General features: G+C 66.4%; 41 protein-coding genes. 14 read left to right on the forward strand and 27 right to left on the reverse strand.

The window, feature by feature from the left end; translation table 11 throughout:
* The 6 genes from GRX31_RS24945 to GRX31_RS24970 form a co-directional block, all read left to right on the forward strand.
* Nucleotides 1-884 (forward strand): AMP-binding protein (locus tag GRX31_RS24945; protein WP_160855392.1); only part of this gene is annotated, 884 nt, incomplete at its 5' end.
* Between the two features lie 17 nt (nucleotides 885-901).
* Complete coding sequence (locus GRX31_RS24950; protein WP_016449263.1) at nucleotides 902-1,561, forward strand: TetR/AcrR family transcriptional regulator; 660 nt, start codon at nucleotides 902-904, stop codon at nucleotides 1,559-1,561.
* Nucleotides 1,562-1,597: 36 nt separating this feature from the next.
* Nucleotides 1,598-2,749, forward strand: coding sequence for an ABC transporter substrate-binding protein (locus GRX31_RS24955; RefSeq protein ID WP_016454722.1), 1,152 nt, complete (start codon nucleotides 1,598-1,600; stop codon nucleotides 2,747-2,749).
* Nucleotides 2,750-2,832: 83 nt separating this feature from the next.
* Nucleotides 2,833-3,861, forward strand: a complete 1,029-nt coding sequence (locus GRX31_RS24960) for a branched-chain amino acid ABC transporter permease (RefSeq protein WP_160855394.1) — start codon at nucleotides 2,833-2,835, stop codon at nucleotides 3,859-3,861.
* Nucleotides 3,858-5,750, forward strand: coding sequence for a branched-chain amino acid ABC transporter ATP-binding protein/permease (locus GRX31_RS24965; RefSeq protein ID WP_017406074.1), 1,893 nt, complete (start codon nucleotides 3,858-3,860; stop codon nucleotides 5,748-5,750). Before GRX31_RS24960 ends, GRX31_RS24965 begins: the two co-directional genes overlap by 4 nt.
* Nucleotides 5,747-6,496 carry an ABC transporter ATP-binding protein gene (locus GRX31_RS24970; RefSeq protein WP_016449266.1) on the forward strand — a complete coding sequence of 250 codons (750 nt, stop codon included), beginning with the start codon at nucleotides 5,747-5,749 and terminating at the stop codon, nucleotides 6,494-6,496. Before GRX31_RS24965 ends, GRX31_RS24970 begins: the two co-directional genes overlap by 4 nt.
* A gap of 69 nt (nucleotides 6,497-6,565) precedes the next feature.
* Here GRX31_RS24970 and GRX31_RS24975 read toward each other — a convergent pair whose 3' ends face one another.
* The 4 genes from GRX31_RS24975 to GRX31_RS24990 all read right to left on the reverse strand — a co-directional run bounded on the left by GRX31_RS24975 (nucleotide 6,566) and on the right by GRX31_RS24990 (nucleotide 10,731).
* Entirely contained in the window at nucleotides 6,566-7,537 is a 972-nt protein-coding gene (locus GRX31_RS24975; RefSeq protein ID WP_017406071.1) for a Bug family tripartite tricarboxylate transporter substrate binding protein, read from the reverse strand.
* Nucleotides 7,538-7,641: 104 nt separating this feature from the next.
* Nucleotides 7,642-7,908, reverse strand: coding sequence for a DUF2783 domain-containing protein (locus GRX31_RS24980; protein ID WP_013800326.1), 267 nt, complete (start codon nucleotides 7,906-7,908; stop codon nucleotides 7,642-7,644).
* Between the two features lie 31 nt (nucleotides 7,909-7,939).
* Complete coding sequence (locus tag GRX31_RS24985; protein ID WP_043790846.1) at nucleotides 7,940-9,631, reverse strand: FAD-dependent oxidoreductase; 1,692 nt, start codon at nucleotides 9,629-9,631, stop codon at nucleotides 7,940-7,942.
* Between the two features lie 134 nt (nucleotides 9,632-9,765).
* The gene (locus GRX31_RS24990; RefSeq protein WP_160855396.1) at nucleotides 9,766-10,731 is read right to left on the reverse strand and encodes an MBL fold metallo-hydrolase; all 966 of its coding nucleotides are present in this window, start codon (nucleotides 10,729-10,731) and stop codon (nucleotides 9,766-9,768) included.
* Nucleotides 10,732-10,880: 149 nt separating this feature from the next.
* Between GRX31_RS24990 and GRX31_RS24995 the strand changes: the two genes are divergently transcribed.
* Complete coding sequence (locus GRX31_RS24995) at nucleotides 10,881-11,699, forward strand: IclR family transcriptional regulator (protein ID WP_016449271.1); 819 nt, start codon at nucleotides 10,881-10,883, stop codon at nucleotides 11,697-11,699.
* A gap of 42 nt (nucleotides 11,700-11,741) precedes the next feature.
* Here the strand turns inward: GRX31_RS24995 and GRX31_RS25000 are convergent, their stop codons facing one another.
* The gene (locus tag GRX31_RS25000; RefSeq protein WP_017406066.1) at nucleotides 11,742-13,574 is read right to left on the reverse strand and encodes a methyl-accepting chemotaxis protein; all 1,833 of its coding nucleotides are present in this window, start codon (nucleotides 13,572-13,574) and stop codon (nucleotides 11,742-11,744) included.
* Between the two features lie 307 nt (nucleotides 13,575-13,881).
* On the opposite strand from GRX31_RS25000, the gene GRX31_RS25005 reads away from it, so the two are divergent.
* On the forward strand, nucleotides 13,882-14,715 hold the full coding sequence (locus GRX31_RS25005) for a GNAT family N-acetyltransferase (RefSeq protein WP_016449273.1): 834 nt from the start codon (nucleotides 13,882-13,884) through the stop codon (nucleotides 14,713-14,715).
* Between the two features lie 254 nt (nucleotides 14,716-14,969).
* Here GRX31_RS25005 and GRX31_RS25010 read toward each other — a convergent pair whose 3' ends face one another.
* From GRX31_RS25010 to GRX31_RS25025, 4 genes are all read right to left on the reverse strand, one after another.
* Nucleotides 14,970-15,437, reverse strand: coding sequence for a CoA-binding protein (locus tag GRX31_RS25010; RefSeq protein WP_160855398.1), 468 nt, complete (start codon nucleotides 15,435-15,437; stop codon nucleotides 14,970-14,972).
* Between the two features lie 28 nt (nucleotides 15,438-15,465).
* Nucleotides 15,466-16,737, reverse strand: a complete 1,272-nt coding sequence (gene nhaA, locus GRX31_RS25015; RefSeq protein WP_160855400.1) for a Na+/H+ antiporter NhaA — start codon at nucleotides 16,735-16,737, stop codon at nucleotides 15,466-15,468.
* Between the two features lie 233 nt (nucleotides 16,738-16,970).
* Nucleotides 16,971-17,504, reverse strand: coding sequence for a hypothetical protein (locus tag GRX31_RS25020; protein ID WP_074923346.1), 534 nt, complete (start codon nucleotides 17,502-17,504; stop codon nucleotides 16,971-16,973).
* Nucleotides 17,505-17,695: 191 nt separating this feature from the next.
* Nucleotides 17,696-19,966, reverse strand: coding sequence for a protein-disulfide reductase DsbD family protein (locus GRX31_RS25025; protein WP_160855402.1), 2,271 nt, complete (start codon nucleotides 19,964-19,966; stop codon nucleotides 17,696-17,698).
* A gap of 215 nt (nucleotides 19,967-20,181) precedes the next feature.
* Between GRX31_RS25025 and GRX31_RS25030 the strand changes: the two genes are divergently transcribed.
* Together GRX31_RS25030 and GRX31_RS25035 are read left to right on the forward strand one after the other, a co-directional pair.
* The gene (locus GRX31_RS25030; RefSeq protein ID WP_016449278.1) at nucleotides 20,182-21,159 is read left to right on the forward strand and encodes a Bug family tripartite tricarboxylate transporter substrate binding protein; all 978 of its coding nucleotides are present in this window, start codon (nucleotides 20,182-20,184) and stop codon (nucleotides 21,157-21,159) included.
* Nucleotides 21,160-21,188: 29 nt separating this feature from the next.
* Nucleotides 21,189-22,049, forward strand: a complete 861-nt coding sequence (locus tag GRX31_RS25035; protein WP_160855404.1) for a creatininase family protein — start codon at nucleotides 21,189-21,191, stop codon at nucleotides 22,047-22,049.
* Nucleotides 22,050-22,393: 344 nt separating this feature from the next.
* On the opposite strand, the gene GRX31_RS25040 is transcribed toward GRX31_RS25035, so the two are convergent.
* From GRX31_RS25040 to GRX31_RS25060, 5 genes are all read right to left on the reverse strand, one after another.
* Nucleotides 22,394-23,368, reverse strand: a complete 975-nt coding sequence (locus GRX31_RS25040) for a Bug family tripartite tricarboxylate transporter substrate binding protein (RefSeq protein ID WP_160855406.1) — start codon at nucleotides 23,366-23,368, stop codon at nucleotides 22,394-22,396.
* Nucleotides 23,369-23,488: 120 nt separating this feature from the next.
* Complete coding sequence (locus GRX31_RS25045) at nucleotides 23,489-24,172, reverse strand: histidine phosphatase family protein (RefSeq protein ID WP_034366477.1); 684 nt, start codon at nucleotides 24,170-24,172, stop codon at nucleotides 23,489-23,491.
* Between the two features lie 91 nt (nucleotides 24,173-24,263).
* A complete protein-coding gene (locus tag GRX31_RS25050; protein ID WP_160855408.1) occupies nucleotides 24,264-25,223 on the reverse strand; it encodes a PhzF family phenazine biosynthesis protein in 960 nt (319 codons plus the stop codon).
* A 224-nt stretch (nucleotides 25,224-25,447) separates the two neighbouring features.
* Entirely contained in the window at nucleotides 25,448-26,626 is a 1,179-nt protein-coding gene (locus GRX31_RS25055; RefSeq protein WP_160855410.1) for an aminotransferase-like domain-containing protein, read from the reverse strand.
* 234 nt (nucleotides 26,627-26,860) lie between these two features.
* Nucleotides 26,861-27,463: a LysE family translocator gene (locus GRX31_RS25060; protein WP_016449284.1), complete on the reverse strand. Its 603-nt coding sequence runs from the start codon at nucleotides 27,461-27,463 to the stop codon at nucleotides 26,861-26,863.
* Between the two features lie 194 nt (nucleotides 27,464-27,657).
* Between GRX31_RS25060 and GRX31_RS25065 the strand changes: the two genes are divergently transcribed.
* Nucleotides 27,658-29,109: an aminotransferase-like domain-containing protein gene (locus tag GRX31_RS25065; protein WP_016449285.1), complete on the forward strand. Its 1,452-nt coding sequence runs from the start codon at nucleotides 27,658-27,660 to the stop codon at nucleotides 29,107-29,109.
* Nucleotides 29,110-29,318: 209 nt separating this feature from the next.
* On the opposite strand, the gene GRX31_RS25070 is transcribed toward GRX31_RS25065, so the two are convergent.
* From GRX31_RS25070 to motA, 9 genes are all read right to left on the reverse strand, one after another.
* Nucleotides 29,319-30,032, reverse strand: coding sequence for an RNA polymerase sigma factor FliA (locus tag GRX31_RS25070; protein ID WP_012202528.1), 714 nt, complete (start codon nucleotides 30,030-30,032; stop codon nucleotides 29,319-29,321).
* Nucleotides 30,033-30,037: 5 nt separating this feature from the next.
* Nucleotides 30,038-30,919 carry a hypothetical protein gene (locus GRX31_RS25075; RefSeq protein ID WP_016449286.1) on the reverse strand — a complete coding sequence of 294 codons (882 nt, stop codon included), beginning with the start codon at nucleotides 30,917-30,919 and terminating at the stop codon, nucleotides 30,038-30,040.
* On the reverse strand, nucleotides 30,912-32,525 hold the full coding sequence (flhF, locus tag GRX31_RS25080; RefSeq protein WP_160855412.1) for a flagellar biosynthesis protein FlhF: 1,614 nt from the start codon (nucleotides 32,523-32,525) through the stop codon (nucleotides 30,912-30,914). Before flhF ends, GRX31_RS25075 begins: the two co-directional genes overlap by 8 nt.
* Nucleotides 32,522-34,621, reverse strand: coding sequence for a flagellar biosynthesis protein FlhA (gene flhA / locus GRX31_RS25085; RefSeq protein ID WP_016454350.1), 2,100 nt, complete (start codon nucleotides 34,619-34,621; stop codon nucleotides 32,522-32,524). Before flhA ends, flhF begins: the two co-directional genes overlap by 4 nt.
* On the reverse strand, nucleotides 34,618-35,790 hold the full coding sequence (locus GRX31_RS25090) for an EscU/YscU/HrcU family type III secretion system export apparatus switch protein (protein ID WP_016449289.1): 1,173 nt from the start codon (nucleotides 35,788-35,790) through the stop codon (nucleotides 34,618-34,620). The genes flhA and GRX31_RS25090 overlap by 4 nt, the downstream gene beginning before the upstream one ends.
* Before the next feature lie 200 nt (nucleotides 35,791-35,990).
* Nucleotides 35,991-36,605: a protein phosphatase CheZ gene (locus GRX31_RS25095; protein ID WP_016449290.1), complete on the reverse strand. Its 615-nt coding sequence runs from the start codon at nucleotides 36,603-36,605 to the stop codon at nucleotides 35,991-35,993.
* Between the two features lie 10 nt (nucleotides 36,606-36,615).
* Nucleotides 36,616-37,002, reverse strand: coding sequence for a chemotaxis response regulator CheY (cheY, locus tag GRX31_RS25100; protein ID WP_012202534.1), 387 nt, complete (start codon nucleotides 37,000-37,002; stop codon nucleotides 36,616-36,618).
* A gap of 124 nt (nucleotides 37,003-37,126) precedes the next feature.
* Nucleotides 37,127-38,170: a flagellar motor protein MotB gene (motB, locus tag GRX31_RS25105; RefSeq protein ID WP_016449291.1), complete on the reverse strand. Its 1,044-nt coding sequence runs from the start codon at nucleotides 38,168-38,170 to the stop codon at nucleotides 37,127-37,129.
* 24 nt (nucleotides 38,171-38,194) lie between these two features.
* Nucleotides 38,195-39,055: a flagellar motor stator protein MotA gene (gene motA, locus GRX31_RS25110; protein WP_016449292.1), complete on the reverse strand. Its 861-nt coding sequence runs from the start codon at nucleotides 39,053-39,055 to the stop codon at nucleotides 38,195-38,197.
* A 318-nt stretch (nucleotides 39,056-39,373) separates the two neighbouring features.
* Between motA and GRX31_RS25115 the strand changes: the two genes are divergently transcribed.
* Nucleotides 39,374-41,020 (forward strand): O-linked N-acetylglucosamine transferase, SPINDLY family protein, encoded by a 1,647-nt coding sequence (locus GRX31_RS25115; RefSeq protein WP_047219438.1) that lies wholly within the window; start codon nucleotides 39,374-39,376, stop codon nucleotides 41,018-41,020.
* Between the two features lie 5 nt (nucleotides 41,021-41,025).
* Entirely contained in the window at nucleotides 41,026-42,252 is a 1,227-nt protein-coding gene (locus GRX31_RS25120; RefSeq protein ID WP_082138153.1) for a DegT/DnrJ/EryC1/StrS family aminotransferase, read from the forward strand.
* A 176-nt stretch (nucleotides 42,253-42,428) separates the two neighbouring features.
* Here the strand turns inward: GRX31_RS25120 and GRX31_RS25125 are convergent, their stop codons facing one another.
* The 4 genes from GRX31_RS25125 to GRX31_RS25140 form a co-directional block, all read right to left on the reverse strand.
* Nucleotides 42,429-44,552: an FkbM family methyltransferase gene (locus GRX31_RS25125; protein WP_160855414.1), complete on the reverse strand. Its 2,124-nt coding sequence runs from the start codon at nucleotides 44,550-44,552 to the stop codon at nucleotides 42,429-42,431.
* A 79-nt stretch (nucleotides 44,553-44,631) separates the two neighbouring features.
* Complete coding sequence (locus GRX31_RS25130) at nucleotides 44,632-45,357, reverse strand: class I SAM-dependent methyltransferase (protein ID WP_160855416.1); 726 nt, start codon at nucleotides 45,355-45,357, stop codon at nucleotides 44,632-44,634.
* 11 nt (nucleotides 45,358-45,368) lie between these two features.
* Nucleotides 45,369-46,385: an ATP-grasp domain-containing protein gene (locus GRX31_RS25135; RefSeq protein ID WP_047219435.1), complete on the reverse strand. Its 1,017-nt coding sequence runs from the start codon at nucleotides 46,383-46,385 to the stop codon at nucleotides 45,369-45,371.
* Between the two features lie 115 nt (nucleotides 46,386-46,500).
* Complete coding sequence (locus GRX31_RS25140) at nucleotides 46,501-47,754, reverse strand: flagellin (protein ID WP_047219434.1); 1,254 nt, start codon at nucleotides 47,752-47,754, stop codon at nucleotides 46,501-46,503.
* Between the two features lie 379 nt (nucleotides 47,755-48,133).
* On the opposite strand from GRX31_RS25140, the gene GRX31_RS25145 reads away from it, so the two are divergent.
* A partial coding sequence (locus GRX31_RS25145) for a flagellin N-terminal helical domain-containing protein (RefSeq protein ID WP_442874098.1) occupies nucleotides 48,134-48,325 on the forward strand: 192 nt, incomplete at its 3' end.

Genomic DNA, 48,325 nt, shown 5'->3' on the forward strand with positions numbered 1-48,325 from the left:
GCTACGGCCTGTTCACGGGCGGCCTGGGCGCGCACTACGGTGCCGAGCGCGCGGGCTGCACCGTGGTGCCCATGTCGGGCGGGCAGACCGAAAAGCAGGTGCAGCTGATCCAGGATTTCCGGCCCGACATCATCATGGTCACGCCCAGCTACATGCAGGTGATCGTGGAGGAGATGCAGCGCCAGGGGATGGACCCGCTCGAGAGCTCTTTGCGGATCGGCATCTTCGGCGCCGAGCCCTGGACCGAGGCCATGCGCCGCGAGATCGAGGGCAAGGCGGGGCTGGATGCCGTGGACATCTACGGCCTGTCCGAAGTCATGGGCCCGGGCGTGGCCAGCGAATGCGTGGAAAGCAAGGACGGGCCGGTGATCTGGGAAGACCATTTCTACCCCGAGATCATCGACCCGGACACGGGCGAGGTGCTGCCCGACGGCAGCGAGGGCGAGCTGGTCTTCACGTCGCTGTCCAAGGAAGCCATGCCCATCATTCGTTACCGCACGCGGGACCTGACGCGGCTGCTGGCGCCGACTTCGCGCAGCTTCCGGCGCATGGGCAAGATCGTGGGGCGCAGCGACGACATGCTCATCATCCGCGGCGTGAACCTGTTTCCCACGCAGATCGAGGAGATCGTGCTGCAGAACGCCCAGCTGTCGGGCCAGTACCAGCTGGTGGTCACGCGCGAGGGCAATCTGGACCGGCTGGCCGTGCGCTGCGAGATGCAGCCGGGCACGCAGGGCGACACCGAGGCGCTGGCCCTGTGGGTGCAGCAGCGCATCAAGACCCTGGTCGGCGTGAGCGCCGAGGTCGAGGTGCTGCGGCCCGATTCCATAGAGCGCACCCTGGTGGGCAAGGCCCGCCGCGTGATCGACCACCGCAGCCGCTGAGCGCGCACAGGAGTCCCATGGCCCGAGGCCGATCTTCCGGATACGACGACCAGCGCGAACTGATCCTGGGCCATGCCGCCGCGCTGTTCGCGCGCAGCGGCTACCCCGGCACTTCGATGAACGAGGTGGCCCAGGCCTGCGGCCTGTCCAAGCCCACCATCTACCACTACTTCCGCGACAAGTACGCGCTGCTGGTGGACATCACCGACGGCCACATGACGCGGCTGCAGGCCCTGGTGGACGAGGTGCAGGCCATGGGCCTGCCGCCCGAGCCGCGGCTGCGCATGCTGATCGAGCGCTTCGTGCAGGAGTACGCCCATGCCCGCCATGCCCACCGCGTGCTGACCGAGGACGTGCGCTTCCTGCAGGACGAGGACCGCCAGCGCGTGGTGGGCAAGGAGCGCGCCGTGGTCGAGGCCTTTGCCCAGGCGGTGGCCCAGCTGCGGCCGGACGCCGACGGCGCGGGCCTGTCCAAGGCGCTGGCCATGCTGCTGTTCGGGATGATGAACTGGATGTTCACCTGGCTGCGGCCCGACGGAACGCTGGACCACGAGGCCATGGCCCCCGTGGTGGCCGACCTGTTCCTCGGAGGCTTGCCTGCCGTGCAGACCCCAGGCAAACCCGTGCATCAAACCGCTGGCAAAAAAATAGTTACCACGGTAAATTGTGGCGCCTGACGGCACCGCGCCCCATCCAACACAAAGGAGACAGACATGAAGCGCATGACAAAACTGGGCCTGCTGGCCGCAACCCTGGCCACGGTGTGGGGCTCGGCCCTGGCCGACATCAACGTGGGCGTGGTGGTCTCGGCCACCGGGCCGGCCGCGTCGCTGGGCATTCCCGAAAAGAACACGGTGGCGCTGATGCCGCGCACGGTGGCGGGCCAGAAGGTCAACTACATCATCCTGGACGACGCCTCCGACACCACGGCGGCCGTGGCCAACACGCGCAAGCTGATCAGCGAGAGCAAGGTCGACGTGATCCTGGGCTCCAGCATCACGCCCAACTCCCTGGCCATGGTGGACGTGGTCTCCGAGGCCAAGACGCCCATGATCACGCTGGCGGCCTCGGCCAAGATCGTAGAGCCCGTGGATGCCAAGAAGTTCTGGGTCTTCAAGACGCCCCAGCACGACGCCATGATGGCCGCCGCCATCGGCGAGCACATGGCCAAGGCCGGCATCAAGACCGTGGGCTACATCGGCTTCAACGACGCCTATGGAGAAAGCTGGCTGCAGGAATTCCGCAAGGTGGCCGAGGCCAAGGGCCTCAAGCTCACCGCCACCGAGGCCTATTCGCGCAGCGACACCTCGGTCACGGGCCAGACGCTCAAGCTCATGGCGGCCAAGCCCGATGCGGTGCTGATCGCCGGCTCGGGCACGCCGGCCGCACTGCCGCAGAAGTCGCTCAAGGAGCGCGGCTACCAGGGCAAGATCTACCAGACCCACGGCGTGGCCAATGCCGACTTCCTGCGCGTGGGCGGCAAGGATGTGGAAGGCACGCTGCTGCCCGCCGGCCCCGTGCTGGTGGCCCACCAGCTGCCCGACAGCAATCCGGTCAAGAAGTCCGCCGTCTCCTATGTGGAGGCCTACGAGGCCGCCAACGGCAAGGGCACGGCTTCGACCTTTGGCGCGCATTCCTGGGATGCGGGCCGCGTGCTCGAAGCGGCGATTCCCGCCGCGCTCAAGAAGGCCCAGCCCGGCACGGCCGAGTTCCGCGCCGCGCTGCGCGATGCGCTGGAGCAGACCAAGGACGTGGCCGGCGCCCACGGCATCTTCAACATGACGCCCACCGACCACCTGGGCCTGGACCAGCGCGCGGCCGTCATGGTCAAGATCGAGAACGGTACCTGGAAGTACCAGCCCTGAACCTGCAGGTCTGAGGCCGCAGCGGCTGCCGCGCCTGGTGGCGGCCGCTGTGGCGCTTGGCCGCGTCTGCTCGAAAGTCGATCATGGATCTGCAAATCGCCCTGCTGCTGGGGCAGGACGGCATCGTCAACGGCGCCGTCTACGGCCTGATGGCGCTGGCCCTGGTGCTGGTGTTCTCGGTCACCCGCATCATCTTCATCCCGCAGGGGGAGTTCGTCGCCTTCGGCGCGCTCACCCTGGCCATGATGCAGGCCGGACGCGTGCCCACCACGCTGTGGCTGCTGCTGGCCCTGGCCGCCGCCGTGCTGGTGGTGGACCTGCTGCGCTGGCGCGCGGGCAGCCAGGTGAGCTGGCCCGCCACCTTCCTGTGGTGCCTGGCGCTGCCGGCCATTGCCGTGGCCCTGGCCTGGGGGCTGCGCCCGTCCTCGCTGATGCTGCAGGCGCTGGCCACCCTGGTGCTGATCACGCCCATGGGGCCGCTGCTGTACCGCCTGGCCTACCGGCCGCTGGCCCATGCCTCGGTGCTGATGCTGCTCATCGTCTCGGTGGCCATGCACGGCGTGCTGGTCGGCCTGGGGCTGCTGTTCTTCGGTGCCGAAGGCTCGCGCACCCCCGCGTTTTCCGGGGCGCAGCTGCGCCTGGGCGACATCACGATCTCGGGCCAGTCCCTGGTGGTGGTGGGCGTGACCCTGGTGCTGGTGGCCCTGCTGTTCGTGTTCTTCGAGCGCTCCATGATCGGCAAGGCGCTGCGCGCCACGGCCATCAACCGCGTGGGCGCACGCCTCATGGGCATTCCCACGGCCATGGCCGGCGACGTGAGCTTTGCGCTGGCCGCGCTGATCGGCGCCATCTCGGGCCTGCTGATCGCGCCGCTGACCACGGTGTACTACGACACCGGCTTTCTGATCGGCCTCAAGGGCTTCGTGGCCGCCATCGTGGGCGGGCTGGCCAGCTACCCGCTGGCCCTGGCCGGCGCGCTGCTGGTCGGGCTGCTGGAGGCCTTCTCGTCGTTCTGGGCCAGTGCCTACAAGGAGGTGCTGGTGTTCACGCTGATCATCCCGGTGCTGTGGTGGCGATCGCGCAATAGCCACCATGTGGAGGAAGAAGAATGAGCGCCCCCGTTTCCTCGCAGGCCGCGGCGCCTGCCAAGGCCGCCTCGGGCGGCATCAGCACGCGCGTGCTCACGGTGGCCGCCATTGCGCTGCTGGCCGCGTCCTGGGGCTTCCTGCCCGATTTCACCGTCGTCATCCTCAGCTACATCGGCCTGTTCGCCATGGTGGCGGCAGGCCTGGTGATGCTGACCGGCGTGGGCGGCATGACCTCGTTCGGCCAGGCGGCCTTCGTGGGCATCGGCGCCTATGCCACGGCCTGGGTCTGCACGGCACCGGCCTCGGTGGCCGCACTGGGCGGGCTGGTGGGCGCGGCGGGCCTGCCCTGGGTGGGCCTGGCGCTGGGCCTGCTCATCACCTTCGTCGTGGCCTGGCTGCTGGGCGCGGTCACGGTCAAGCTGCAGGGCCACTACCTGCCGCTGTGCACCATCGCCTGGGGGCTGAGCCTGTACTACCTGTTCGGCAACATGGAATTCCTGGGCGGGCAGACCGGCATCACGGGCATTGCGCCGCTGGTGATCGGCGGCGTCTCGCTGGCCTCGCCGCGCGCCATGGGCGTGGTGATCTGGGCCGTGCTGCTGGTGGCGCTGTGGCTGCTGCACAACCTGCTGGACTCGCGCGAGGGTCGGGCCATCCGCGCGCTGCGCGGCGGCCGCGTCATGGCCGAGTCCATGGGCATCGACACGGCGCACTACCGCGTCAAGCTCTTCGTGTTGGCGGCCCTGCTGGCCACGCTCTCGGGCTGGCTCTACGCCCACATGCAGCGCTTCGTGAGCCCGGCGCCCTTCAACCTCAACGTGGGCATCGAGTACCTGTTCATGGCCGTGGTCGGCGGCGCCGGCCACCTGTGGGGCGCGGTGCTGGGCGCCACGCTGATCACGCTGATCAAGCAAAAGCTGCAGGACATATTGCCGGCCCTGCTGGGCACCAGCGGCAACTTCGAGGTCATCGTCTTCGGCCTGCTGATGGTGCTGGTGCTGCAGCGCTTTGCAGAAGGCCTGTGGCCCACGCTGCAGGCGCTCACGGCGCGCTGGGTGCGCCGGCCCGTGTCTGATCTGAAGCTGGCGGACGCTGCGCCGCTGGCGCAGCGCGCGCTGCCCGCGGCGGGCCAGGTGCTGCTGGCGGCCGAGCATGTGACCAAGCGCTTTGGCGGCCTGGTGGCCAACAACGATGTGGCCATGACGCTCAGGGCCGGCGAGGTGCATGCGCTGATCGGCCCCAACGGCGCGGGCAAGAGCACTTTCTTCAACATGATCTCGGGCGTGGACTCGCCCACCGAGGGCCAGGTGCGCTTCATGGACCAGGCCATGAACGATGCGCCCTCGCGCCGCTTTGCCGCCCTGGGCCTGGGCCGCACCTTCCAGCATGTGCGCCTGCTGGGCCAGCGCAGCGTGCTGGAGAACGTGGCCGTGGGCGCGCACCGGCGTGCGCACCGGGGTTGGCTGGCCTCCATGCTGCGCCTGGACCGGGCCGAGGAGGCCTCGGTGCTGGCCGAGGCGCGCCGCCAGATCGAGCGCTGCGGCCTGGGCGCCTTCGCCGACGTGCCGGCCGCCTCGCTGGCCCTGGGCCAGCAGCGCATCGTGGAGATCGCACGCGCCCTGGCCGGACAGCCCGCGGCCCTGCTGCTGGACGAGCCGGCAGCCGGCCTGCGCCACCTGGAAAAACAGGCCCTGGCCGACCTGCTGCGCCAGCTGCGCGCCGAGGGGCTGGGCATTCTCGTCGTCGAGCACGACATGGAGTTCGTCATGAATCTTGCGGACCGCATCACGGTGCTGGAGTTCGGCACCGTGATCGCCGAAGGCACGCCGGCCCAGATCCAGGTCAACCAGCGCGTGCTGGATGCCTACCTGGGCGGCGGCGACGACGACGAGGCAACCGGAGAGACGGCATGAGCGACACCCTTTTGCAGCTCAAGGGCCTGAGCGTGTCCTACGGTCCCGTGGAGGCCGTGCACCAGGTGGATCTGGATGTGCGCAGTGGCGAGATCGTCACCGTCATCGGCCCCAACGGCGCGGGCAAGACCACGCTGTTGTCGGCCGCCATGGGCCTGCTGCCCTCGCGCGGCGAGATCCATCTGGACGGCAAGCGCATCGCACGCCCCGGCGTCGAGGTCATGGTGGCCAACGGCGTGGCCCTGGTGCCCGAAAAGCGCGAGCTGTTCGGCGAGATGTCGGTGGAGGACAACCTGCTGCTGGGCGGCTTCTCGCGCTGGCGCCGGGGCCTGCGCGACCAGGCGCAGCGCATGGACGAGGTCTTCGCCATCTTCCCGCGCCTGAGGGAGCGGCGCCCGCAGATGGCCTCCACCCTGTCGGGCGGCGAGCGCCAGATGCTGGCCATCGGCCGCGCGCTGATGGCACGCCCGCGCCTGCTGCTGCTGGACGAGCCCTCGCTGGGCCTGGCGCCGCTGATCGTGCGCGAGGTGCTGCAGGTCGTGGCCGGCCTGCGCGACCACGGCGTCTCGGTGCTGCTGGTCGAGCAGAACGCGCGCGCCGCCCTCAAGGTGGCCGACCGTGCCTACGTGCTGGAGATGGGCGCCGTGGCGCTCAGCGGCGCGGCCAGGGAGCTGCTGCACGACCGGCGCATCATCGATACCTATCTGGGGATGGGGCGCAGTGCGGAGGCGGCGGCGGTGGCCTGAGACGCAACCCCCAGCCACAACGAAAAAGGCTGCCGGACCGGCAGCCTTTTTGCGTCTGCAGCGTGGCGCTCAATCCAGCTTGATGTTGTTGGCCGCGATCACCCGACCCCACTTGCCGCGCTCGGCGCGCACGAACTGGCCCATCTGCTCGGCGCTGCCGGGCATGGGCTCCACGCCCATGGCGGCCAGGCGTGCCTTGGTGCGGGTGTCGGCCAGGGCCTGCTGCAGCGACTGGCTGAACTTCTTGACCACCTCGGCCGAGCTGCCCGTGGGCACGACGATGCCCTGCCAGGCATAGCCCTCGAAACCTTTCAGACCCTGCTCCTGCAGCGTGGCGACCTGGGGCAGCACGTCCACGCGCGCAGGGCTGGCCACGCCGATGGCCTTGAGCTTTTTCTCGCTCAGGAAGGGAATGATGGTGGCGCTGTCGGCCCACATGGCGGGAATCTGGCCGCCGACCACGTCCTGCACGGCAGGGGCCGCTCCGCGGTAGGGCACATGGGTCATGTTGGTGAGGCCCGCCTGCTCCCGGAACAGCTCGCCCACCAGGTGGTGGGGGCTGCCCAGGCCGGCCGAGCCCCAGCTCACGCCGGTCTTTTGCTGTTTGGCCCAGGCCAGGAATTCGGCGAGGTTGGTGGCGGGCACCTCGTTGTTGACCACCAGCAGCATGGGAAAGCGCACCAGCATGCCCACGGGCTTGAAGTCGCGCTCGGCGTTGTAGTTGAGCTTGCTGAACAGGAAGGGGTTGGCCGCCAGCGTGGCGAAGTCGGCCGTGAACATGAGGTTGCCGTGGTCGCGCGAGCGGGCGCTGTACTCGGCCGCGATGTTGGTGCCTGCGCCGGGCTTGTTGTTGATGACGATGACCCGCTCCAGGTTGCGGCCCATGGCCTCGGCGATGACGCGGGCGACCACGTCCGAGCCGCCGCCGGCCGCATAGCCGACGACCCATTCCAGGGGCTTGTCCTGTGCCAGGGCGGCAGGCCCTGCGGCCAGGGCCAGGCCCGAGCAGGCCAGTGCGGCCAGAAACTGCTTGCGTTGCATCCTTGTCTCCATGTTGTATGCGGCGCCCTTGTGAGATGTCCAAGGTGTGAGGCGGGCGCCTTTGTGGGGATGGCAGGCCGCCGCGCGGGCGGCGGCGCGCGGCTTCAGGCGGCCGCGTGCACCGGGGCGACCGGTGTCACGGCGCCGCGCTCGGCGGGGTCCGCGCCGGCAGGGGCAAGTCCTGCGCTGGCGCGGGCCAGTTCGAGCGCATGCAGCAAGGTGCCCTGGTGGCCGATGTGGTTGGCCAGCAGCAGCACGAGGCGGGCATTGAGGGCATGGCTTTGCGCGGTGTCGAGCCCCTGGTGGGTGGCGATCAGGGCTTCGTAGAAATCGTCGCAGGCCTGCAGGTTGGGGTGGGTGGACAGCAGCATGGCGGTCTCCTGTGGATGGGGCGTAAGAGGTTCAGGCCGTGGCGGCGGCGCCGCAGGCTCTTTGGAGAGCGGCGCGCACGCCGGCCTCGTCGGGGCGGCGCCAGCGCGCGCAGACATGCTGGTCGGGCCGCAGCAGGTAGCTGGTGCCGGGGCGCGCATCCAGGCGTCTGGCCGCCAGGCCGCGCGCATCGATGAGGTCGGCGTCTGGTGCATGGGCCTCGCCCTCTGTCGCGATGGACAGGTTGAGCACGCCGGGCAGCGCCTGCGCCCAGGCCGGCGTGGGGCCGAAGTGCAGCAGCGTGAAGTCCGGGCCCAGGGCGCGCAGCAGCCAGGCCGTGCCGTCCACGCCGGGCCGGCGCATGGGCGCATCGGCCAGCACGGCGCCGGGCAGCTGCGTTCCGTCGAAGGTGTCGGTGTCGGGCGTGTTGAGCGCCGAGCCATGCAGCGTGGCCGGCACGGACAGCCGCCCGCTGTTGACGATGCGGCGCGCGAATTCATGGTCGCGCGCCAGGTCCAGCACGGCGTCGCGGAACAGGCGGCTGATCTCGCTCTTGGGCGTGATGAAGTCGGTGGCGCGCGTGGAGTTGCGGATGTTCTCGTCGGCCGCGTATTCGCGCTCGGCGCCATAGGTGGCGATCAGCGAGGCATCGGCCTGGCCGCGCAGCACGCGGTCCAGCTTCCAGGCCAGGTTCTCGGCATCCTGCACGCCGCTGTTGGCGCCGCGTGCGCCAAACGGCGAGACGCCGTGGGCGCTGTCGCCCGCGAAGACCACGCGGCCATGGACGAAACGGTCCATGCGCAGGCAGGCGAAGGTGTAGACGCTGGCCCATTCCAGCTCGAAGGGCGCGTCCTTGCCCAGCAGGGCGCGGATGCGCGGCACGATGTTCTCGGGCTTTTTCTCTTCCTCGGGGTCCGCGTCCCAGCCCAGCTGGAAGTCGATGCGCCAGACATCGTCGGGCTGGCGGTGCAGCAGCACGCTCTGGCCCGGGTGGAAGGGCGGGTCGAACCAGAACCAGCGCTCGGTGGGGAATTCGGCATGCATCTTCACGTCGGCGATCAGGAAGCGGTCGCGGAAGATGCGGCCATGGCTTTCCTGGCCCAGCAGGCCGCGCAGCGGCGAGCGCGAGCCGTCGCAGGCCAGGACCCATTGCGCATCGATGCGGTAGCTGCCGTCGGGCGTCTCCACGGTCAGCAGCGCGCCCTCGGCCTGCGGCTCGAGCGCCGTGACCTTGCTATGCCAGCGCAGGTCGATCAGCGGCAGCTGCAGGGCGCGCTCGACCAGGTAGGCCTCGGCGTAGTACTGCTGCAGGTTGATGAAGGCCGGGCGCTCGTGGCCGTCCTCGGGCAGCAGGTCGAAGCGGTACAGCGGCTGGTCCTTGAAGAAGACCTTGCCCAGGTTCCAGGACACGCCCTTGTCCACCATCGCCTGGCCCACGCCCAGGCGGTCCCAGATCTCCAGCGTGCGCTTGGAAAAGCAGATGGCGCGCGAGCCCGTGGACAGCCGGCAGTCGTTGTCCAGCAGCACTACGCGCTGGCCGCGCTGGGCCAGGTCGATGGCCAGCGACAGGCCCACGGGGCCGGCGCCGACGATGACCACGGGATGCCGGGCGGGCGTGTCCGCACCGGCGTCCTGGTCGGCATGGCGCTCGTAGGGGATGTGGATGGCCTGTATGTCTGCGCCGCTGCCGCGCAGCGCTTGCAGGGAGATGGCGGGGTGGGACATGGGGTTCGTCCTCTGTCGTGGGCGTATGAGAGAGAAAAGGCGCAGCCATCCCCGCCGGCATCAGGGAATGCCGGTGCGCGGGCGGGTGCGATGGGCAGGCGTGCCGGTGCTCAGGACCGGCACGCCGCCGTGGTTCAGCCTTCGAGCGCTTCCCACATCTTGCGGTCGCGCTCGGCGGTCCAGATGCGCGGGTCGGCATGGCCCGAGGCCTCGTCGTAGGCGCGGGTCACATCGAAGGGCATGCAGTGGTTGAAGATCACCCACTGGCCGTACTTGGGCTGCAGCTTGGCGAAGGCGGCCTCGTAGACCTTGCGCAGGTCCTGCTGGGCGTCGGCGCCGGCCTTGACCTCGGTCCACAGGTCGCTGATGAAGTCGCGCGTGCCGGCCAGGCCGGCCTGCACCTCGGCCGGCGTCTGCAGCGCGGCGCCCCGGCCTGGCACCAGCTTTTCGGGCTGCAGGGCGGCGATGGCGTCCAGCGTGTGCGGCCAGTCCTGGAAGTAGGCATCGCCCGCGTAGGGCGTGGCGCCGAACTCCACCAGGTCGCCGCTGAACAGCACCTTGTCCTGGGGCAGCCAGACCACGGTGTCGCCCTTGGTGTGGCCGCGGCCCAGCTGCAGGATCTGCACTTCCAGCTTGCCCAGCCACAGCGTCATCTTGCCGGTGAAGGTCAGGGTGGGCCAGGTCATGCCGTCGGGCACGCTTTCCACGTTCTGGAACAGGCGCGGGAAGCGGCCGATCTCGCTGGCCTTGTCCTGCTCGCCGCGCTCCACGATGAGGTCAAAGGTGTCCTGGCTGGCAATGATGTGCTCGGCGCCTTCCGCGAAGAAGGCCGAGGCGCCCAGCACGCGCACCGCGTGGTAGTGCGACAGCGTGACGTACTTGATGGGCTTGTCGGTGATCTCGCGGATGCGGCGGATCACGTCCTGCGCCATGACGGGCGTGGCCTGGGTGTCGATCACCATCACGGCGTCGTCGCCAATGATGATGCCGGTGTTGGGGTCGCCCTCGGCCGTGTAGGCGTAGGCGTGCTCGGAGAGCTTGTCGAAGCTGACCTGCTTGATTTCGAGGTCGGCGGCGGAGGCAAAGGTCTTGGTGGTCATGGGCATCCTGCTTTTGAAATGGACAAACGCATTTGTTTTTATCGAATGCCTGAATGCTAGGGAAAAATTCAACATTGAACAATTCGTTTGGCATAGTGAAAAACCCTCGGAGCCGCAAACTCCGGGTTCCAGCCCTCACAATGCCTGCCATGTCCGATGCCGCCTCTTCCCCGAACAGCCCCGTCTTCCTTCCTGACAGCAGCGATGACGAGCCCGCGCGCGGCCCGCGCGGCATCCAGAGCGTGGAAGTCGGCGGCCAGTTGCTCAAGGCACTGGCACGCACGGGCCGGCGCATGGCGCTCAAGGATCTGGCGCGCGAGGCCGAGATGACGGCGGCCAAGGCCCATCCCTACCTGGTGAGCTTTTGCAAACTGGGCCTGATGGAGCAGGACCGCGCCAGCGGCCACTACGGCCTGGGGCCGCTGGCCATACAGATGGGGCTGATCAGCCTGCAGCAGGCCGATCCCGTGCGCCTGGCGATCGCCGAGCTGCCCGCGCTGGCGCAGGAGGTGGGCAGCACGGTGTCGATTGCCATGTGGAGCGGCCAGGGGCCGACCATCATTCGCGTGGAAGAGGGGCCCACCCATGTCTATGTGGCCATGCGCCACGGCACGCCCGCATCGCTGCGCCACACGGCCACGGGCAAGATCTTTGCGGCCTTTGGCGAGCCTGGGCGCATTGCGCCCCTGCTGGACGCGGAAGGCCACAGCCTGGAAGAGCCCGCCTTTGCAAAGGAGCTGGCCGCCATCCGCGCCAGCCGCCTGAGCCGGGTCGAGAACCAGCTGCTGTCAGGCGTGAGCGCGCTGGCCGTGCCGGTGTTCGACGGCTTTGGCCAGCTGGTGCTGGCCATTGCCGCCATCGGCCCCTCGGCCACGCTGGACCTGGACCCCCAGGGCCGGCCGGCCCGGCTGCTGCAGGCCCAGGCGCGCAGCCTGTCCCAGCGCCTGGGAGCGCCGGCCCAGGCCTGAGCGCGCAGCCCCCGGTGGGGTTCAGTGGCGCTTGGTCAAGGGTCAGTGCGTGAGCAGCAACTGGTCCCGGGCAGGCGCACGCCCTTCCAGCGTGAAGCCGGCCACCGTGCGCGACAGGTGGTGGGCTTGCTCGTTGAGCACGGACGATGCGGCGGTGGACTCCTCCACCAGCGCGGCGTTCTGCTGCGTGGCGCGGTCCATGTCGGCCACGGCCTGGTTGATCTGGCCGATGCCCACGCTCTGCTCGGTCATGGCGCCGTTGATCTCGACAATGATCTGGGAGACGCGCTGGATGCCGTCCACGATCTCGCCCATGGTCTGGCCGGCCGCGCGCACGCGCTCCGTGCCCATGGCCACGCTGGCGCCGGAGGCGTCGATCAGGGTCTTGATCTCCTTGGCGGCCGCCGCGCTGCGGTGGGCCAGGCTGCGCACCTCCGAGGCCACCACGGCAAAGCCCCGGCCCTGCTCACCGGCGCGGGCGGCCTCGACGGCGGCATTGAGCGCCAGGATGTTGGTCTGGAAGGCGATGGCGTCGATGACGCCGATGATCTCGCCGATCTTGGACGAGGCCCGGGAGATGTCGTCCATGGTGCTCACGGCGCTGCCCACCACGTCGCCACCCTTGGTGGCCGAGCTGCTGGCCGACTGGGCCAGGCGCGTGGCCATGGCGGCCGCCTCGGCCGACTGGCGCACATTGGCCGTCAGCTGCGACAGCGAGGCCGAGGTCTCCTGCAGGCTGCTGGCCGAGGATTCGGTGCGGTTGGACAGGTCCAGGTTGCCCAGCTTGATCTCGTCGGTGGCGGTCTTCATGGACTCCACGCCGTTGCGCACATCCTTGAGCACGGTGCCGATCTGCTCGACGAAGCCGTTGAAGGACGAGGCGATCTGCGCCACTTCGTCATTGCCCGACACCGGCAGGCGCTGCGTCAGGTCGCCGCCGCCCGAGCCGATCTTGTCCATGGCGTCGCGCACCTGGGACAGGCGCCGGAAGGACTGGGCCGTCAGCGCCGCCGCCACGGCCGTGGCCAGGCAGGCCAGCAGCACGATGGCGATGGCCAGCGTCTTGAGCACGCTTTGCAGGCCGGTCGTGGCCTCGGCCTTGTCCAGCGCGACCACCAGCAGCCAGTCCGTGCCTTGCACCGGGCGGGCCTTGAGCAGCTTGGCGCTGCCGCCCAGGTTCACTTCCAGCGGCGCCGTGGCGCTGGCCAGCGCGGTCAGCGCGGCCGGCGTCAGCAGCTCGGAGATGTCGGAGGTGGGCTTGAGCAGCAGCTTGGCATCGGCATGCGCCAGCACCTGGCCGTCACGGCTGACCACGAAGCCCAGGCTGCCGGGCGTGGGGCGGATGGCGGAGACCACCTCGCGCACGCCCTCCAGCGGCACGGCGCCGCTGATCACGCCCTGCAGCGCGCCGCCGCGCAGCATGGGCGCCACGAAGGCCACATAGGGCACGCCCGTGGTGGAGTCGCCATAGGGCTTGGTCAGGGCCAGCTTGCCGGCCTGCACGGCGCTCTTGTACCAGGGGCGGGCCGTGGGGTCGTAGTCGGGCGGAGTGCTGGTGGTGGACTTGTAGGTCTTGTCTTCCCAGCCCACCGTGGTGATGGGAAAGCCGCTGGCCTGGCCCATGTGGGCGGCAAAGCCCTGCGGGTCGCCGTGCTCGATCACGGCGGCGGCGGCGCTGACGGCGCGTGCCTTGGAGGCCACCCACTGGTCGATGGCCATGGTGTTGCCGGCGGTGATGGCGTCCAGGTCCTGTTCAATGGTCTGGAAAGTGCTGCCGCGAACGATGTGGTACGTGGCAGCCCCCGTGATGGCAAGGGCGCCGACCACGGTGGCTGTGCTGATGGCAAGGATCTTGGAGCGAAGGGTCTGGAGCATGGCGCGGCAAGGGAAGACTGAGGACTCCGCAAGCCGCAATGGCCGGGCATGCGGCCCTGTCATTAACGCACAATTTGTTTCATTTTTGACGACATGCCAACCCTGTGGTGGCGTGCACCAACTTGCGCGCAACACCTGTCATAGAGGCATTTGCTGCAGTGCACCATTGCAGTGCGGTGTGACATGTTGCTGTAACGCAACCGTCGCGGGACTTTCATGGCCGCTTTCCACAATGGCGGCACGCAGGCAAACCGAGTGGCACAGGCAGGTCACCGACTGCGTCCAACATGACGAGGAAGGCGGGCATATGGACGTTCTGGACACCCTTCGCAACGCGGCGATCGAGATCGCCAAGCCCCCGCTTTCCGCGCTTCTCCAGCCACCCCAGGCCGCGGACAAACCGCTGCGGCTGGATGTGCGCTGGGCCCGCCATCTCGACGAGGTGCGCCAGGTGCAGCGCCTGCGCCACGCGGTGTTCGCCGCCGAGATGGGCGCCGTGCTGCAGACGCCGCTGGCCGGGCACGACATCGATGCCTTCGACGACTTCTGCGAGCACCTCATGGTCTGCGATGCCGACAAGGGCGTGGTCATCGGCACCTACCGCCTGCTCACTCCCACCCAGGCGCTGCGCGCCGGGGGCCTGTACTCCGACCAGGAATTCGACCTGGGCCCGCTCGCCGCCTGGCGCCCGCGCATGGTGGAGCTGGGCCGCAGCTGCGTGCACGCATCGCACCGCCAGGGCGGCGTGATCCTGGCGCTGTGGGGCGCGCTGGCCGAATTCATGCAGCGCAACCGGCTCGACGCCATGGTCGGCTGCGCCAGCATCCCCATGCAGTACCCGGGGCTGGCCCATGGCGAGGGCCCGGCGCGCGTCTGGCAGCAACTGCGCCAGACCCATCTGGCCGAGCCCGAGCTGCAGGTGCGTCCCCGCGTGGCCCTGCCCGAGGAGCTGGCATCCATCAGCACCAGCGGCATGAGCGTGGAGCCGCCTGCGCTGATCCAGGGCTACCTGCGCACGGGGGCCAAGGTGCTGGGCGCGCCGGCCTGGGACAGCGACTTCAACACGGCCGACCTGCCCATCATGATGCGCATGCAGGACCTGCCTTCGCGCTACCTGCGCCTGTTCACGCGGCGCGGCTGAGGCCGTCGCAGCGTTTTGGGGAAATTGGGAATTTTCGGAAAGAGAGGGCGGAGCCGGCTTCTTGTGCAATGGGCCGGACCGTGATGTGCATCACAGGGCTGTCACAAAGACCGTGCATGATGCTGGATGTGGGCTGAAGCAGACACCCGGACGGAGGCAGGTAACCTGCACCGGACTGACCGGGCCTTGGTCCACGCCAATTGCAGGCCGCAGCCTTTTCGGGGCTGCGGCCTTTTTCATGGGCAATTCCTGAGTTACCGGGCAGTGGGCGGGGCATCGGCCAGCAGGCGCTGGTGTTCGATCTTCACGCAGCGGTCCTGCACGGTCCACAGGCCCGCAGCGCGGGCCAGTTCCAGGGCCTTGTCGTTGACCACGCCCAATTGCAGCCACAGGCAGCGCGCGCCGACGGCAACGGCCTCGGCGGCCAGCGGCGGGATGTCCTCGCTCTTTCGGAAGCAATCGACCATGTCGATGCGCAGGCCCTGTGCGTCCAGCGCGGCCGCAGCGTCGGCCAGGCTGGCATGGACGGGCTCGCCCAGGATGCTTCCGCCTTCGCGTGCCACCACGGGGTTCACGGGAACGATGCGGTAGCCGTGGCGCTGCATGTACTGCGAGGCCTGGTGGCTGGGCCGCTCGGGCTGCGGCGACAGGCCGACCACGGCCAGGGTGCGGCACTGCACGAGGATGTCGCGCAGGCGGGAGTCTGTTGCTGTATCGCTCATGCGCCGCAGTGTACGCAGCGCCTGCCGTTCAGGCGGGCAGGGCTGTCGCGTCCGCAGCATGGCGCCGGCGCAGCACCATCCCCCAGCCCAGCCCCAGCACGGCGGCCGTGGCCGAGGCCAACAGCACGCCCAGCTTGGCGGCATTGAGCAGGGCCTCGCTGTCAAAGGCCAGCGTGGCGATGAAGATGGCCATGGTGAAGCCAATGCCTGCCAGCAGGCCTGCCAGCAGCGTGTCGCCCCAGCCCATGCCCGGCGGCAGCGCGCACAGCCGCAGGCGCACGGCCAGCCAGCAGCTGATCAGCACGCCCAGCGGCTTGCCCAGCACCAGGGCCAGGGCCACGCCCCACATCACGGCCGAGGTGCCCGCCGCATCGATGCCAGCGGTGCCCGCCCCCTGCAGCGGCACGCCGGCATTGGCCAGCGCAAACAGCGGCATCACGCCAAAGGCCACCCAGGGATGCAGGTCCGCCTGCACGCGCTCCACGGGCGCGGCGCTTTCGCGGCCGGCCAGCGCATGCACGGGCGTCACCAGGCCCAGCACCACGCCGGCCAGCGTGGGATGGGCGCCGGTCTGCCAGATGCCCCACCAGAGCACGGCTCCCGGCAGCACATAGGCCCAGGCGCGGCGCACGCCCAGCGACTGCAGCAGGAACACGCCGGCCAGGCCGGCGGCGGCCACCAGCAGCTGGCTCCATTGCAGCCCGCCCGAATAGAACAGCGCAATGATGAGCACGGCCACCAGGTCGTCGATGATGGCCAGCGCCAGCAGGAACACGCGCAGCGCGGGCGGCAGGCCCCGGCCCAGCAGGGCCAGCACGCCCATGGCAAAGGCGATGTCGGTGGCCGTGGGCACGGCCCAGCCATTGCGCAGCGGCGGCGCGGCGTTGAAGGCCAGGAAGATCAGGGCCGGCGCCACAACGCCGCCCAGCGCGGCCATCACGGGCAGCAGCGCCTGGCGCGGCCGGGCCAGTGCGCCGGAATGCATCTCGCGGCGTATCTCCATGCCGACCACGAGAAAGAACACGCTCATCAGCGCATCATTGACCCAGAAATGCAGGGATTGCGACAGCTGCCACGGTCCCAGGCCCACGCTCAGCGGCGTGTGCCACAGCGCCTCGTAGGAGCCGGCCCAGCCGGAGTTCGCCCAGAGCAGGGCGGCGGCCGCTGCCAGCAGCAGCACGATGCCGCCCGCGGCCTCGGCATGGGACCAGCGGGACAGGAAGGCGCCGACGCGATCGGCGAAAGACAGGAAAAGGGGCGTGCGCGGGCCGGACGGCCGCGGGGTCGTGTAGGTGTTCATGTGCAAAGCAGCAAAGGGGCCTTGCGGCCCCGGTGCGCAGGCGGCCCGACCTGCGCTGAAAACACCTGTCCTGCCGCCCCGTGCGGTCTGGACACCCAGCCGCCATTATAAAAGAAGCCCCCACTCCCTTTGCTGCGCAAGGTCCGCTGCCCCCCGAGGGGGCCGCTTTTTGCCTTGGGGCGGCCCGGCGGCAAAAATCGGCGGCCGGGACTCTTGCGCAAGACCGTGCGGATTCAGGGCCTGGGCGGTTCGTTGCGCGAGACGCATTCGGCCAGCAGCCCCAGCGAGGACAGCGCAATCATGAAGACCAGGAACACATAGGCCGCCGTAGCCACGCCCAGGCTCATGCTGAAGCCCCATTGCAGCACCGAGCAGGCCATGCCGGTCTGCGGATACATGGCCGTGCATTGCGATGCGGCCGGCATGTGCACGTACCAGGTGATGGCCACCAGCATGGCGCCCGCCACCATGGCGGCATTGCCCCAGGGATGGGTCTGCGGGTGGTAGAGCGCATAGATCAGCGCCACGGGAACGGCCAGGCCCCAGGCGAACATCATCAGCCAGCTGAACACCGGCGAGACCGCCAGGATGGACTGCAGCCATCCCATCTTGGGCAATCCGTTGACGAAGCCCAGCAGGTCCCAGACAAAGGGCAGGACGATCCCCGCCACAGCCAGGCTGGCCAGTCCCAGCGCCAGCAGCAATCCCTTGCCGCGTGAACGATGGTGCACCCCCGAAGGGTGCGAATGGGTGATCAGTGCATGCATGGCCCACCTCCTGTGTCGTGCAGGGCGGGCAGTTGCCGCGCGGGCGGGTCCGGAGTCGGGCGGCAGCCGCGGCGCCTAGCGTTCGGATTGCGGTATTCCCCGGATGGATCCAGTCTAGGACGGCGTGCACTGCAACAGATGTAGGTCTTGCACCTACCCAAAATCGGGGTTTGTCCCAGGAGGGGGTGCCGTCAAAGCGCGGCCAGCGCCCCCAGCACCTCGCCCTTGGACAGCAGTTCGCTGAGCACCACCGGCGGCTTGCCCGGCGCATGCAGCACATAGACGGGCACGCCGCTGCGGCCCAGCTGCTGCAGCGCGGCGGTGATGGCCGGGTCGCGCCGCGTCCAGTCGGCGCGCAGCAGGGTCACGCCGTGCCTGTCGAAGGCGGCCAGCACCTCCTCATGGTTGAGCGTGGTGCGCTTGTTGACCTGGCAGGTCACGCACCAGGCGGCCGTGTAGTCCACGAACACGGGCTTGCCCGCCGCCTGCAGCTCGGCCACGCGGGCGGCCGACCATGGCTGCCAGCGCTGGCCTGCAGCGGACGCCATGCCCGTGCCCTCCGCCTGGGCAGGTGTGGCGATCAGCGGTGCGGTGGTGGCCAGCAGCGCGCCCCCCAGCACCACGGCCAGCGTGGCCAGCACGGCCCGCGTGCGGCCCTTGAGCGTCAGCGTCCAGACCAGGGCGCTGAAGGCCAGCAGCAGGGCCAGCAGCGCGGTGGCGGCGTCGATGCCGCTCTGGTGCCCCAGCACCCAGACCAGCCAGACCACGGTGGCGAACATGGGAAAGGCCATGGCACGGCGGAAAGTGTCCATCCAGGCGCCAGGGCGTGGCAGCCAGCGCACTACGGCGGGAACGAAGCTGGCCAGCAGATAGGGCAGGGCCATGCCCAGGCCCAGGGCGGCGAACACCGTCAGCGCCTGCAGGGCCGGCATGTCGATGGCAAAGCCCAGCGAGGCGCCCATGAACGGCGCCGTGCAGGGCGAGGCAATGGCCACGGCCAGCACGCCGGACAGAAAGGCATCGGCCACCGGGTGGCGCGCATGCGCCGCAGCCCAACGCCCGGGCAGCATGGAGCCGAACTCGAACAGGCCTGCCAGGTTCAGGCCCAGCAGGGTGAACAGGGCTGCCAGCAGGGCCACGATGGCCGGCGACTGCAGCTGAAAGCCCCAGCCCAGCTGCTCGCCTGCCGCGCGCAGCGCCAGCAGCAGCCCGCCCAGGGCCAGGAAGGACAGGACCACGCCGGCCGTATAGGCCAGCCCGCCCAGGCGCTGGGCGCGGCGGTCCTGTCCATGGCGTGCAAAGCCCAGGATCTTGATGGCCAGCACCGGGAAGACGCAGGGCATGAGGTTGAGGATCAGTCCACCCACCAAGCCACCGAGCAGGGCCATCCACAGGCTGGCGGCGCTGGCAGCAGGCGCAGCGGCCTGGTTGGCCGCCAGGGCCGCAGCCAGTGCGGGCGAGACGCTGGCCATGGCGGCAGCCGTCCAGCGGCCCTCGACCGGGGCCTCGGCGCGCCAGGCCACGGGCTGGCCCTGCTCCAGCGCTGCGGCGCGCTCGGCGGGCGGCAGGGCCAGGACCACGGGCAGCTTGGCCGGAGTGTCGCCGCGCATGTCGGACAGCGGCAGTTCGGCCACCCAGGCTGTGCCGTCCCAATGCTGCTGCCAGTCCTTGCCCAGTTCGGCCGCGTGGTGGAAGGTGTCGGAAGATTCGGGATAGAAGTCCAGCGTGCGGCCCTGCAGGGATTCCGGCAGGCCCTCGATGCGCAGCTGCACGCGCTCGTCGGGCGTCCTGCCTTGTGCGGCAGGCTGGCTGGCCGGCACCACCTTGGCCTGGGCCGGCGCGGACAGTGCCTGGGGCTTGAGCGCCCAGGCCTGGGTGAAGGCCTGACCCTGGCCTGCCGTGCTGCCCTGCACGGGCAGCTGCAGCTGGAAATCGCCTTCCTCGGGAATGCACTCCACGCGGCAGACCAGCCAGTTCGCATGCAGGCGCAGGTCCAGCATGCCGGACGCGGGCGGCTTGAAGTCGGGGGCCACCTGCACGGGCACGGGCAGCAGCACCTGGCCCTCATAGCCGTAGTTGAGCAGCGGGCCCACGCGCAGCGCCTCGGGCACGGGCCACTGGATCTCGCTCGCCGTCAGGCCCGCAGGCAGCTGCCAGTTCAGCTCGGTGGCCAGGCCGGAGTCACCGGCGTTCTTCCAGTAGGTATGCCATTCGGGCTGGTGGGTGATCAGCAGGCCCAGCCACAGTGTCTGGCCAGGCTGTACGCCTTCGGGCGCCTGGGCCACGAGTTCGGCGCGCACGCGCGGCGTGTCCACGGTCGCTGCCGCCCCGCTGCCGGTTTTCAGGCGGATCTGCGCGCCGGCCTGGAAGGCCAGCAGGCTGGAGGCGGCCAGAAGGAAGGCAAGAAGCCAGAAGGCGAGGCGCTGGGGTGCGGTGTGGCGAGGAGGCGTTTGGAGTGGCATGGCGGACTATGGGAGCCCGGGGCGGGATCTTTGGTTCCCCTGGCTACAGGCGGCGATGGTAGCGGCCATGCGCCATGGAATCCTCTGTGCGTTGTTGCAAGACGATTGGCAAAAGATATCGTTGCATAGGCGCTTGGTATTGGACAGGCGATAGGTCCGTTGCCCATCATGGGCCGGCCACCCATCCGGGATAGAGCAACACAAGGAGACAAGCCATGCAGGAGACATCTCGCCGCCAATTCCTGGCCGCCGGCGCGGCAGCGGCCGCCGCCTGGGGGCTGCCGCAGCACGCGCGCGCGGCCGCTGCCTATCCCGACAAGTCCGTGCGCGTGATCGTGCCCTTTCCCGCCGGTGGCACCACCGACGTGGTGGCGCGGCTGGCCATGCAAAAGCTCGGGGAGCTGACCGGCCAGTCCTTCGTGGTGGACAACAAGGGCGGTGCCAACGGCGTCATCGGCACGGAACTGGCCGCCCGCGCCACGCCCGACGGCTACACCCTGCTGATGAACACGGCCGGCGCGCAGACCCTGAGCCCGGTGCTCTACAAGACCAGCTACGAGGCGCTGGCCAGCTTCGAGCCCATCAGCCATCTGTGCGACGTGGGCTTCGTCCTCATTGCGCGCAAGGACCTGCCCGTGAACAGCCTGCAGGAGCTGGTTGACATGGCCAAACAGGGCAAGCCGCTGAGCGTGTCCTCGGGTAGCAGCATGATTTCGCTGATCACCGAGCAGTTCAAGAAGGTGATTGGCGCGCCGGGCATCGTCAACGCCCAGTACAAGGGCACGGCGCCGCAGATGCAGGCCGTGGTGGCGGGCGAGGTGGATTTCTCGTTCGACTCCTTCACCTCGGTGGAGATGATCCGCACGGGCAAGGTCAAGGCCCTGGCCGTGCTGCTGCCCCAGCGCGCCGAAGTCTTTCCCCAGGTGCCCACCATCAAGGAGGCCGGCGTGGACGGCATGGGCTTCAGTTCCTGGTCGGGCCTGCTGGCGCCAAAGGGCACGCCCCGCGACATCGTGGCCCAGCTCGCGCAGCAGATGGACAAGGTCATGCAGATGCCCGACGTGCTGGCCAAGCTGCGCAGCTACAGCTATGTGCCACGCCGTGGCACGCCCGAGGAGTTCGCGCGGCTGATCGAATCCGACAACGAGCGCTGGAAGCGCATCGTCAGGGAATCCAACTTCAAGGTCGAATGAGACGCGGGGCGGGGGCTAAGATCATGGCCATGCCAAGCTCCCCGCCTCCACACACGTCCCTCGGTACCTGGCCATCGCGCTGGTGGGCCGAAGTATCGGCGCGCGATTTCGCGCTGGCCCAGGCGGGGCTTGCCGCGGAAACCGTGGCGGTGCTGCCCGTGGCCGCCGTGGAGCAGCATGGGCCGCACCTGCCGCTGTCCGTCGATGCCCGCCTGCTGCAGGGCGTGATCGATGCGGCCCTGCCGCTGCTGCCGCCCGAGCTGCCCGCGCTGTTCCTTCCCCCGCAGAACATCGGCTTCAGCGTGGAGCACCAATCCTTTGCCGGCACGCTGACGCTGTCGCCCGCCACGGTGATCGCACTGTGGACCGAGCTGGGCGCTTGCGTGGCACGCGCCGGCGTGCGCCGGCTGCTGCTGCTCAACGGCCATGGCGGACAGGTCAGCGTGATGGACATCGTGGCGCGCGAGCTGCGCATGCGCCATGGCCTGCTGGTCTACAGCAGCAGCTGGTTCGGACTGGTGGACGATGCGGCCAATGCGCAGTTCAGCGCGCATGAGCACCGCTTCGGCATCCATGGCGGCGAGGTGGAGACGTCGATGATGCTGCACCTGGCGCCTTCGACCGTGCGCATGGAGCATGCGCGGGACTTTCATTCCACTTCGGAGGATAGGGCGCAGCGGCATGCCTTGCTGGGCAATGGGCGAAGCGCCAAGATGGGCTGGGCCATCGAGGACTACAACGTTTGCGGGGCGGTGGGGAATGCTGCGGGGGCTACGGCCGAGCGGGGGGCCTTGATGGTGGAGGCTTCGGCTCGGGGGTTGGTGCGGTTGTTGTCCGAGATGGTTGCGCTGCCTGCGGATACTGTCGGAAGGGCGCCGGAGCCGCTGTAGGTTTGTTGCGGGGTCGTTTTTGGACCCTGCCGGGTGGTGGTTTTGCGAGGCCGGGATTCGGCCCGGCGGCCGACCTACTTTCTTGCCGCGCAGCAAGAAAGTAGGCAAAGAAATGCGCCCAAATGTCCGCGACCCCTTCGCTGCGCTGCGGGGCCACCTGCGCCGTGACGGTTGCGGGGTTCGCCGTGAAACTCTCTTCGCGCTGCGCGCTACGTTCAAACATCACGGCGAGTCAGATGACGAAGCAGTCCTGTCCTTCGGCAGGACTGCAACCCCGCAACCGCCACGACGCAGGCGCTGACATACGGGGAGTTGTTGCGGGCCTTCGCTGCGCTCGGCCTTTTTTACTGTTTCGGGATCTTGGCCTGGACGATCACGTCGCCCCAGCGCTTGATTTCCGACTGCAGCAATTGCGCGGTCTGCTCGGCCGTGCTGGACTGGGCCTGGACGTTCATCTCGCGCAGTTTCTGCGTGACTTCGGGGGAGTTCACGGCGGCGGCGATTTCCTTGTTCAGGCGGGCGATGATTTCCGGAGGGGTCTTGGCGGGGGCGGCCAGGGCGTTCCAGGAAGAGGCGACGAAGCCCTTGACGCCTGACTCCTGGGCCGTGGGCACGCCGGGCAGCAGGGCCGAGCGCTTGTCGCCGGTGATGGCCAGCAGGTTGACGGCCTTGGAGTTGATCTGGCCCATGATGGGCGTGAGGATTTCCACGGCCGCGTCGATCTGCCTGCCCCGCAGGGCCGTGACCACGGCGGGAGTGCCGTTGAAGGGCACGATCTGGGCGTCGATGCCGGCCGTGGTCTTGAACAGTTCGGCCGCCAGGTGCTGGGTGCTGCCGATGGCGATGCTGCCGATGTTGAGCTTGCCGGGGTGGGCCTTGGCCCAGGCCACCAGCTCGCCCAGGTTCCTGAAGCGCGAGTCGCTGGCGGTGAGCACGCCGATGTCGAAGTAGCCCAGGGTGGATATCGGCGTGAAGTCCTTGACCATGTCGAAGGGCAGTTGGTTGAAAAGCCCCACGGTGACGGCGCTGCCGTTGGACAGGAGGAACAGCGTGTGTCCGTCAGGCGCGGACTTGGCCACGGTGTCGGCTGCGACGATGCCGCCCGCGCTGGGCTTGTTGTCGATGATGACGGGCTGGCCCAGCTGCGAGGCCAGCTTTTGCGCAACGACGCGCGAGGTGACGTCGGCCACGCCGCCTGCGCCAAAGGGCACGACGATGCGGATGGGCTTTTTCGACAGGGGCTGGGCCTGGCTGGTGATGGCGGCCAGCAGCAGGGCCGCGCAGGCCAGGGCGCTGCGCGTGAAGCGGCGTTTGTTCATGGGTCTTTTGTCTCCTGGCCGGCCAGTGTGGCGCAAAAGCGCAGGCCGGCCCAGATCGCCCGTGTTCTGGCTGCTATGCCCTGGCGCAATAGCCGTGTGGCAGCCTGGCCGGGGGCTGGATCAGGCGTGCGTGATCCAGCTGCGGTGCTCGTCCGTGTCCAGGTGGTTGAGCGTGTTGAAGGTCTGCAGCATCAGGCGCTTGGGGCTGGTGGTGAACTCGGTCACGGCGCTGTTGCGGATGCGCATGTTCAGCGCAATGGTGACCTCCGGCGAGGTGCCCAGCACATGGCCCACGGCGGTGGAGATGGGGCCGCCGCTGCTGACCAGCAGCACGTTTTCGTCGGCATGTTCGTGCCGCACGCGCTCCAGCACCTGACGCACGCCGCCGGAGAAGTCGTTCCAGCTGGGCATGCCCTTGGGGCTGATGGTGCCGGCCATCCACTGGGCCAGGGCATCGCACAGCAGCCGGAAGTGGTGGCGGTACAGCTCGGGTGTGTCGGGCTTGGGCAGGGGCGCCGGATGGATGGCCTGCAGCAGCGCGCCGCTGTCGTATTCATCGAGGCCTGCAAGCGCCTGGGTGCGGTGCTGCTCGGCAGGCAGGCTGCCCAGGCCTTCGGCAATGCCGGCCAGCGTCTGCGCATGGCGGCGCAGCGTGCCCGTGTAGACCGCGTCGAAGCGCAGGCCGCGCTCTCGCCAGTAGGCACCCAACCTTTGCGATTGCGCCTGGCCGCGTTCGCTGAGCTGGTCGTAGTCTTCGGCACCAAACGAGGCCTGGCCATGGCGCACAAGATAGAGGGTTCCCATGGCGCGGATTGTGGCCAGCGCTGGCGCCGGCGTTTGTCCTGCGGGCGACTGGCTGCCGCCTTGGCGACAGATTCCAGCACCCCGGCAGCCCTTACAACAGCACCTGGCCGCTCACGCACTCCACCACATGGCCGCCTATCCACAGCGCGCCCTGGGCGTCCTCGCTGACATGCACGCGGCCGTCGCGGCCCACGCAGCAGCCCTGGCTGGCGATGTAGGGCGCGCGCAGCAGGCCTTCGCCGCGCAGCCACAGGGCCAGGCTGGCGTTGAGGCTGCCGGTGACGGGGTCTTCGGTGACGCCGACGGGGCTGGCGAAGCCTCGCACTTCCAGGCTGGGGGCGGCATCCGCATCGGCCCCGGCCGGGCGCTGGCCCGTGGCAAAGGCGCGTGCCTCGCGGCTGCTGCGGCCGATCAGTGCCGGTGCATCTTGCGCGCTTTCGTACAGCGCGCAGGCACCCACCTTGGTGTTCAGCGCCTTGAGCCTTGCATGGTCGGGCTCCAGCGCCAGCACCAGGTCGGGATGCTCGAAGAGCACGCCCATCCAGCGCGGGCCGTTGTCCAGCCAGGCGGCGCGCAGGATCTGGCCGGGCTCCGCGCCCAGCGCGGCAGCCACCTCGGCCAGCAGGCCCGGCTCCACGGCGCCGATGTCGGTGGCCGGTGCCTGGAAGGCCAGGCGTCCGTCCTGGCGCGCAATCGAGATCAGCCCCTTGGCGCATTCCTGCACGATGCGCCCCGCCTGCTGCGGCACGCCGCCCTGCGCCAGCCAGGCGTGGCAGCTGCCCAGCGTGGGATGGCCGGCAAAGGGCAGCTCGCCGCCCGGCGTGAAGATGCGCACGCGGTAGTCGGCGCCTGCGGCGCGGCCGGCCTCGGTGGGCGGCAGCACGAAGGTGGTCTCCGACAGATTGGTCCAGGCCGCGAAGGATTGCATCTGCGTATCGGTCAACCCGGTGGCGTCGAGCACGACGGCCAGCGGATTGCCCAGGTAGGGCCGTGCCGTGAACACGTCCACGGTCATGAAGGGGCGCTGGCGGGAGACGTATGCAGGTGTCATGGCAATGGGCAGATGGAAGGGAGGATGGAAAAGCCGACGGCAAGCCGGACTTTGGTTCGACTGCGTGTCGGCTTCCCTCTGGCCCAAGCAGGTAACTGGCCCAAACACCAGGGACGCCGAGCAAGAGCCGCCTCACGGCGGGGGCGCCTAGCCGAGGGCGTCGTCCCCCTCCCTTGCGAAGCAAGTAGAGAGGGGGAAGCGGCGCTAGCCGCTCAGGGGGTGGTTTACATCGTGGAGCGGATGGCGGCAGCCAGGGCGGCGATGCCCTTGTCGATCTGCTCGGCCGACACGGTCACGTAGGACAGGCGCAGCGTGTTGGCCTGGGGATCGTCCGCGTAGAACGGCGCGCCGGGCACGAAGGCCGTGCCGCGTTCCACAGCGGCGGGCAGCAGCTTTTGCGCATCCATGCCCTTGGGCAGGCGAACCCACAGGAACATGCCGCCCACGGGACGGGTCCACTGCACGTCCAGGCCGGCCATTTCGCGTTCCAGCGCGGCCAGCATGGCGTCGCGCTGGCGCTTGTACATGGCGCGGATGGTGGGCACGTGGCGGTCCAGGAATCCGTCCTTGATGACCTCGGACACCACGCGCTGGTTGAAGCCGGGCGTGTGCAGGTCGGCCGCCTGCTTGGCCTGCAGCAGCTTGTTGTAGACGGACTTGGGCGCCACCAGGAAGCCGATGCGCAGGCCAGGGGCCAGCACCTTGGAAAACGAGCCCAGGTAGATCACGCCTTCGGGGTTGCGCGCGGCCAGCGGCAGGGCAGGGGGCTGCTCGAACCACAGGTCGCCATAGGGGTTGTCCTCGATCAGCGGTATGTCGAGTTCACGCGCCTTGTCCACCAGGGCCTGGCGGCGTGCCTCGGCCATGGTGCGGCCGGTGGGGTTCTGGAAGTTGGGCAGCACGTAGGCCAGGCGGGCCTTGTCGGCGCCGGTGCCGGCCTTGGCGGCGAAGTCCTCGACGAGGATGCCGTCGTCATCGCTGTCCACGCCCACGGGAATCGGTTCCTGCGGCGCAAAGGCCTGCAGCGCGCCCAGGTAGGTGGGCTTTTCGACCAGCATGCGGCTGCCGCGGTCCAGGAAGACCTTGCCGATCAGGTCCAGCGCCTGCTGCGAGCCCGTGGTGATCAGCACCTGGTCGGGGTCCACTTCCCAGGGCAGGAAGTCGGCCACGGCCTGGCGCAGGGGCGCGAAGCCTTCGCTGGTGGCGTATTGCAGGGCCGCTGCGCCATCGCGCTGCATCACGGTCTGGCAGGCCTGGGTGAACGCGTCCAGCGGGAAGGCCAGCGGCGAGGGCAGGCCGCCCGCCATGCTGATGATGCCGGGACGGTCGGTGAGCTTGAGGATTTCGCGGATGGCGGAGGGGTTCATCTTGGCAGCACGGTCTGCCAGCGTCCAGGTCGTCATAAAAAAAGCAGTTCCAGGTCTTTGCGGTGCCCGCCATGCGGGCGGGCTGGTATGGGTTGCCATGCCGTCGTGGGGCACGGGCCGGCCGCATGTGAAGAGCGCAGTGCGGATGGTGCTTTCGCTCTTGCGCCGGCAATGAGGGTATTTTGTCGCGGCCGTGAAGGGTCTGCGCATCCTCCCTTCAATAGCTGGGCAGGCCAGTACGGCCTTTGCCTGGGTGTGGATGGCAGACCCTCATGCGGCCACCATCCACATCGCCGTCAGCGCCAGCATGGCCGCCATGGCACGGTTGAACCACAGCAGCCTGCGTCCCTGGGCCAGCCAGTGGCGCAGCAGTGCGCCCACGCAGGCATACAGCAGATTGCTGGAGAAGGCATAGGCGGCCATGACGGGCAGCACCACGGACAGGCGCTCGCTCAGGTCGTCGTGCCCCGCCAGCCAGCCGGCCACGATGGCCAGGGCCAGCAGCCAGGCCTTGATGTTCACGAATTGCAATCCCACGCCCTGCCAGAAACCCACCTGCAGCTGCTGCTGAGATTGCAGTGATGCCATCTGTGCGCTGCGGCTCAGGCGCCAGGCCATCCACAGCAGGTAGCCGATGCCGGCGGCCTTGACCAGCCACAGCAGCAGCGGTGCCGCCACGATCGCCGCGCCCACGCCGGCCGTGCTCAGCACCAGCAGCAAGCACCAGCCCACGGGCACGGCCAGGACGAAGCGCAGCGCCGGGCGCAGGCCGTGGTTGGCGGCCAGGGCCGTGGACAGCGTGGTGTTGGGGCCGGGGCTGAAGCTCATGGAAGCGGCGAGCAGCAACAAGGCGGTGAGTTCGGACGGTGGCATGAGGCGGTGGCCCCGGAGGTCTCCATACAGGCGGCAAGGGGCTGTTGGGGAGGAGGGCACGGCAGGCCTGCTCCGCAGCACGAATGCCTGCAATATAGGTGCAAGACCTGTACAGTACCAATACAGTTGAACCCTCAATTGCATGTTCTGTATCGGCGCCCATCCCGATACAGTGACGTTTTGGTGACTCCCTCATGCCCGTTCCCCTTTCGCGGCTGGCGCCGCAGACCCTGAGTACCCAGCTGGCCGAACGCCTGGGAGAGCGCATCCGCATGCGCCTGCTGCCGGCGGGCGCACGCCTGCCCTCGGTGCGCGAATGCGCGCGCCAGCAGGGCGTGAGCACGCACACGGTGGTGGCCGCCTACGACCTGCTGCAGGCCCAGGGCCTGGTCGAGGCGCGGCCGCAAAGCGGCTTTTTCGTGCGCGATTTCGTGCAGGACGCACCGCTGCTGCAGTCCGAACAGGCCCGCGCCGCGCCTGCGGACGAGGCCACCGGCGCGCCCAAGGGCACGCGCATCAATGCCTCCATGCTGGTGCGCGGCATGTTCCACCAGAGCGTGGGCGGCAGGCCCCAGCCCGGCGCGGGCGTGCTGCCGGCCCAATGGCTGGAGGCAGGCTTTCTGGCCGCTGCCATGCGCAAGGCCTGCTCGGGAAAATCCCTGCACGACTCCTGCGTGGGCTATGGCGACCCGCTGGGCGACATCAGCCTGCGCGAGGCGCTGTCGCGGCGCCTGGCGCGCCTGGGCATTGCGGCGGCGCCGCAGCACATCATCACCACCATGGGCGCAACGCATGGGCTGGACGTGGTCAGCCGGGCCCTGCTGCAGCCGGGCGATCCGGTGATGGTGGAGGAGCCCGGCTGGGCCGTGGAGTTCGCGCGCCTGGCATCGCTGGGCATGCGCGTGCTGCCCGTGCCGCGCGGCCCCGACGGGCCGGACCTGGCCGTGATGCAGCGGTACTGCGAAAGCTGCGCGCCCAAGCTCTACGTCAGCGTGAGCGTGCTGCACAATCCCACCGGCTACAGCCTGTCGCCGGCCAGCGCCCACGAGGTGCTGCAGCTGGCGCGGCGATTCGGCTTCTACGTGGTGGAGGACGATACCTATGGCGAGATCGCGCCCGACCACGCCGCACGCATGACCGTGCTGGACCGCCTGGGCCACAGCATCTACGTGAGCGGCTTCGCCAAGCTGCTGGCGCCCAACTGGCGCGTGGGCTATCTGGCGCCGCCGCCTGCGCTGGTGGAGCGCCTGGTGGACACCAAGCTGCTGTCCACGCTGACCACCCCCGCACTGACGGAACGCGCCCTGGCCCACTGCATGGACCAGGGCCAGCTGCGCCGCCATGCCGAGCGCCTGCGCCAGCACCTGGCCCAGGCCCGCATGCGCAGCGTGGCACTGGCCCAGCAGGCCGGAGCCCGCTTCGCGGCCGAGCCGGCCGGCATGTTCGGCTGGGTGGACACCGGCGTGGACACCGAAACCCTGGCCCAGCGCCTGCTGGACGCCGGCTACTTCATCGCCCCCGGCTCCATGTTCCACGCCGGCCGCCAGCCCAGCACCTGCATGCGCATCAACTTCGCCACCACGCAGGAACCCGCCTTCTGGCGCATCTTCGAACGCGAAGTCCAAGCCATGCGCGGCAGCGCATAGAAAAGGGAATGGGAGAGAGGAGAGGGGGAGGGGGCGGAAGGCTGTATCGACCCGCAAACATAGATCAGACCAGCAGCGCAAAAAACCGACGAGGCCCAAAGCGAGGGACACCGAGCAAGGGCCGCCCCGCCGCGAGGGTGTCGTCCCCCTCCCCCGCGAAGCGGGTAGAGAGGGGGAAGGCGCGCAAGCGCCTCAGGGAGTGCCCCCAGTCAATGCGCCCGCATCTTCGTACGCAGGCGCGCAATCGCCTGGCTGTGCAGCTGGCACACACGCGATTCGGTCACGCCCAGCACGGCGGCGATTTCCTTGAGGTTCATGTCGTGCTCGTAGTACATGCCCATGATGTACTGCTCGCGCTCGGGCAGGGCCTTGATGGCTTCGACCAGGGCCACGCGCAGGCGGTGGTCGCGCAGCAGCGCAAAGGGGTCGGCGCCGCTGTCGGCCACGTGGCGTTCGAGGAAGTCCTCGCCCTCGTCGCCGCCTGACATGTCTTCCAGGTAGACCAGTTGCGTGCCGCGCACCTTGCCCAGCAGCGACTGGTAGTCGTCCAGGTCCATGCCCAGCTCGTCGGCGATCTCGGACTCCAGCGGGGTGCGTCCCAGGCGCTGCTCCAGGCGGTGCAGCGCGTGCTCTATGTCCTTCTGGCTCTTGCGCGAGCTGCGGCTCATCCAGTCGCCCTCGCGCAGTTCATCGAGCATGGCGCCGCGGATGCGCTGGCTGGCGAAGGTCTCGAATTGCACGCCCTGCTCGCTCTCGAAGCGGGACAGGGCTTCGGCCAGGCCGATCATTCCGACCTGTATCAGATCATCAAGCTCCACATTGGGAGGCAGCTTGGCGATCATGTGCAGCGCGATCCGGCGTACCAGGGGTACGTGCCGACGGATCAGTGCATCGCGGTCGAGTTGGCCTTTGGCGGTGTACATGGCAGTCAGTGGCTCCAGGCATGGGATGCAGGCAGCGGTGCGTAGCCGGCGGCCAGGTCCTGGCCGCCATGCGGCAATACGCTGCCCGCATGGTTGAGCAACTGCAGCGCCAGGCGCTGCAGGTCCGGTGCATGGTGCAGGCGCACGGGCAGCAGCCCGGGCGCGTGGCCCAGATGGCGCTGTGCGCAGCGCAGCAGCGCGTCGATCTGTGACTGGCGCCGTTGCGCATCCTCGGCCTGGCTGCGGGCACCGGTCTGTCCGCGGCGCCAATCGTAGCTGGTCACATCCACGGGGTCAGCGCCGGGCAGCAGCGGCGCCAGCAGGCAGCGCAGGCCGGCATGCACGGCCAGCTGCTTGAGCTGGCGGTAGCAGCCCAGCACGCGGGGGCCGTGTTCGGGCAGCACCATCAGCGGGTGCACGGCCTGGCCGGGCAGATTGCGGGCCAGCGTGTCGGCATCGGCATACAGCATGACGATGGCATAGCCGCGCACATGGCGCTGCAGCCATTGCATGGGCGTCATGCCGGCTTGCCGTGCCTGCAGGGGCAGCAGCTCCAGGCCCTGGCGGGCAGGCAGCACGGCCACCGAGCTGTGGCGGGGGTCGGGGTGCAGGCCGGTACGGGCCTGCCAGGCGCTTTGCTGCAGCAGCTGGGCCAGGCCAGGCGCGTCGGCCGCCTCGCCCTGGCTGGCATCGAGCACAAGGACGGGCATGCCCAGGCGCTGCAGGCTGGCGCAGACCGGCCACAGCAGGGATTGCTCGGACTGGCCTTCAGGGTCGGCCGCCGTGTCGCGCAGCATGGCCAGCACACGCAGGCTGGACGGTGCTGCGGCGCCGGGCTGGCCGTGCAGGCCCAGGCCCTGGTGCAGTTGGGGGAAGGTCTCAAGCATGGCTGACCTCGCTGTCCATGGTGCTGGGGCTGGACGGGGTGAAGAAGAAGTCCAGGTCCAGCGCCTTGGGATCGAAGGCCGAGCGGGTGGAGGCGCGCATGGAGGCGGAGACCAGCTGCTGCGCATCGGCGCGCTCCCAGTCTTCGGGCACGCGCTGGCCGTTGGTCACGCCGCGCAGCTGCATCTGGTGGCGGATCAGCGTGTCCACCGAGGGGCCCAGCTTCACGGCCTCGTCCACCTTGGTGAGGATGGCCTGGCTGGAGCCGCGTGCCTTGAAGGCCTGCATCACATCGTCCAGCGCATCGCCCTGGCCGGCCGCGTTCACGGCCAGCAGCTTTTGCACGCCGGGCAGGTCCAGCAGGTCCAGGATTTCGTCCTTGCGCGGATCGCGCGGGGCCACGCCCGTGGTGTCGATCAGCACCAGCTGCTTGTTGGCCAGCAGGCCCAGCAGGTCCTGCAGCGCGGCGCGGTCATGGGCCAGGTGGGCGACCATGCCCAGCATGCGGCCGTAGGAGCGCAGCTGGTCGTGGGCGCCGACGCGGTAGGTGTCCAGGGTGATCAGGCCGACGCTGGAGGCGCCGTACTTGGCCGCGCACAGGGCCGCCAGCTTGGCTGTGGTCGTGGTCTTGCCCACGCCGGTGGAGCCCACCAGGGCGAAGACGCCTCCTTGCTCGTACAGCGGCTCCTGGCCGGCGTCGGTGCGCAGATTGCGTTCCAGCACCTGCATCAGCCAGCGCACGGCGTCGCCGGCGGACAGGTCCTGGGGCATGTGCTCGACCAGGGCGCGGGCCAGCACGGGGGAGTAGCCCGCGCGGATCAGCTTGTGCGTGAGATTGGCGTGGATGGGGTTCTGGCGCGTCTGGCCCAGCCAGGTCAGGGTGTTGAAGCGCTCTTCGATCAGGTCGCGCACGGACTGCAGCTCATCGCGCAGCGCCTGGGAGGCCATGGCTGGAGCGGGTTCGCTGCGCAGGGGCTCGCGCAGCGGCGCCTCGGCGCTGGCGCGCAGCGGATTGTGGCGGGCCACGGAAGGCGCGGGCTGTGCCTTGAACGGCTGCTGTGCGGCCATGGGCGCGGCGGCCGGAGCTTCGCGCAGGGCGTCGCCCAGGCTGCGGCGCTGGGCAAAGCTGGGCAGGGGCTCGTCGACGCCGGCCTCGTGGCGGCGGCGCAGCATGCGTTCGCGCACGTAGTCCTGGAAGGACAGGGTGCTCATGGCCAGTTGCTCGGTGTCTTCCTGCACGCTCTGGCGCAGGCCGGCAGGCTCGGCACCATCTGCCGACAGCGAGGCTGCCAGCGAAGCCGCCTGTGAGGGCGCCGGCGAAGCCTGCTGTGCCGTGCGCGGCTGGGTATGTGCCTGGATCAGCTGGGCCTGCAGCTGGGGACGCAGGCCCGTGGTCTCATCGGCCGAGCGGCGCTCGATGGCCTGCTGCAGCGGCGTGCTGCTGGCGGCGGCCTTGCTGTGCTCCAGCGTGTCCTCGGCCGTGGCCATGACCTCGACGCCGTCGGGCGTGCTGCGGTTGGACAGGATCAGGGTGCCCGCTCCGAAAGCCATGCGCGCCTTGGCCAGGGCCTCGCGGGAGGTAGGGGCGTAGAAGCGTTTGATGTTCATGCGGATGCACCTTTAAGAATCGAGCCGATGCGGATGGTGTGCGTCTCGGGGATCTCGCTGTGGGCGAGAACCTGCAGACGCGGCGCCACGCGGCGCACCAGGCGGGCAATGGAGTTGCGGATGGAATCGGGGACCAGCAGGCAGGCAGGCAGGCCCAGCTCTTCTTGCTGGTTGGCCATGTCGGCCGCCTTCTGGGTGAGGATCTCGGCCACGCCGGGATCCAGTGAGGGGGCGCCGGGGTTGGACAGGGCCTGCACCAGCAGGCGCTCGAGTCCGGGCTCGATGGCGATGACGTTCAGCTCGCGGGTCGGGCCGTAGATCTGCTGGACGATGGACGGCGACAGCGCAATGCGCACGCGGCGGGCCAGCTCGACGGGGTCCTGGGTGGTCGAGGAGTGCTCGGCCAGCGTCTCGATGATGGTGCGGATGTCGCGGACGTGCACCGAGTCCTCCAGCAGCAGCTGGAGCACTTTCTGGAACGTCGTGATGGACACCATTTTCGGAATGACTTCTTCGATCAACTTGGGAGCCAGCTTGGCCACATGCTCCACCAACTGCTGCGTCTCGGTACGGCTGATCAGCTTGGCGGCATGCACTTGCATCAAGTGTGACAAATGGGTGGCCATCACGGTTTCCGAATCAACCACGGTAAAGCCTGCCATTTGTGCCGCTTCCTTCTGGCGTTCGTCGATCCAGTGGGCGGGCAGGCCGAAGGCCGGGTCGGTGGTCTGGGTGCCGATCAGCGGGGTGCTGATGCCGCCCGGATTGATGGCCAGGAACATGCCGGGGAAGGCCTCGCCCTCGCCCACCATCACGCCGCGCAGGGTGATGCGGTAGGCGCTGGGCTTGAGCTCCAGGTTGTCGCGCACATGCACGGCCGGGGGCAGAAAGCCCACTTCCTGTGCGAACTTGCGGCGCACGCCCTTGATGCGGGTCAGCAGGTCGCCCTGGCGGCCCTTGTCCACCAGGGTGATCAGGCGGTAGCCCAGCTCCAGGCCCAGCAGGTCCACGGGCTGCAGGTCGTCCCAGGTGGCTTCGCCGTCGCTGGGCGCGGCCACGGGGGCGGGGGCCTGGGTTTGCTGGGCGGCGCGTTCCTGCTGGCGGCGCGAGAGCATCCAGGCCAGCCAGCCCAGCAGTGCGCCCGTGCTCAGGAACACGACGTGGGGCATGCCCGGAATGACACCCAGCAGGCCCAGCACGCCGGCCGTGATGCCCAGCACCTTGGGCGACATGAACAGCTGCTGCGCGATCTGCTGGCCCATGTCGGTTTCCTTGCCCACGCGCGAGATCACCATGGCCGCGGCCACCGAGATCAGCAGGCCGGGGATCTGTGCGACCAGCGCATCGCCCACGGCCAGCAGGATGTAGCTGTCGGCGGCCTGGCCGGCCGACAGGCCGTGCTGGATCATGCCGATGGCGAAGCCGCCGATGATGTTGATCACCAGGATCAGGATGCCGGCGACCGCGTCGCCGCGCACGAACTTGCTGGCACCGTCCATGGAGCCGAAGAAGTTGGCTTCCTCCTGCACCTCGGCGCGGCGGCGCTTGGCTTCCTTTTCGTCGATCAGGCCGGCGTTCAGGTCGGCATCCACGGCCATCTGCTTGCCGGGCATGGCGTCCAGGGTGAAGCGGGCCGAGACTTCGGCGATACGCTCGGCACCCTTGGTGATCACCACGAAGTTGATCACCACCAGGATGGCGAACACGATCAGGCCGACCGCGAAGTTGCCGCCGATCAGGAAGTGGCCGAAGGCCTCGATCACCGCACCGGCCGCTCCGGGGCCGGTGTGGCCTTCCAGCAGCACCACGCGGGTGGAGGCCACGTTCAGCGACAGGCGCATCAGCGTGGTCAGCAGCAGCACCGAGGGGAAGGCCGCAAAGTCCAGCGGCCGGATCATGTAGGCCGCCACCATCATCACCATCAGCGCCACGGCAATGTTCAGCGTGAAGAACGTGTCCAGCAGCCACGGCGGAATCGGCAGCACCATCAGCGCCAGGATGGCCACCACCAGCAGCGGCGCCATCAGGCCCTGGGCGAACCTGGTGTTCTCGCCCGACCACATCGATTGCAGGGATTGGAGCGGATTCGTCGTCATGGAGCAGTACCTTCAGTGGTCGCGGCGGCGGGCGCGCGGCGGCCCTGGTGCGGATCGAGTTCGGCGGGCACGGCGGGTTCGCCGAGATCGCCAGGCATGGGGCCTTCGCCGCGCAGCGCGGCCTTCAGGCGGTAGACATAGGCCAGGACCTGGGCCACGGCCGTGTACAGCGCGGCGGGAATGGCCTGGTCCAGGTCGGCGTGCGCGTACAGGGCGCGCGCCAGCATCGGGGATTCGAGCACCGGTATCTTGTGGGCGCCCGCGACCTCGCGGATCTTCAGGGCCACCAGGTCCGTGCCCTTGGAGATGACCTGCGGGGCGGCCATGGTCTTTTCGTCGTAGCGCAGCGCCACGGCATAGTGCGTGGGGTTGGTGACCACGAAGTCGGCGCGCGGCACGGCGTTGACGCTGGCACGGTCGGCGATCTCGCGCTGCTTCTGGCGGATCTTGCTCTTGATCTGCGGGTTGCCGTCGGACTCCTTGTGCTCCTGCTTGACTTCCTCGTGGCTCATCTTCAGGCGCGACTTGAACAGGTAGGCCTGCAGCGGCACGTCGATCACGGCCATCAGGAACACCACCAGCAGCAGCAGGGCCACGCCGCTGGCCAGCCACTGCCCGGTCATGGTCAGCGCCATGGCCGAAGGCTGGGAGGAGATGGCGGCGATCTCGGCGATGTGGCTGCTCAGGAACTTCCAGGCCACGAAGGAGAGGATGGCCGTCATCGCCACCATCTTGGCCACGGTCACCATCTGCTGCTTGGAAAACAGATTGGTCAGGCCCGACAGCGGGTTGAGACGGTTGAACTGCGGCTGTATGGGCTTGAGGCTCAGGATCCAGCCGCCGGCCAGCATGCCCGACAGCACGGCCGCGGCCGTGGTCACGGCGGCAACGCCCAGGGAAATCTTCAGGCCCAGGCTGCCCATGGACAGCATGCGCTCCATCATCAGGGCCGGGGTCTTGGCCGTGTGCGCGTCGAACGCCAGTTGCTGGGCCAGCGCCATGCGCAGGTGCTGGATCAGGGGCTCGGCGCCCATCAGCATCATCAGCGCGCCCGTGCCCAGGATGGCCAGGTGGGACAGGTCCCGAGAGCGCGCACCCTGGCCGTCAGAACGCGTTTTCTGCAGTTTGCGTTCGGTGGCTGGCAGGTTTTTGTCTTGGCTGGAGTCCATGGCGCAATGACGGAAGGATTTGCGTCATTGTCGGAACAAGCCGGATGGGCGAAGCCCCGATAAGCAGGGCTCAAGCGGCGCTTATGCGCTGTCTGGGGTGTGGTGCGGCAGGCAGCGGCACGCCGGCAAACCCTTGCCCCGCAGCGGGAAGGGTTGCCGTGCAAATGCAAATGCAAAGGCGCATGGCGCCCCGGGGTGTGTCAGAACCCCAGGCTGGCCAGCAGATCGTCCACCTGGGACTGTGAAGTCACCACATCGGGTGTCTTCTCGGGATCGACCACGGGGCCGGCCAGGTGCTCCTTGGGCTTTTCCAGCGGCTCCAGCGCCGTCTGCTGCGGGTTGGGCGAGGTCTGGATGAGCAGCTGCACCAGCTGGTCCTCCAGGTCGGCGGCCAGCGACACCACGCGGGCGATGACCTGGCCCGTGAGATCGTGGAAGTCCTGGGACATCATGATCTCGGTGAGGTGCTCATCGGCCTGCTGCGTGTCCTGCTCGACCTCTTCGAGGAAGTTCATCACCCGGCCCTTGGCCACGGCCGCCACGGGATCCTCGACCAGCTGCGCGCGCATGGCGCGCACGCGCTCGGCCAGCCGGTCCTGCTGGCTCTTGGCCAGCTCGACACGGTTGAGGACCTTCTCGGCGGCCTCTCCGGTCAGCCGCGCAATGTAGGAAAGGCGGCTTTGCGCATCCGGCAGCTCTCCCATGCTGCCGCGCAATCGGTCCGCATAGCCCAGCTCGTTGAGCGAGTCATGCAGCTGGCGCGTGAGAACGCCTACCTTGTAGTGGACGCTGTCGGGGACATCCGGGTTGCTCATGGCGCGCGCCCTACAGGCCCAGCTTTTTGAGGATCAGGTTGACTTTCTCTTCCAGCGTGGCCTTGGTGAAGGGCTTGACGATGTAGCCTGCTGCACCGCCCTGGGCCGCTGCCACGATGTCCTCCTTGCGGGCCTCGGCCGTCACCATCAGCACGGGAAGGTGCTTGAGTTTGTCGTCCTGCTTGATTTCGGTGAGCAGCTGGAAGCCGTTCATGTTCGGCATGTTGATGTCCGTCACCACGAAATCGAACTTGCTGTTGCGCAGCTTGTGCAGTGCCACGACGCCGTCTTCGGCTTCATCGGCTTCGGGAAAGCCGCTCTCCTTGAGCAGATTGCGCACGATGCGCCGCATGGTGGAGAAGTCGTCAACGATCAAAAAACGCAGGGCATTAGCCACGTGAGGCCCTTTCGGTCGGTAGGTGCTCGGTACTGGTAAGAATCCGCCGCGATGGTAACAATATGAAACCTTCTTGGCGCAATGTGGGAATTTTCCTGCTTTTCGGCAGCATCGGGCTCAAACCTTAATTTGTTACACGATCAGGTGACGCGGGCGCCGAAGGGGCGGCTGCGGCTGCGGGCGCGGCGGCAGCGGGCTGCGCGGCGGTCTCGCCGGCCGTGGCTTCGGCTGTGGCTGCATTCGCGGTGCCGCCGCTGCCGCCGGCCAATGACGGCGGCAAGGCGTTGCGCGTCACTGGCCCACGGTGGCCCAGCAGGCGCTTTTCGGCCTCCTGCGTGAGCACGGTGATGGTGATGCGCCGGTTCTGGGGCGCGCGCGGATCGTCGGGCAGCAGCAGGTCGCTGCTGGCCAGGCCCGTGATGCGTGCCAGCTGGTTCAGGGGCATGCCGGCGGCCACCAGCTCGCGGCGCGAGGCGTTGGCGCGGTCGGCCGACAGCTCCCAGTTGCTGTAGCCGCGGTCGGCATTGCCGTAAGGGGCCGCGTCGGTGTGGCCGGACAGGCTGATGCGGTTTTCCGCGCCTGCCAGCGCCGCGCCCACCTCGCGCAGGATGTCGCGCATATACGGTTTGACCAAGGCGCTGCCGCTGTCGAACATGGGGCGGTTTTGCTCGTCCACGATCTGGATCTGCAGGCCGTCAGGCGTCACGTCGGTGCGGATCTGAGAACGGAATTCGTTCAGGCGCGCATTGCTGGTGATCATCGCGTCCACCTTGGCCTTGAGTGCCTTGATGCGGTTGGAGTCCACCTGGGCCTGATCGGCGCGGCCCGAATCGACGCTGGTGCGCCGGTTGGAGCTGTCGGCCGCCTCGGAGCGCCGTACCTGGCCGTGCACCTTGGCCAGGTCGTTGCCGCCGCCGGGAATCACGCTGGAGCTGTTGCCTGCGCCATCGCCGCCGGCCATCGCCACCTTCAGCGGCGAGGAAAAATACGCCGCGATGCCCTGCAGCTCGCCCTTGGCCGTGGAGCCCAGCAGCCACATCAGCAGGAAGAAGGCCATCATCGCGGTCACGAAGTCGGCGTAGGCGATCTTCCAGGCGCCGCCGTGGGGCGCATGCGCCGTCTTCTTGACGCGCTTGATGATGATCGGCTGTAACTTTTTCTCTGCCATGGCTTGACGCTGCTGGGTGCAGGATTACTTCTTGCCCTTGACGTGGGTTTCCAGTTCCAGGAAACCGGGGCGTTCGGTAGAGAACAGCACCTTGCGGCCGAACTCGATGGCGGTGGCGGGGTTGTAGCCCTGCATGCTGGCCAGCAAGGTGGTCTTGATGCACTCCAGTTCCTTGGCGGCGTCCTGGGCACGCTGCTCCACCAGGCCGGCCATGGGCTCCACCAGCGCATAGGCCAGCAAGATGCCCAGGAAGGTACCGACCAGGGCCGAGGCGATCATGCCGCCCAGCACCGAAGGAGGCTGGCCCACCGAGCCCATGGTGTTCACCACACCGAGCACGGCGGCAATGATCCCGAAGGCGGGCAGGGCGCCGGCCAGGCGGGTCAGTGCGTTGACGGGGGCATGGGCCTCGGCGTGGTGGGCCTCGATCTCGCTGTCCATCAGCGACTCGATCTCGTGGGAATTGAGATTGCCCGACACCATCATGCGCAGATAGTCGGTCAGGAACTCCACCACATGGTGGTCCGCCAGCAGCTCGGGATACTTGGTGAAGATGGGCGACTCGTTGGGTGCCTCCACATCGCCTTCGATGGACATCAGGCCCTCCTTGCGGGCCTTTTGCAGAATCTCGTACAGCAGGGCCATCAGCTCCATGAAGCGGGCCTTGGTGTAGCGCGAACTCTTCATCACGCCAGGGATGGCCTTGGCCGTGGCCTTGAGCACCTTGGGCTGGTTGCACACGATGAAGGCGCCGATGGCGCCGCCGCCAATGGTGATCATTTCAAAAGGCAGTGCCTTGAGAATGACCTGGACGTTGCCCCCGTGCAGCACATAGGTGCCGAAGATGCAACCGAAGGCGACGATGTATCCGATGATGACAAGCATGGGAGTGGATTGTGAGCGCGCGCGGTGGCGTCGTTGGGAAGAAAAGCCGGGTGATTGTTTGTTAGATCGGCAGCTTGATGAGGGGATGTAGGGGGAGTTTGCGGAAAAGCCTGGCTGCGACGGCGGGCAGGCTTGTCACGGACACGTCTGATGCGTTCGTTCTAGGGTGGGAATTGCGGGTGTCGTGGCCGCTTATTCGCAGGCTTGATTTATGGGGCCCCATGCTCCAATGGCCGTGCCGCTAAGAGATGCCGGCCGGCCCGGTTGGACTGGCCAACTGTAGATCTCAGGCTCTGAAACCTCCTTTCCCAGCTATCTATGTCCTCCATTCTTTCCAGCGAGAAACCTGAGCAAGCGTCGGACGAGCTTCTCGATCTCCCTCAGATCCACCAACTGATCCACGACCATCAGTTTGTGCAGGCACTGACGGCCTTGATGCAGCGTGTGGCAAGAGATATGGGCAATTCCAAACTCTGGCTGTTCATAGGGCTTGCCTATACGCGAATGGGCCACTGGAAGCCTGCCATCGGTGCGCTGGAGACTGCCGTACAACTGAACCCCCAGGAAGACCAGGCCAAGATGCTGTTGGCCCTGGCTCTTTTCAGCCTGGGTCGCCAGCAAGAGGCTTGCGAATTGATCGACAAGGTGGTCAAAACTAGCAGCACGAGCCCGCAGTGGATGATGCGGGCTTACTTGCACTCCCATACCGGACGGGATCCCATGAAGGCTCTGGAAGTAGCTCGCGACTGGGGTCGACGCTTTGCCGACCCACTTACGCGGCAGGCCCGGCCTTTGCCGCTGCGTGACCGTAGCCCTCGCAAGAAGCTGAAGATCGGTTATGTGACCGCCGACTTCCGTGAGCATTCGGTGGCATTTTTCATGCTGCCCGTGCTGCGCAATCACGACCACGAGAATTTCGACATTCACGTCTACTACAACGGCCCTTGGGACCATTTCACGCCGCAGCTGCGTGCCTTGGTGCCCCATTGGGAGGATGTGATGGAGCTGTCGGACGAGGCATTGCACAAACGGATCTGCGCCGACGGTATTGATGTGCTGGTGGATCTGTCTGGCTACACCCATGGACATCGCCTTGGTGTCTTCGCCCGACGCGCGGCGCCGGTGCAGGTGACATGGCTGGGATACCTGCAGACGCTGGGCATGAAGGCCATGGACTACCGGCTGGTTTCTCCGGACATGGTCCCAGCGAGCCAATCCTCTTTCTATGCGGAGAAACTGTTCCAGCTGCGCTACTCGTCCAGCTACGCACCTCCTGCCTATGCCCCCCTATGCGAGCTGCCACCGATGCTGCGCAACGGCTATCCCACGCTGATCTCGCTGAACAATTCTGCAAAGATCACAGACGAGATACTGGCCGTTTGGGCGCGCATTCTCGAGATGCGCCAGGACGCTCGTCTGATCATCATGGTCAAGGAGTCTGACGCCAACGCAGCTCAGGCCGGCATGCAGCCTCGCGTGGAGGCGGCAGGAATGCCGCTGGAGAGGGTGTCTGTGCTTCACCAGCAGCCGTTGAACCAATTCATGGAGCTGGGACATATTGCCGACATCATGCTGGACACCGCCCCCATTTCCGCAGGAACCACGGCCTTGCATGCGTTGTGGATGGGGCTGCCCATCGTCACCATAGATGCCCAGCGAGGTGTCGATGCTTCTGGTGCAAGGACATTGCAGGTAGTCGGTGCAGGGGGCGAGATTGTCAAGGACAACGAAGCTTATGTTCAGGCGGCGCTGGCTCTCATGGATGACCCGCAGCGCCTGCAGGCGATGCGCAAGACCATTCGTGAACAGATGCGCGGCTGCGGCTACATGGACTATGCCTCGCGGACGGCTGATCTGGAAAAGGCGTTCCGCCTCATGTGGCTTAACTGGCTGCGTGGAGACCGCAATTCCTTGAGCGTGGACGTCGATCTTGACGCCCTGGTGCAGGAAATCGAAAAGGAGTGACGACCATGTCCGCTACCGGCTTGAACGATTGGGTGCCCCTTCTGCGTCCTGAGCTTCCCAGCCCGCAAATGATGCTGCCGTGGCTGGAGCGCATGCATGCGGCACGGCAATACTCCAATTTCGGTCCCTTGGTGCAGGCCTTGGAGTTCGAGTTGGCCGGTCACTTGGGAGTTACAACGGCCCAGGCGACCACGGTGGCCAATGCCACGCTGGGCCTTGAACTGGTGCTGCAGGCACTTGATCTGCCGCCGGGGTCGCGGGTGCTGCTGCCGGCCTTTACCTTCGTCGCCACAGCCACGGCTGTGTTGCGTGCGGGCCATGTGCCCGTGCTGTCTGACGTGGACGCAGACAGCTGGATGCTTACTCCCAGCCTGGCCCGGCAAGCCTGCGCGCAGACACATGTGGACGCAGTGCTCCCGGTGGCGGCCTTCGGCATGCCGCATGACATGGCTGAATGGCAGTATTTCGAACAGACGACTGGGCTGCCTGTGGTCGTCGATGCGGCCGCAGCTTTCGGCAGCCAGCAATTGAACGGAGCACAGGGCACCTTGGTCTTCAGCCTGCACACCACCAAGAGCCTGCCCGCCGGCGAGGGTGGCTTGATCGTCTCCACCAAGCCAGGCTTGGCCAAACGTGTGCGCCAGCTTTCTAATTTCGGCATCAATCTTGATGCGGGTTCCAACGTGCCTATTGGGGCGCTGACCCTTTGCGGCTCCAACGCAAAGATGAGTGAATACCATGCAGCCATAGGTTTGGCTTCGCTACAGACGTGGAGTGGGCAGGCAGCCTCAAGGCGGGCGCTGATGACGGACATCATGGCCGCGCTGGATATGGCCAGTGGAGGCCAACTACGTTGGCAGACCCAGGGATCAGGTGGACCCTTGCTCGCACCCACTTCGCTTTGCGTGCGTCTCCCGCAAGAAGCTATGCGCACTCAACTCGAGCGCCTCTGTCTGGAGGCCCGTATCACCACGCGTCGCTGGTATCAACCCTTGCTGCAGCATATGCCGGCGTTGCAGCAGCGCTGCCATACATTGCCTTCGCCAAATGCCTTGGCTATTTCTCAGACCCTGATAGGCCTGCCTTTTTTTCTGGGCATGACGCAAGAACAATTTGCGAGGGTCGAGGAGGTGGTTGGCAGTGTTTTTACGCCAGCATCCCTAAGCCATGCAACTCAGGGAGTTCAGAGCCTGGCATCTGTCTCTCTGGCGCAGCCTGGTCGAGTCATGTGATACCGCGCGACATGCGTGCTACGCCTCGTTCCGGACCCTTTTGCGGCTTTCTCGGGCACGTGGAAGTGCATACGCTCTAGGGTGTCTCAAGTGGGCAGACGAGGGCCAAACTGGCCCCCGCTCGTTCTGCCGTATTCTTTTGGATGCAGGCTGATGCCTTGCCTGCATCTCATGGTTCAGGCTTCCGTTTGCGCCTGTTTGTACAGGCTTGTGTGCACCGCGATCATGTCCATTTCATAGCGGTAAAAGACGTATCCCTGATTGAGCAGCTCCGATTGAAGTAAATCGAATTCCTCCGCTTCGAGGTTGACAACCTCGATATTTATTGCGGATGGACGGTACTTGCTGAAATCCAATTGCTTGAAGACCTTGTAGTCGAACCCTTCAGTGTCGATCTGCAGCACGTCAATGCACGGAAGCCGATGTTTCTCCAGAACACTCATCAGTGGATAACACTGGACAGGCTGTTTTTTTACATATTGTCTGTAGTTGTCAAGCTTGCCGTCGACAAAGGTTGACATGCCTTTAAGCCAGTCCGGGAGCTGATGTTTCTTGATGACTTCTGGCTCTACGCGGTAAAGCGTCTTGGTCTCCTTTTTATCGGATATTGCAATATTTTCGAAAATCAGGCCTTTGCAATCACGATAGCTGGACTTGAGGCTCTGCATCATGTCTGGAAGCGGCTCGATAAGAATACCTTGCCAGCCAAAATTCTTCACATATTTGTGGATGGGGTCGTAGCTGACGCCGTCCATTGCGCCCACCTGTACGAACCTAACTGTTTCCTTGCTCTTGCTTAGATAATGGAAGATGTCTTCCAGTTTCCCAAGGTATATGCCCTCATATTTTTCCAGAAGATATTTTTTGTATTCATCGTATCGGCTGGCCCCGGACTTCATTGTCGTGACTGCCCAGTACAGAGAGTCGGCAGTATGGTTGATGTCCACCAGTGTGGAGGCCGGGGGCGCCCAGATTTGTGCGGCATCCCCTGAAACTTGATCCATGCACGCGGACAAGGCCATCTGGTCCAGAAACCATACATGGTTGCTTTTTTTCAAGTTGTTTTCGATGAATCGCGCGACCTCTCTGATATAGCTGCTGGCCGCAGTGCTATTTTTCAGGTATACAAAACCCGCAGGGACCTCCTCCCAGAATGGAACGGCATTGCTGCTGCCATATATGATGTCTGCTGTCAAATCAACGTTGCCAAGCCAGGTCGTCCAGGATTTTCGGAAAAGCCCATCTGCATCCACCACGATCAGTGGTGCATTCAGTCGTTGGAGCACCTGGTTTGCCGCAACAAACCTGCGGCTTGCAAAATCCACACGTATCTTGGTCGCATCCGTGCGAATACGTTCCTGGGTAGCTGTGATATGCAGTTCTGGAAGTGCTTGATTCAGCTGCTGCAATTTCCAGAGAACACTGGGATTGGGATTGTAGAGATGGAGGTGGACATCCATTTCTGCGGAATTGGTTTCCTGCAGTGAATAGATGAGTGCCAAAGCATGATCGAAGAAATAGCGTTCGTCGCAGGCGATCAGGACCACGGGCTTTGCCTGACGACTGGGTTCAGGTTCTATAAACCAGTCGATTGCTGTGGACGACGCTTGTGCAGCCTCTTCTTCGGCTGCGAGCGTGGAAAAGTCCATGGGTGTTTCGGGCAGACCTCCCAGCTTGTACATGCAACTCATAGCCATCAGGGTGACCAGGGAGTTTTGAGATTCAAGCTTGTTCTCTATGAGATCCGCCAAGTAGGGTAATGCCTTTTCATAGTCCTTGTCCATCATGTGGATCATGGCAAGGATCTTCTGGAAAGTGCGGTGCTTTTCAGCGATGATGGGGCGCTGGCGTGCGATGTCTAGCACGGTTTGGATGTCGCCGACGCGAAACAGCAGTTGGGCGGCAATGGTGAGGTAGTGGTCGTTCGGGTCCAGGGTGAGGACCTTCATCAGTCCTTCCCATAGCGCCTTGGCGTAGGATGGTGGGAACTTTTGCTGTATGCCGTTGTTGTTTTTGTCCAGAGCCATATTGGCTTGGCAGATCAGCACCAGCAGCATTTTCAGCGCCTTGTCCTGATTTTCCCCCAAGCCTGAGGGAGTGCTCAGTAAATGATCCAGCAAGCGGGTGACATCACATGAGCCGGTCTGGACCAGATGCATGATAACGTCCTTGGATATGCCTCCTATGGCCGGGAAGCTGAAATCTTGGCTCAGCGTGTCGCGGTAATATTGGTGCATTGCTCCTGCGGCATACGTTGTGTTGGACGGTGCTGCAGAGGGGCTAGGGTGGGATGGGTTCATGCGATTCATGGATGGTTGGCTGCTGGCTATATGCAAAGGCCATCAAGACCTGGCAAGAATTGGACGTAAGCCGTGTGATTTAGGCAGCGTGCCTGGGTGTGCCTACACAAAGCAGACGTTCGCTGCTGTTCAGGTATTGCATTCCGGAAATCTTCAAGTAACTCCGAAGGAGAAGGGGGTGGGTAATGCCCATCTTGATCAGCCAATCCTCATGGCGGCGCTTGCCTTTGCCTACAGGAATAACCTGCACATCATCACACACCTCGCTCATCAATGCAGTGAGGTCTTCCACATGAAAGAATCGCACATCATAAAGTGGATCGTCTTTTTTCAATCTGTCGAAATAATCCACGAATTGCCGGTTGTGTGCATTGTGAACAGTCGCAAACATGCGTTTCCCCGTGATGCGTGCTTGTTCTTGGGCAAGTTTCCTGATGTTCTCATCAGAAAAAAGCACCCAGAATCCATTGTGATAACTGACATCAAAGAATTGGTTATCAAACGGCATCTCAAATGCACTCATCTGGTGTATTTTCTCTTTAAACTCCGGAAAATTGGCCTTGGCGCGTTCGATGGATTCTCCAGAAAAATCCATTCCATGGCAGTCCAGGCCGGCGCGCCGGAGCGCCGCCATGTCACGGAAGCTGCCTGCCGCCATTTCCAAGATCTTTCGCTCGTCCGAGTGCATCAACGCACGCATATAGTGTGCATGCCGGAGATCTTTTTGATAATGGTCGAAAATCGTGGACCACTTTGAATCCCAGGCAGATGCTGTGGATGTTTTGTCAAGGTTCTTCAGCTGCATAGAGGAGAGATTCAGCGGCTTATGGTGGCTGTGTAGTGCCGGGTGATGATCGGAGAGTCCAGCGGTGGATGGAATTCCTCCAGAGTCTGGGCGTCGGAGGAAAAGCAGGCTAGATGGTTTTTGACCATGTCATAGCCAAACATTCTGCTGAAGCCGACACCGGCGGAGAATCGGGGATTGATATCCATGAGCAGCGAGGAATCCCCGGAAGGCTCTTTTTCTTTGCCGGATGCGTCCGGCCAGAGAAATTCAATGTTGATGCAGCCGTTGGTGTCCAGGCGCTCTGCGACTCTTTGGGCGAGCGCGCACAAGTGAGGGGCTGGCATCATCTGCACCGTGGTGCCTGCGCCGTTTGACGTGCGCAGCAACTCGACTCGGCTGGCGGCGGCCCACTTGCCTGTCGAGCGTTGGCGAACGATATCCACCACGCAGACCCTACCCGCCAGAAGTGGCTGAATGATGTAGGGCTGGCCTTGGTATTTGGTTCGAAAGTGCTCAAGGTCGCGGACATCGTCCAGCCGCACGAGACCTTCGCTGCTTCTGCCCAGGCGTGGCTTTGCAATCAGCGGGAAAGGCAATGCATCTGTTCCCGCATCCATAGGCAGCCAAGTGGGAATCACTGGAATATCACCCGCCTGCACGCACTGCTGGTATGCCAGCCACTTGTCCCGGCAGGCCTTGATGGCATGGGGTGGGGCGATGCATAGGGTGACGCCCTCGGCGGCCAGTACCGTCTCGAGGTCCGACAAGACGTCAACTTCAGGATCGGTCAGGGGGAGGATATGCGTGACGGTATGCTCGCGGCATATGAGGAGCAAGGCAGCGAGGAAGGCTTCACGCAGCGAGGCAGGCGGCACCTGATGGAATGCATCCACTAGACAAGCGGCATGAATCCACGCGGCTGGGCTGGCGTTCGTGCCCACGATCGAGCATCCGGGAATGTCGCGAAGCGACGCGATCACCGCAGCAGCTGAGAGCGAGCCGATGGCCGTGACCAGATAGCAGGGTTTTCTTTGTGCGGCGTCCATGGTGTGGGTAAGCCCAGGCGCATGGGCCGTGAGGTCATGACCGCATTTTGGCGACGGCTGGACTGTTTGCGGCGGTCCGTAAGGCTGGCACTACGGATCCGCCTCTTGCTTGAGATCAGCCCTGCAGGAGCTTCAGAACGTTCTGGGGCAGCTGGTTGGCCTGCGCCACCATGGCCGTACCCGCCTGCTGCAGGATCTGCGTACGGCTCAGGTTCGCCGTTTCCTTGGCAAAGTCGGCATCCACAATGCGGCCCCGGGCGGCAGACAGGTTTTCCACCTGGATGTCGATGTTGTTGACCGCGTTTTCAAACCGCGTCTGCATGGCGCCAAGGGTGGCGCGTGCGCTATTGACCTGATCTACAGCGCTGTCGATCTTTTTGAGCGCGACCCAGGCGCCTGCCTGTGTCGTCACGTCGATGTCTTCAATGCCCTTGTCATCGAGGATGGAAGAGGTAGCCGTACCGCCGGCGATGCTGAGGTCGACCGTAGACGCGCCCGTCAGCTCCGTAGTAAAGCCCCCAAACTCCACTGCCACGGGTTGACCATTGGCGTCGAGCTTGCCGGACATGATTTCCACTTTGTAGTTTTCGGTGCCATCTATCTTGGTCAGATAGGCCGTGACGCCAGTGTCGGCAGACTTGTTGTTGATGGCCGTCACGATCTGGCCCAGGCGTTCCTGGCGGTTGCTGGCCGAGTCGATTTGCTCCAGCGGCACCACGGTGGCGTTGGGTGTCGTGCCTACGGTGACGGATAGAGTGCCAGCGGCAATCGCGTCGTCATAGTCCGAAAGCGTGGTGTTGGCCGTGGTGTTGGTGGTACTGACTGCCGCAGCAGAAGAGGAGGCGAACGACACCGACGACAGTTGGGAAGAGCGTGTGTCTGCCAAGGCGCCCAGTGTCACGTTGTCGCCAGAGTTGGCCCCGACCTGGAATACCGCACCGGCAAAGCTACCGTCCAGAATTTTTCGACCGTTGAAGTTTGTCTGCTTGGCCACTCGGTCGATTTCCGCGGACAGCTGGCTGACTTCAGCCTGCAATGCCTCACGGTCGCTTTTGCTGTTGGTGGCGTTCGAGGCTTGCACAGCCAATTCACGCATGCGCTGCAGCATGTCGCCCACCTTGCCCAGTGCGCCTTCGGCCGTCTGCGCCAGCGAGATGCCGTCGTTGGCATTGCGTGCGGCCACGGTCAGGCCTCGTACCTGCGTATTCATGCGCTCCGAGATGGCCAGGCCGGCTGCATCGTCCTTGGCGCTGTTGACACGCAGGCCCGAGGACAGGCGCTGCATGGTGGTATTCAGCGAACTGCCCGAGAGGGCCAGGTTGCGCTGTGCGTTGATCGAAGCAAGATTCGTATTGATAGTGGCGGCCATTGCTGTTTTTCCTTCAGAAAAGGCAGGTTGCATCGCATCGCTACAGAAACCATGAGCACGGATGAGCGACAGGCAACGCTAGCGATGGGCTATTTTTCAATGAGGGGCCTTCGCTCATATCGCAGATAAGCGTGCGTTTTGCCCCTTATTCCCGGGCTTCCGGCGTGTGCCGAAGCCCTGTTCGGCCCATGCCTGCCCTTGCCAACACAAGCAAGGCCCACAAAAGCCCTAAAGAACTCCTGAAGCGGCCCGATAACAGCTTTGTACGGGGTAGGCCTGCAGGCGACAAAGCTGGCAGCAGTGCACATAGACACGGCCGCAAGCCCCGGCAAACCAAGCAAATTCTTCATCCTTACCGTCAGTTCCAAAGGACCCGATCATGGCAATGACCATCAACACCAACGTCGTCTCGATCAACGCGCAGCGCAACCTGGGCCTGTCCGGCAGCTCGCTGGCCACGTCCATGCAGCGCCTGTCCTCGGGCCTGCGAGTCAACAGCGCCAAGGACGATGCAGCCGGGCTGGCCATCTCCGAGCGTATGAGCACTCAGGTGCGTGGTCTGGCGGTGGCC

Source organism: Delftia sp. CH05, assembly GCF_009827015.1.
In the GTDB taxonomy this organism is placed as follows: Bacteria; Pseudomonadota; Gammaproteobacteria; order Burkholderiales; family Burkholderiaceae_C; genus Comamonas; species Comamonas tsuruhatensis.

Coding starts and splice junctions, on each gene's coding strand:
- GRX31_RS25040 (WP_160855406.1), bottom strand. CDS start 23,368: ATGAACAAACGCCGCTTCACGCGCAGCGCCCTGGCCTGCGCGGCCCTG.
- GRX31_RS25090 (WP_016449289.1), bottom strand. CDS start 35,790: ATGGACTCCAGCCAAGACAAAAACCTGCCAGCCACCGAACGCAAACTG.
- GRX31_RS24990 (WP_160855396.1), bottom strand. CDS start 10,731: ATGACCACCAAGACCTTTGCCTCCGCCGCCGACCTCGAAATCAAGCAG.
- GRX31_RS25140 (WP_047219434.1), bottom strand. CDS start 47,754: ATGGCCGCCACTATCAATACGAATCTTGCTTCGATCAACGCACAGCGC.
- motA (WP_016449292.1), bottom strand. CDS start 39,055: ATGCTTGTCATCATCGGATACATCGTCGCCTTCGGTTGCATCTTCGGC.
- GRX31_RS25130 (WP_160855416.1), bottom strand. CDS start 45,357: ATGCAGCTGAAGAACCTTGACAAAACATCCACAGCATCTGCCTGGGAT.
- flhF (WP_160855412.1), bottom strand. CDS start 32,525: ATGAACATCAAACGCTTCTACGCCCCTACCTCCCGCGAGGCCCTGGCC.
- nhaA (WP_160855400.1), bottom strand. CDS start 16,737: ATGAACACCTACACGACCCCGCGGCCGTCCGGCCCGCGCACGCCCCTT.
- GRX31_RS25120 (WP_082138153.1), top strand. CDS start 41,026: ATGTCCGCTACCGGCTTGAACGATTGGGTGCCCCTTCTGCGTCCTGAG.
- GRX31_RS25060 (WP_016449284.1), bottom strand. CDS start 27,463: ATGCCACCGTCCGAACTCACCGCCTTGTTGCTGCTCGCCGCTTCCATG.
- GRX31_RS24965 (WP_017406074.1), top strand. CDS start 3,858: ATGAGCGCCCCCGTTTCCTCGCAGGCCGCGGCGCCTGCCAAGGCCGCC.
- GRX31_RS25065 (WP_016449285.1), top strand. CDS start 27,658: ATGCCCGTTCCCCTTTCGCGGCTGGCGCCGCAGACCCTGAGTACCCAG.
- GRX31_RS25030 (WP_016449278.1), top strand. CDS start 20,182: ATGCAGGAGACATCTCGCCGCCAATTCCTGGCCGCCGGCGCGGCAGCG.
- GRX31_RS25020 (WP_074923346.1), bottom strand. CDS start 17,504: ATGCATGCACTGATCACCCATTCGCACCCTTCGGGGGTGCACCATCGT.
- GRX31_RS25005 (WP_016449273.1), top strand. CDS start 13,882: ATGGACGTTCTGGACACCCTTCGCAACGCGGCGATCGAGATCGCCAAG.
- GRX31_RS25115 (WP_047219438.1), top strand. CDS start 39,374: ATGTCCTCCATTCTTTCCAGCGAGAAACCTGAGCAAGCGTCGGACGAG.
- GRX31_RS25075 (WP_016449286.1), bottom strand. CDS start 30,919: ATGCTTGAGACCTTCCCCCAACTGCACCAGGGCCTGGGCCTGCACGGC.
- GRX31_RS25070 (WP_012202528.1), bottom strand. CDS start 30,032: ATGTACACCGCCAAAGGCCAACTCGACCGCGATGCACTGATCCGTCGG.
- GRX31_RS24960 (WP_160855394.1), top strand. CDS start 2,833: ATGGATCTGCAAATCGCCCTGCTGCTGGGGCAGGACGGCATCGTCAAC.
- GRX31_RS25035 (WP_160855404.1), top strand. CDS start 21,189: ATGCCAAGCTCCCCGCCTCCACACACGTCCCTCGGTACCTGGCCATCG.
- GRX31_RS25000 (WP_017406066.1), bottom strand. CDS start 13,574: ATGCTCCAGACCCTTCGCTCCAAGATCCTTGCCATCAGCACAGCCACC.
- GRX31_RS25025 (WP_160855402.1), bottom strand. CDS start 19,966: ATGCCACTCCAAACGCCTCCTCGCCACACCGCACCCCAGCGCCTCGCC.
- flhA (WP_016454350.1), bottom strand. CDS start 34,621: ATGACGACGAATCCGCTCCAATCCCTGCAATCGATGTGGTCGGGCGAG.
- GRX31_RS25125 (WP_160855414.1), bottom strand. CDS start 44,552: ATGAACCCATCCCACCCTAGCCCCTCTGCAGCACCGTCCAACACAACG.
- GRX31_RS24950 (WP_016449263.1), top strand. CDS start 902: ATGGCCCGAGGCCGATCTTCCGGATACGACGACCAGCGCGAACTGATC.
- GRX31_RS24955 (WP_016454722.1), top strand. CDS start 1,598: ATGAAGCGCATGACAAAACTGGGCCTGCTGGCCGCAACCCTGGCCACG.
- GRX31_RS24975 (WP_017406071.1), bottom strand. CDS start 7,537: ATGCAACGCAAGCAGTTTCTGGCCGCACTGGCCTGCTCGGGCCTGGCC.
- GRX31_RS25055 (WP_160855410.1), bottom strand. CDS start 26,626: ATGACGACCTGGACGCTGGCAGACCGTGCTGCCAAGATGAACCCCTCC.
- motB (WP_016449291.1), bottom strand. CDS start 38,170: ATGGCAGAGAAAAAGTTACAGCCGATCATCATCAAGCGCGTCAAGAAG.
- GRX31_RS24985 (WP_043790846.1), bottom strand. CDS start 9,631: ATGTCCCACCCCGCCATCTCCCTGCAAGCGCTGCGCGGCAGCGGCGCA.
- GRX31_RS25135 (WP_047219435.1), bottom strand. CDS start 46,385: ATGGACGCCGCACAAAGAAAACCCTGCTATCTGGTCACGGCCATCGGC.
- GRX31_RS25050 (WP_160855408.1), bottom strand. CDS start 25,223: ATGACACCTGCATACGTCTCCCGCCAGCGCCCCTTCATGACCGTGGAC.
- GRX31_RS25045 (WP_034366477.1), bottom strand. CDS start 24,172: ATGGGAACCCTCTATCTTGTGCGCCATGGCCAGGCCTCGTTTGGTGCC.
- GRX31_RS24970 (WP_016449266.1), top strand. CDS start 5,747: ATGAGCGACACCCTTTTGCAGCTCAAGGGCCTGAGCGTGTCCTACGGT.
- GRX31_RS24995 (WP_016449271.1), top strand. CDS start 10,881: ATGTCCGATGCCGCCTCTTCCCCGAACAGCCCCGTCTTCCTTCCTGAC.
- GRX31_RS24980 (WP_013800326.1), bottom strand. CDS start 7,908: ATGCTGCTGTCCACCCACCCCAACCTGCAGGCCTGCGACGATTTCTAC.
- GRX31_RS25095 (WP_016449290.1), bottom strand. CDS start 36,605: ATGAGCAACCCGGATGTCCCCGACAGCGTCCACTACAAGGTAGGCGTT.
- GRX31_RS25010 (WP_160855398.1), bottom strand. CDS start 15,437: ATGAGCGATACAGCAACAGACTCCCGCCTGCGCGACATCCTCGTGCAG.